The following is a 57,671-nucleotide window of genomic DNA, read 5'->3' as shown; positions in this document are numbered from 1 at the left end:
GCCCAGGATGCGGCGGACAAGAACTAAAAAAACGCGCCCGTACTCTACGGGACTGTACATTGTCACACGGCAGCCCACGTATACGCACCGCACATGCGGCAAAAGGCTGCGTAAAAGGTCCCCGGCAGGGAAAGATGCATGAACTGCCGCGGAGTCGGCCGAAAAAACAGACAGGGGGAAAAGGCGCGCCCCTTTTCCCCCTGCTTCTGCGATGGCCCCCAAGCGCTGCCTTAATGCCAGCCTCCGTGTTGGCACATTGCGGCGGCAATGCCGCCCGCAACCGCATATCTGCTTGCCGCCCACAGGGCAGCTTTAACGTAACACTGTTCTGACTGCTGCGGAGCAGGCATCCACTGAAAGTGTACGCGCAGTTTGTTTGCGCTGTTAAATACCGTAGTGAACGCCTTTAATCCTTCAAAATACATATTCTCAAAGGTAAAACGCCCCGGGGCCACGCCGGACACTCCCACCAAAAATATTCCGGCAGTGCGGCCATTAATGCTGCTACAGCCTGAAGGATTTTTGTACGTTATATTACCGTGAGATACAAGGTACAAAAGGAATTACGCGGGGCGGCATACGCGGGGGCGCTTGCTCTCCGCCGCTTTCGGGCGCATAACGGAAAAACAGCATCCGGCTCGGGATGCGCCATACCAATTTTCTGTCGAAGACCTCACCAGCACGGCAGACATAAAATACAGGCCTTGAGGCTGCAAAGGCAGGAGGCTGCATGAACACGCTTTTTTCTCCCATCAAGCTTGGCGGGCTGGAGCTTGCCAACCGCATTGTCATCCCCCCCATGGACCAGTATTCGGCTGATGAGGGGCGTCCAACCCAATGGCATCACATGCATTACGGCCACCTGGCTGTTTCCGGCGCGGGGCTGCTCATTGTTGAGGCCACCGCCGTGGAACCTGCCGGCAGAATATCTCCGGGCGACCTCGGCCTGTGGAATGACGAACACGAAAACCTGCATAAAGGCATGCTGGAATTCATAGCCGCTTTTTCTTCCATACCCACGGCTGTCCAGCTGGGACACTCCGGGCGCAAAGGATCCACGGCCCGCCCTTGGGAAGGGCGTGGTCCCCTGGGCCTGCATGAGGGCGGTTGGGATGTCTGCGCGCCTTCTGCCCTTCCCTTTGACGCCGCCTCTCCCGTTCCCTCAGCCTTGAGCACCGCAGACATTGACCGCCTGACCGCTTCTTTTGTAACAGCGGCACAACGGGCACAACGCGCGGGCTACAAGGCTGTGGAACTGCATGCGGCCCACGGCTACCTGCTGCACGAATTTCTCTCGCCCCTGTCCAATAAAAGAGAAGACGAATACGGCGGCAGCCTCGAAAACAGAATGCGTTTTCCCTTGCAGGTGTTTGCGGCGGTGCGCAAAGCCCTGCCCTCTGTCATACCGGTGGGAATGCGTGTTTCAGGTACAGACTTCACCCCGGGTGGCTGGGATGTGCAAGAATGCGCAGTGCTGGCGCAACGGCTCGAAAAGGCCGGTGGCGCCTTTATCCACGTTTCCGGCGGTGGGCTGACCCCCGAGCAGAAAATACGCCTTGCCCCCGGCTATCAGGTGCATCTGGCCCAGGCGGTCAAGCAGGCTGTTGACAGCATGCCCGTCATAGCTGTGGGCCTTATCACGGAGCCGGAGCTGGCAGCGGGCATTATCGTTACCGGACAAGCCGATATGGTGGCCGTGGGACGCGGCATGATGTATGACCCGCGCTGGCCCTGGCATGCCGCAGCCGCTCTGGGTGTCTCCATTGCCGGAACTCCCCGGCAATACCTGCGTTGCCAGCCCCACAGGCTGAAAAACCTCTTTATCTGATGCGCTGAATACCTGAATACTTGAAATACGGCTTCCGGCAGGCAACGTCCGCCTGTGCCTGTTTCACGCAGGGTTTGAGAACAACTGCCTGTGGGTACTTCACACCTGAAGTACCTGAAGGAACCGGCATCACGAGAGCCGCTTCGCTTTCCGGCCAGGATACACCTGCGCAGCAAAGAGCGCATTCTTCAGGCCACAAAGCAAAAGCAGAAACATCCGGCACAGCCGGAAGGCGAGCGGCTCCCGTGGCAATACCATACAAGACCGCTTATCCTTAGGCATCCCCGGGCATCCCCCGTACTCTGCAGGGGGCCTGCATCGTACCCTTTTTCCTTCAGCTTCTTCCAGTTGCCCAAGTCGCGGCAATACCCCAACCCTGAGTACCTATTATGAATACTACACCTACTGCCGGATGCCACAGCACGGACGACGGCACGACTCATGAGAACGCTGCCGAAAGCCTTCTGCCGCCCCTGACACGGGGAAGACTGACGGCCCTGTGCGATACGGGAACACTCTCCCCGGAAGCCTGGAAAAAAGCCCTACAAATCTGTGGCTTCAATCCGGATGGCAAAGCCTGGCTGGCCTATTGGCGCCAAATTTTCTTGCTGGGCGGTGCGCTCTTTTTTCTGGCTGGCGTTATCTGCTTTATCGCCTGGAATTGGGGAGCCATTTCGCCTTTTGGACGCATGGCCCTTATAGGTTCCCTGGTGGCAGGAACCGGCGTGGGAGCGGTACTGCTCGGTCCCGACGCTCGGCTTGGGGGTATACTGCTGCTGGCTTGCGGCATCAGCATGGGCCCCATGCTGGCAGTATTCGGCCAAAGTTATCAGACCGGCACGGAACTATGGGAACTTTTCAGAGTATGGACAGTTTTGCTGTGCCTGCTGGCACTGGCAGGCAAGCAAGCCGGCCTATGGTTTGCCACATGGATCTCGGGCAGTATTTTCGCCGCGCTCTGGTTTGGCCGCAGCCTTTCATCGCCCCTTGACGCCTTCGCCGCTTTTTTTGCCCTTCCTGAATGGCTTTTGGTCATTGCCTGCGCCATCATCGCATGGGAGTGGGCCGCGTGGCGGGCTGCACGGCACACCTCCGAATCATGGCTGCGATCGCGCTGGATGCCAAGGCTGCTTTTTTGCGATCTGGCCATCCGCTGCACTGCCTATCTATTGGTGCTCATCTTTGATGGTCCCTCCTGGGGAGACGAAAGCTTTCTCTGGCTGCCGCAGCAGTTCGTTTCGGCCTTTACGCTGGCAGCAGGCGGCGTATCCTGGTGGTGGTATCGAAAAAAAGTGGCGGACCTCTTTATACTGGCCGTGCTGCTTGGCGCGGCGACTATTCTTGTTCTGGCCTTTCTGGCCGAAGCACAGCTCTTCTTCCATACCGGGGCTGTTACAGCCTTTTTGCTCTGGGGCCTGCTAGTCACGGGCGTTACCGCATGCCTGGCGAAATTTTTATTATATTTGCAAAAAAGCATGGCGGCAGGAAAAAATAACGCAGCGATCGTGCCTGCACATGCTTTTTCTTTTCTCGGCCGCAGTGTGCCGGAACATTCGTGGCAAAACCTGTGGACACACCTGCAAAACGAACGGCTGATCCCACAGGAAACGCCGCTGCCGCACATGAACGCTCCTCTCTCGCCTTGGTATGTCAGGCTGCTGCTGGCTCTCGGGGGTTGGCTGGCGGCCATCCTGTTTATCTGTTTTCTCGCTTTCTTCGTTTTTGAAACCATGCAAATCATTGCATACGAAGAGGCGGGCATTTTTATAGCATCCATCCCCGTACTGCTTCTGGGACGAAGCATGCTGGTAAAAAACACCATATTCTCGCGCCATTTCGGCTTTGCTCTTGCCATTACCGGCACGGTGGGCATGTCCATAAGCATGTTTCTCACTGTCAACAGCTTCATGTCTGCCTGCTTTCTGCTGGCCCTGCTGCTGGTCGTCGTCAGCTCCCTTATGCAGACACCGCCCTACACCTTTCTTGCGGCTATGACCGTCGTTGCGGCTGTGTCCTTCGGTACGTCCTCTCTGGTATTCGAAGAACTGGGCCAATGGCAGGTGGAATCTTTGGGGAAAATCATTTTTTATCTACCCCTGATATGGTGGGTCGCCGTCAGCCTGGGCCTTGCCCGTTTTTGCCTGCATGAAAAAACATGGCGCGGCAGAGGTACATCACCCAATGCCGATGCCTGGTTTTTCGGCGCATATGCGGGCATGCTGATCTGCCAGCTTGCCTCCCTTGGCATATGGCAACAGTTTATGCTGCCTTTCCCGGCTTTGCGCGGCGCATACGGCATGGGCATAGGCGCGGCTCTGGGTATAGGCTATCTCGCCATCTCTTTAAGCCGGAAACGGCACGGCTTTGCGCGTGCGGGAGTGCTGCTGGCCGCGGCCGCCTCTTTTGTGCTGGCATGGCACCTGCCGGGAGCGGCGCTGGCCCTTCTTGGGCTTGCCCTGGCACGACAGATGACCAATATGGCCATGCAGGGATTTGTATTAACATACCTGCTGGCCTACATGATCTTTTACTACTATACGCTTGCTGTGCCTTTTGCTGCAAAAGCCCTGTATCTGACGGCGACTGGCATTGTTTTGCTGTTGCTTGCCCTAATCTTGCGCACCTGGTCTGCAAAAATAACGGCAAAGGAGGCAGCCGATGCGTAAGGCATATATTATCGCAGTACTGGTGCTGTTTTTTACAGGCTATATATTCTCTGTGCAGAAGATGGAGCGCATCGTTACGGACGGCAAAACCGTGCTGCTTCCTCTTGCCCCTGTAGACCCGCGTGCACTGCTTATGGGCGACTATATGGACCTCAGCTATGTGGTCAATGGAGATATTTACAGTGCCTTGCAAAAAGCAGAAGCCACCCGCGATGTCCCTGGTTCCCCTTCTGCCCCCCCTGCTGCCGCTCGCCCCCAAAATACAGGAACTTCCGCCATGCCCTCTCACGGCCTGGCTGTGCTACGGGTAACCAATGTTCCGGTTCCGCTGGCTGCGGACTTTGTGCGCCTCTACGATGGCAAGGACTTGCGGGATGAGGAATTTCTGCTGGCCTACAAACTGCGCGGGCACAGAGTCATCAGCGTGACTTCGGCGTTTTATTTTGAGGAAGGCAGCGCAAAACGCTACGAACAAGCCCGCTTCGGACTCTTCAAGGTCGCCAATGATGGAAAAACCCTTCTTGTTAATCTTTGCGACAGCCAGGGTCGGCCCATACAGTATGAAAAAACAGCAGAACAGGAAGTTCAGCCCTAGGTGTAGTGTTCCAATAGGTTGTTCACCCTCCCCCAAGTCGGTAAAGCTGGAGTTAACAGACAACAGCAAACCAAATGAGGGAAAGGGGGAAAACCTATTGGAACACTACATCTAGCCCTTGGAGCCGCGCTTGGACGCCTTGAGCGGGTTCACCTTTTTGGCAGAAGCCGTTTCGCTCTGGATCAGATGCTGGTTGTTTTTCCAGAGTTCTTCAGCATTCAGTCCCAGAGCATCAAGACGGGCGGCAACATCCTGGCGGGCGGCGTTGCTATAGCGGTTACGGTCTGCAAGATGTTTGCCCACGTAATTGTGGGTCGTCATGTACAGACCGGTGCTGTCAATAGCCAGCAGAAAAGTCGTATCATTTTCCTCAATGCTTTGAATGATCATTTCCGGCGTAGTGCCAAATCGTGTGGCCATGGATTCTCCTTGCAATGCGGGAAAAGGCGTTATGGCAGAAACCGTATTATATGAAATTGAAATTCAATGTCAACATATACCCCTATCACAACGGCTGTAACATATCCCTGGCAAGCCCTAAACCACCTGTCGTTTCTGCGATACGATTCAAGAATATCTGTTAGGGCATTTCACACTTGAAATGCTCGACAAGAATTTGGAGACAAATCCTTGTCGTCAAATGATTGCAGGGCAGCTTTGTCGACCGCAAGCAATCATTTGAAGCGTTAATTTCTCTAGGGATACATAATTTTTTGATCCGAGAGCGGTTCGCGCTTGCGCAGCTGTAACTTGCGCCACACGCGCGAAAAATACATGCGCAAAGGAATATACCAGAGTAAAAACCAGAAAATCATGCCCGGCTGATTGCCGAAAAGGGGTAGTTCAAACGGCAGCACGGGACTCAGCAGCCCGAACCGCAGTTTTACCCACGCAAACATGATGGGAATGGGCCACAAAGAGGCCACAAAAAGCGCTCCGCTCAGTGAGAAGTGGTAGCCAAAGGCTTCATGTCCCTGCCGGTTCACGGCCTTGAACGCCTGCTTGTCGCCCCCTGAAAGAGCCTGCTCACCCAGTTTATGGTAGTGCTGCATCTGGTCCTGATACTTCTTCAGCCGCCGGGCATGCAGTCTGTTAGCCATGCTCAGGGTGACAAGCCCAAGAATGACGGCCATAAGAGCCAGACAGCCCATACCGAAAATATAGCCGGTTTCCGGATGTGGTATCACCCGGAAAGGCAGCACAAGAACAGGGTCAATCCAGATCAGAAATGTTTCCATGGCTGTGCTCTTCCGGGCTTGGGTGTATAAAAACTGGCCGAAGTATACCGTAATGGCGCGGCGGAGACAATTCTCCGCCGCGCCATTATTTTTCAGGCAGCCGGAAGCAGAAAAGCCTGTTCACGACCGGCCCTGCCTCACCCCGCAACTACTGTTAAGGGACCGGACGCCATGCCCGTCCCTGTGGATTCCACATGGGGCCTAGCCCTTGAAGCATCCGTGCACAGCGGGCAAAGCCTACCCCGCCTGCTTCGACGCAAGAATTTGCTCCAATCCTTGCGGACAGCTCAGGCTGGAATGCTCTAGCCGAACATCCTGATCTGGAAGAAGCCACGCAACACATAGTCTGTACCCACATAAAGGGCCAGCACTATGAAGAGACGCTTCAGCCAGATTTCAGAGAAAAACCGCGATGTAAAAGGTCCAATGATAGAACCCACCGCCACCCCGACAAGCTCGATGCTCACCAGGTTCCAGTCCACCATCACGCCGTGCAGCATAAGGGTGGTGATGCCCGTGATCATGCTGACCAGAACGGCAAGAGCCGAAGTACCGGCGGCCAGGTACATAGGCAGGGAAGTTACGCTGGTAATGAAGGGAACCAGCAGAAAACCGCCACCCACGCCGAGAAAGGCCGCGATGCTGGCGATGACGACACCGCCGATGAAAGGCAGCAGCGGGTTAAAAGAAAATTCTACACCACAAAACGTGAAGACGCAGCGGGTCACGCTGAAAGAAACAAGTTTGACGCCTGTAGGGGCCGGGGTGCCGTCGCCCTTGCCTTTGGCGGCGGCCTCAAAAGCCTTCGAGGCTTCTTTGGCCTTGGCTTTGGAGCGCTGGCCCGCGGGCGAGGTTTCCCATATGAGATAAAGCCCCAAAAGCAGTACAAAAAGGCCGAAATAGCCCTGGTAAGATGAAAAATTCAGCTTGCCCGCAGTGAGAGAGGTAGACAGGTACGCCCCCACTATCGAACCAAGGCCAAGGGCAAAGCCCAGGGGCAGAACCAGACGCTTCAGGCGATAATAACTGAAGGTACTGATGACGGCTGAAAGCCCGGCAAGCATCTGGTTAGAGGCGCGCACCGAGTCGGTAACAGCCTTGTTGAGCGGCGTTTTGCCAAAGGACTTTGCGTAGTTGCCAAGGCCATGCACGCTCATGTGTCCCACGCCGGCCATAACGCCGCCAAAGGCACCCACGGTGGAGAAAATCCAGCCCACCCACAAGGCCCAGCCAAAAGCCAGAAGCATATTGATCTTGGGGCCGCCGGGAATACCGAGATAGCCAGGCTCGGCGCTGGCGTTATAGGTTTCGGGAGCGGCCTTGATCTGCTCGGCAATGGCGCCCTTGAGACCGGCCGGAGCCGTTTGCAGTTGGGCGGCAATGGCCGGGTCGTCAATGGCCTTGACCGGAGCCTTGGGGGCCTCAGGGGCCGGAGCGGGGGCAGCGGCAGCCGGGTCGGCAGCCGGGGCGGAACCTTCAGCCGCAAAAGCCTGGCCCACGGCGAGCAGCAGCAACAGTACCATGCTGCCACCGAGCATCCATCTGTTTTTCATAAACAATCTCCTCCAGATTTGCTTTGTCAACACCTGAATTATGTGCGCCCCGAAGAGAGCGGCACAGGATCAGCCCTTGTCAAAAATACACATTAATCCAGAAAAGCAATGATTGCGGGAAGATACCCCACAACACCGCTCCAGCAAGACAGACGGCGAGCACGGCTTGCAAGCCCGTTTCGCCCGTTATGGCGCAGGATGTTGCGGGGGCATCATCTTGACTATCCTGCATGTACATGCGTTTTGCAACACCAAGATAATACCAGGCCGATATGGTGCTGCACACAACAGCCACCACTACAGTAATCTGATACCCGGCCGCGAAGGCCGCACGAAACAGCATGAACTTGCCCATAAAACCGGCCGTGGGCGGAATGCCCGTCAGCGAGAAAAGAAAAACCAGCATAACCGCCGCCAGAAGCGGGCTGCGCGCGGCAAGCCCGCGATAGTCGTCCAGATCCTCTCCGGCGTCGGGGCCTTCGCCCATACGGCCTCTGCCGGAGCGGGCGGAAAGGTAGATTATAACGGCAAATGCGCCGATATTCATGCACAGGTAAATGGTCAGGTAGGCGGCCGTAGCTCTCAGCCCTTCAGGAGTACAGGCGGCAAGGCCCAGCAGCGCGTACCCGGCATGCGCAATGGCCGAATAGGCCAGCATGCGTTTAAGGCTTGTCTGGGCCAGGGCGGCAATGTTGCCGAGAAGCATGGTCAGCACCGCGAGTCCGGCCAAGGCATCACTCCATAACGGGCTCAGTTGCGGCAACCCCTGCAAAAGCACACGCCCAAGCACGGCAAAACTGGCCGTTTTGGCCGCTACAGACATAAAAGCCGTAACGGTGGTAGGCGCGCCTTCGTAAACATCCGGCGCCCATACATGAAAGGGAACCGTCGCCACCTTGAAGCCCAACCCGGCCAGCACCAGCCCCAGAGCCACCACTGCCGCAGGCAGGGTGTGCATGTCCGATACGCTCAGACTTACGGCAAGGCGGTGCGCCATTTCGGCAATATCTGTCTGCCCTGTCAGACCATAAAGAATGGACAGGCCAAAAAGCAGCAGGGCCGATGCAAAACTGCCCATAAGAAAATACTTGATGGCAGCCTCACTGCTGCGCGGATCAGCCGTGCGCAGGGCCACAAGGGCGTAAATGGGCAGGGCCATCAACTCAAGCCCAAGATAAAGCACTATGGCATCGCCTGCCGAAACCATGACGCACATGCCGAGAGTGGAAAAGGCCATGAGGCTGTAATACTCCCCCTGGCGCATGGAGGCATGGCGGCAAAAGGCCTCGCTCATAAGGGTGGTAAGACCAAGGGCCGCCAGGCAGACGACCTTGAAGGCCGCGGCCAGACCGTCAGCGCGAAACACGCCTCCAAAGGCGGTGGCTCCGCCGCTGAAGTTCATGCTCAGGGTCAGGGCAAGAGCAACGGCGGCCCCGGCGGCGGTAAGCCACTGCTGGAAAACCCGCTCGCGCGGATAAAAAAGATCGCCAAGCATGAGGCAGACAGCCGTGACCAGCAGAACCAGCTCCGGCGCAAGGGCGGGCAGATCGGCCAGCAAGGGAAGTGCAGAAAGAGGCGCAATAACAGTATCAGTCATGGTGGCTCCTTGTTACTCCGCCCTACCGGGCTGCAAAAGCCGCAAAAACCTGCTGCGTGTCACTGACAAGCCGCTCTACTGAAGCGTGGGTGTATTCCAGCAGCATATTGGGGGAAATGCCTATGGCGAGCACCAACACGGCCATGGTCAGCATGATGCTCAGCTCTCTGCCGTCAAGACCGGGCAAACCACGCACCGTATCTGAAACCTGCTTGAAAAACACTCGCTGGTAGAGCCACAGCATGTACCAGGCCCCCAGAATAAGCCCCGAGGACGCGACCACCGCAGCCCAGGGCGCGCGCTCGAATCCGCCCAGCAGAATAAGGAACTCGCCGATAAAGCCGTTAGTGCCCGGCAGACCGATGGCCGCCAGGGTGAACACCAGAAAAAATCCGGCCATGACGGGCATGGTGGTGGCAAGGCCGCCGTAGTCGCGTATCTGACGTGTATGGGTGCGGTCATAGATCATGCCCACGGCCAGAAAAAGCGCCCCTGTCACGATACCGTGGTTGAGCATCTGGATGATGGAACCTTCAACACCCTTCTGTGTCAGGGCGAAAAGCCCCAGGGTAACAAAACCCATATGGCTCACAGAACTGTATGCGATCAGACGCTTGATATCGGTTTGCGCCAGGCAGACCAGAGCGCCGTAAACGATGGCGATAACAGAAAGAATCAGCATGGGCGTCAACAGGGTCCAGGCGGCGTAAGGCAGAATGGGCAGACTGATGCGTAAAAAGCCGTAAGCCCCCATTTTGATCAGTACCCCCGCCAGAATGACCGAGCCTGCCGTGGGCGCTTCAGTATGGGCATCAGGCAGCCAGGTGTGCACGGGCCACATGGGCACCTTGACGGCAAATGCGGCAAAAAAGGCCCAGAATAAAAGTAGTTGCAGGTCTTTGCTGTAGTTCTGCCCGGCCAGGGCCAGCATGTCGAAGGTATTGCCGCCCTTGAGATAAAGAAGAATGATGCCCACAAGCATGAGCAGGCTGCCCAACAGGGTGTAAAGGAAAAACTTTACCGTGGCATAGATGCGCCGAGGCCCTCCCCACACACCGATGAGCAGAAACATCGGAATGAGCATGGCCTCCCAGAACACATAAAAAAGCATGAGGTCCAGCGCGCAGAACACGCCTATCATGGCCCCCTCGAGCAGCAGCAGGCTGACGAAGAATTCCTTGACCTTCAGGGTGATGCTTTTAAACGACACTACCACGCCCATAAGCGTGATGAGCGCCGTCAGCGGCAAAAAGAGCACACTTATGCCGTCAATGCCCAAGCTGTAGCGTATGTTCAGGCTTTCAATCCAGGGGCGGTTTTCCACCATCTGCATCTGCCACAAGCCCTTGTCAAACTGGCTGAGCGCCCAGAGGCTCAGGGCCAGTTCCACGGCACAGACGGTCAGCGCCCCCAGCCTGATAGTCTCCTCCCGCCCTCTGGGCAGGAGCATAAGCGAGAGACCGCCAAGCACAGGAACAAAGATAAGCAAGGAAAGTACGGGTACGGACATGCTGTCTCCCTGCCGTGTTTACGAGAAAATTCCCAGTTGCAGCACAATCAGAAGCACCACCGAGGCTCCGGCCAGCCAGGCCAGATAATGGGCCACATGCCCGTCCTGAAAACGGCGCAACCTGACAGAAAGCCTGCCGATGGCACGGGGCAGGCCATTGACCACCCCTTCGATTCCCTTGGTGTCCACCACGCGCAGCAGCACATGATCAGCCAGCCACAAGACCGGACGCACCAGACAGGCCGCGTAAATTTCGTCCACACGGTACTTGTGCAGAAAAAGCCTGTACAGGCGCGGAAAACTCTGCACCACCCTTTCCGGCCATTCAGTCTGGCGGTGGTACATGAACCACGCAAGACCGATGCCGCACACCCCCGCCAAGACTGAAGCCCCCATGAGCATAAGCTCCGCCGGGCCATCCAGGTGCAGATGCGGATGCCCCACAACCGGCTCAAGAAAACCGGCCCAGAGGTTGGAGCCACCAAGCACATGCGGAATGCCCAGCCAGCCAGCCCCCACAGCCCCGCAGGCCAGGAGGAGCAAAGGTATGGTGACCACCAGCGGCGACTCGCGCAAATGCTCGCGCTGATGCCGTGTGCCGCGAAATTCACCATAAAAAATGCTGAAAAACAGACGGAAGGAATAAAAAGCCGTCAAAAAGGCTACAAAGGTCCCCACGCCCCAGGCGAAATAGCCGGCCGTGGTATCTGCGTTGAAAGCCATAAGCAGGATCTCATCCTTGCTAAAAAAACCTGCCAGGCCCGGTACGCCGGAAATGGAAAGCGAAGCCAGCAAAAATGTGACGCAGGTGACGGGCATATATTTTCGTAACCCGCCCATACGACGCATATCCTGCTCATGGTGCATGCCCAGTATGACCGAACCGCAACCCAGAAACAGCAGAGCCTTGAAAAATGCATGGGTAAAGAGGTGAAAAATGCCCGCCGCATAGGCCCCTACACCACAGCCTATGAACATGAAAGCCAGCTGGCTGATGGTGGAATAGGCCACCACCCGCTTGATGTCCGTCTGGGTGAGGGCAATGGTGGCCGCAAAAAGCGCCGTAAGTGCACCCACCACGGTAATGACGCCAAGAGCTGTGGGGGAAAGGGAAAACAGCGCATTACAGCGGGCGACCAGAAAGACCCCCGCCGTGACCATAGTGGCCGCGTGAATGAGGGCGCTCACAGGCGTCGGACCTTCCATGGCATCGGGCAGCCACACATGCAGGGGCAACTGGGCAGACTTGCCCGCTGCGCCGCAAAAAAGCAGCAGGCAGACAAGGGTGGCCGCGTCAATGCTTATGCCACCAATGGTATAGCTCAGGCCCTGCAACAGTCCCGCACGGGCAAAAACATCATCATAATGCAGGCTGCCGAAAAGCGTGAATATGCAGAACAGGCCGAGCAAAAAGCCAAAATCGCCGAACCTGTTGACAATGAAAGCTTTTTTCCCCGCATCCGATGCCGAGGTTTTTTCGTAATAAAAGCCGATGAGCAGATAGGATGAAAGCCCTACAGCCTCCCATCCGAAAAAGAGCTGTAAAAAGTTATTGCTCAGCACCAGCATGAGCATGGAGAAAGAAAAGAGCGCCAGATAGGCGAAAAAGCGGTAATAGCCGTCCTCGCCCTTCATGTAGCCCACAGAATAGATGTGGACCAGTGTGCTGACACTGGTAACCACAATAAGCATAACTGCCGTAAGCTGGTCCACAAGAAAACCGAAAGACACGCTCAGATTGCCCGATGTTATCCAGTTATGCACATCAGCGTTGACGATAACGCCGTTCATGACATCGCGCAGGGCCAGAATGGAACAGCACAGGGAAACAACGATGGCTGCGATGGGCAGCCAGTGGGCGCGGCTGCCCCACCAGCGCCCGCACACCAGGGTAACGGCAAAGGCCAGCAGCGGACACAGCGGAATAAGCAAGAGGTATATGGGCATGGTTACCCCCGAAGCTCGACGATGTTGTCGTTGCGCACCGTTCTACGACTGCGGAACAGGCAGATGACTATGCCCAGCCCCACGGCGGCCTCGCACGCTGCCACCGTTATGACAAAAAGGGTGAAAACGTGGCCGCGCAAAGAATCCATAAAATAGCTCATGGCCACAAGGTTCAAGTTCACGCCGTTGAGCATGAGTTCAAGGGAAAGCAGCATGACAATAATATTGCGCCGCGTAAGAAATCCGGCCACACCAATGCAGAACAGCACAGTGGCCAGCGCCATGTACCATGAGAGAGGAATCATCGCGCCAGCCCTCCATCCCGTGTTTTGTGATCCCTGCCGCATGCGGCATCGCCCTTCTGGCCGCCAGACTGCGGGGCCTCGATGCCCTGGGCTTCTCCATACGTTTCACATGGGGAGTCTTCAGCAGTGCCGGGCAGGGGCTGCCTGCGCGCCAGCACAAGGGCCGCCACAAGAGCCACCAGCAACAGCACACCGGCCACTTCAAGAGCAAGAAAGTTGTGGGTGAACAGCTCGCGGCTCAGCGCTCTCGTGTGGGTCGCCTCGCGCAGGGCCTCATAGGGCCACACATCCTTGCCGCCAGCCATAAAAAAGCGCAAACCCCAGAGCAGAGTGCCGCATAGCGCTATGCCAATGGCATACCCCACCCTGGGATGCGGCACGAGGGCGGGCATGCGCATCTCACGCTTGAGGTTCACCAGAAAAACCACAAAAAGATACATGACAAGCACGGCCCCGGCGTAAACCACAATCTGCACCGCTGCCAGAAATTCGGCCTGAAGAGTCAGATAGACGGCGGCCATATGGACGAACAACAGCAGCACAAGAAGCACGCAATGCACCGGATTGCGCAGCCTGATGGACAGGATGCCGCACACAACGATGACAACGGCGCAGTAAAGAAAGAAAATTTCGCCAAACACGTCTTCCACCTCCCGGAATGGACTTGTGCATGCTCTTCCGGCAATCCTGCCCTGTTCAAGCTGCCTGATCACGCAAAACAGCCCGCAAGACCGGGCCGCTTCGCCCTATTCCGCAGTGTCCGCAGGGGCCTTTGCCAGGCCCGGCGCGGCACTTTCCCACATGTTGGCGATGCCGTGCGCCGTCTCATTGCGGAGCTTGCCCGCCTGCCAGTGTTGCCCTACCCACTGCTCCTCACCGCTCCACTCCGCACTCACATGCTCCTTGCGTTTGGGGGCCGGCAAAAAACGCTGCAAAGCATTGCGGGGGCGGCTCAACGGGTTCACATATCCTTCCAGGCTGCCCTTTTCCGCGGCAAATTCATCCCAGTTACGCAAGAGATGGGCCTCATCAAAAACAAATTCCTGTCGTGTACGGCCCGCATAGGCATAAATTTCTGTCAGCACGATGGCGTTCACCGGGCAGACTTCTGCGCAATACCCGCAGTAGATGCACCGCAGGGCGTCAATAACGTAAGCATCCACCTTACGGCTGCCGTCCACACTCCTGTGGCTGCGGATGCGGATGCAGTGCGACGGGCACACCCGGGCGCAACGCATACAGGCCACGCAGCGGCTGCCGCCGCTTTCCGCATCGCGCACCAGGGCGTGGCGACCGCGAAAACCAGCCGCCACCACCGGCTTTTCATCCGGGTACTGCTGCGTTACCGGTTTGCGGAACATGTGCCGCAGGGTGAGCGCCAAGCCTTGGGCAATCTCGGTTTGCAGCAATGTTTGCAACCAGTTACGGCGCGGTTTGTACTGTACTTGCATCAGTGGCCTCCAAAGCAGAAACCTTCATGGATTCCGTTGCGCACAAGGCTGTCCGCCCTAGCCGAACACGGCCCTGCCGATGGCCGTCAGCACGATGTTGAGCAGCGCCAGGGGAATGAGCACCTTCCAGCCAAGAGACATCAACTGGTCGTAGCGGTAACGTGGCAGGGTGGCGCGTAGCCAGAAAAAAACGAACATGATAAAATATACTTTGATAAGCAGCCAGAACGGCGGAAAAAATGGCAGGTCTACCGGCCCGTTCCAGCCGCCGAGAAAGCATATGGTACCCACGGTGGCCATAACGAACATGGATGTATACTCGGCCATGAAAAAAAGCGCGTAGCGCATGCCGCTGTATTCGGTGGAATAGCCTGAAACAAGCTCAGTTTCCGCCTCGGGCAGGTCAAAAGGAACCCTGTTCGTTTCGGCCAGCATGGCCACGCAGAATACAAAAAAGCCGATAATCTGCCGAAAAATGAACATGCCGAAAAAACTGTCGCCCTGCGCCTGAACAATGTCGCCAAGGTTGAGCGAGCCGGAAAGCAGCATGACGCCCACAAGGCTCAGCCCCATGGCTATCTCGTAGCTGATCACCTGCGCCGAAGCGCGCAATCCGCCAAGAAAGCTGTACTTGGAGTTGGAAGCCCAGCCCGCCAGCACCACGCCATAAGCACCGATGGAACTCATGGCAAAGACGAAAAGCAGGCCGATGTTCACATCGGTAACGGCCCAGCCCTCGGCCCAGGGCAGTATGGCAAGAGAAGCGAAAGCCGGAACCAGGCAGATGATGGGAGCCGCCAGAAAAATGGGCCTGTCTGCGGCGACGGGGACGATATCTTCTTTGAAGAAACTTTTTATGCCGTCGGCAATGGGCTGCAAAAGGCCGTGCCAGCCTACGCGCATGGGGCCGAGGCGCATCTGGATGTGCCCGATCACCTTGCGCTCGCAGTACGTGGCGTAGGCCACATGCAGCATCACAAGCACGAAGAGCACGATGAGTTGCAGCAGAATAAGCAGTATGTCCATATGGCTTGTCCTGTTTCAGACCCGTTTTGTCATGTTGCGCCTACAAGCCGCCGGGCGTACGCGGGCATGCCGCGTCGGGCTTCAGCGGTCCGATTCGCCCAGCACCACGTCCAGACTTCCGATATTTGCGATCAGGTCGGCGATAAGCCCGCCCCTGGCGATGCTTGCCAGCGCACCGATGTGTATGAAAGACGGCGCACGTACATGCATGCGGTACGGGCGGCTGCTGCCGTTGGAGATGAAGTAGAAACCCAGTTCTCCCTTGGGGACTTCTGTGGATACAAATACATCGCCCGCCATGTAGATATTTCTGTCACGCATAACGGCGCGCAGCCCACCGCCGTAAAGGGTGGTTTCGGGCGTGCCGTGCCAGCGTGACGGCGGCATGAGCAGATCCGGGGAGTCTTCGGCCAGCGTGGGGCCGGGAGGCATGGCGTCGATGCACTGCTGCAGAATGTGCGTAGACTGGCGCAGTTCCTCCATACGACAGCGATAACGGGCGTAGATATCCCCGTCAGCACCCAGAGGAACTGCAAAGTCCAGCAGGGCATACGCATCATAGGGCGCATGGCGGCGCACGTCATAATCCACGCCGGAACCGCGCAGACAGGCCCCGGTAAGACCCAACGACAGGGCTTCATCCGCGCTGACCTTGCCCACGCCAACGGTGCGCTTGAGCCAGATGCGGTTGGTATCCAGCAGGGTCTCGTATTCCACAATACGGCCGGGGAAAATGTTTACAAAATCCTGAAGGCCGCTCATGAACCTGCCGCTCACGTCCTGCCGCACACCGCCGATGCGCGGATACGTCAGGGTAAGCCGCGCGCCGCACAGGTCTTCAAAAAGATTGAGCAGCATTTCGCGCTCACGGAAGCAGTAAAGAAAAACCGTCATGGCCCCGATATCCAGGGCGTGGGTGGCAAGCCACAGCAAATGTGAACTGATGCGCGACATTTCGCAGGCAATGGTGCGGATGTACCGGGCGCGCAGGGGCGCTTCAATACCCAGCAGCTTTTCCACCGCCAGGCAATAGCCTGTGTTGTTGGACATGGCCGCGATATAGTCCAGTCGGTCCGTAAGCGTCAGGGCCTGGGCATAGGTGAACTTTTCCGCCAGTTTTTCAAATCCCCGGTGCAGATACCCGACCTGCGGGTCGCAATGCACGATGGTTTCGCCCTCAAGCTCAAGGTCCACCCGCAAAACGCCGTGTGTGGCCGGATGCTGCGGTCCCATGCGCAGGCTGGTGCGGTCGTCAAAATCTGCGTCGTCAAAATCGTTGTCGTCAAGGCAGTTGACGCAGGCAATATCGCTCTGCTCAAGACCGCTCAGTTCCTCGGCCGAAAGCCTGCCCGTAGGCTGGCCGTGGGGCACGGCGCACTCCACATGCTGCTTGCGCTGCTTACTCATGCCTTGCACCCCCCTGCCAGCTCAGGGCGTCCAGTTCTGCGGCGCGCTTGCGCAGGGCTGTCAGGCCCTCCCATTCCTCATGCCCCCGGGCCGGGATTTTCACGGGATATTCCTTGCGCAGCGGATGCCCATGCCAGTCATCGGGCAGAAGGATGCGACGCAAATCCGGATGTCCCCTGAAATGTATGCCCACAAGGTCCCAGGTTTCCCGCTCCAGCCAGTTGGCCCCGGTCCAGAGCGGTACGGCCGAATCAATGCCTTCCTCAGGATCGTCCACCATGGCCCGCAGGCGGATGCCATGGCGCTGCCTGATGGAGTAAAGATGGTAGACCACTTCAAAAGGACTCAGGCCCGGTTCGTTTCTGCGGCTGTTATCCACGCCACACAGGGCTTGCAGGTGCCGCATGTCAAGAACGTCGCGCAGGTAGGCCAGCAGTTCCAGAATGCGGCCGGACCGCACCAGAACCGCCAGCTGCCCCCGAAACTCGCGCACGTCCAGCACTTCTTCAGGAAAAAACCCGCGCAGGCGGTCCGCTATCTCCAGGGACTCCATCGCATCTGCTCCTTGTTGATGATCTCCTGAAGCCGGATAAACCCGTCAAACAGCGCCTCCGGGCGCGGAGGACAGCCGGGCACGTAAACATCCACAGGCACAATCTGGTCCACGCCCTGGGTCACGGCGTAAGACTGAAACAGGCCGCCGCTACACGCACAACTGCCCATGGCGAGCACGTAGCGCGGTTCGGGCATCTGGTCGTATACGCGGCGCAGCACCGGAGCCATTTTTTTGCTTAACGTGCCCGCCACCACCATGCAGTCTGCCTGCCGGGGGCTGGCACGAAAAATAATGCCGAAACGGTCAAGATCGTGGTGGGCTGCCCCGGTAGCCATCATTTCAATGGCACAGCAGGCCAGCCCAAAGGTCACGGGCCAGATGGACCCCGCCCTGCCCCAGTTCACAAGAGCGTTGAGCGGCCCGATAACAGCGCCTGCGCCGGGAAAAAAACGCAGGCCGTCCTTACTGACCTCAAGGGGCTGCCCGCCGGTGTGCACAGCCCCCCCGGACTTTGTGACTACTTCACCCATTGGAACGCCCCCTTCTTCCAGGCATACAGGTAGCCGAGAACCAGCAGAGCCATAAAGGTGAACATCTCCACCATGCCAAGGCTGCCAAGGCGCACAAACTCCACGGCCCAGGTATAAAGATAGATGGCCTCCACATCGATAATGACAAACAGTATAGCTACGTAATAAAACTTGATGGAAAAACGCGTTCGCGGTTCAGCCGTAGGTTCGTTGCCCGATTCATAGGCCACAAGCTTTTCCGGATAAGGCCTGCTCATGCGGAAAAAGCGCCCCACAAAAAGCGTGATCAGACCAAAAAGCAGTGTGATGATAATGAGCAGCAGTACGGCAAGATATTCTTGACCGGCTGTTGTATGCACCATGGTAGCCACCTTGCTTTCCTTCACAATTTTTCGCTTTCACCGCACCGGACGTTGCCGGGCTTCGTGAGCCGCGCTTCCGGCACAGAGGCGCGCCTTTGTGCGCCAGATTGCCGCCCCTGCACTGCGCAGCAAATGGCAGGGTAAAGACCCTGCTTTCAGCGCGTCGTGGGCCGGAGTTTCTGTATCTGCTCCGCAAAATGCTGCCGCCGCTCCTGGCTGGCCTCGGAGGGAACCGTGAATCCCAGGCAGCTCATGGCGCAGGTCGTCACACAGGCCGGGCGCAGCCCCTGGTCTATGCGGTCGCGGCACAGGTCGCACTTGTCCACCTTGCCGGTATCGGGATTCCACTGGGGTGCGGCCCACGGGCAGGCGGTAATGCACGCCTTGCAGCCCACGCAGAATTTTTTTTCCACATAGACGATGCCGTCCTCGCGGCGGCGCATGGCCCCCGTGGGACAAGCCTTTACGCACCAGGGGTTTTCGCAATGAAAACAGGATGTATAGACAAAACCCAGCCCTGGGCGCGGCTCGCTCTGCTCCACGGTGAGAATACGGCAAAAAAATGCGCCGGCGCCGCCGTTATGCAGACTGCGACACTGCACTTCACAGGCCTTGCAGCCGATGCATTCCGCAGAGTTGTGGGTGACGACATACTTGCTCATAAACATCCTCCGCTATTCCGGGGTTCACGCCCCCATAGCTTGCAAACCGGATATGGTTAGACTGCCCGGCTGTATCCGCCGCAGCTAGCCCACTTTCTCAAGCGAAACGAAGTGTTCTTGCAGCGACAGGCCGCCACCGCCCTGATCCTGCAGATCCAGCCCGCCCTTGAGGCACTTGTTGTCGGCAATGCCCTTGTCCACAGCCAGGCTCTCGCACGGCAGGTCATGGCCGAAGCCATGCACGACAAACACCGCCTCGGGGTGGATAAAGGCCGTGATCTTGATGCCTGCCTCGCCCATATTGCCGCCCCTGGCATCGAGCACCCGCACCCGGTCGCCGGGTTTTAATCCTGCCCTTTTGGCGCTGTCAGTATTGATCCACACCGTATTTTCCGGAACCTGCTCGTACAGCAGGGGATTATTGACTGTATGCCCCTGCGTGTGCACGGCCACACGCCCGAAGGTGATACGAAAGGTTCCTTCCGGCGGCGACTGGGGCGAAATGTACGGAGGCAGCATGCTGATGCCCGCATTTTCGGCAAACCCTTTGCCGTAACTTTCGCTGCTCAGTTCAACCTTGCCGGAGCCGGTGGGAAAGGCATATGTGGACTGATCAACGTACAGGGCATCGTCCGTGAGGGATATAAAGCCCTTGGCGTCAAAATCTTCTATGGTCAGCCCCGTGCCTTCAAGCTGGAAGTTCCAGACCGCCTCGGCGCTGTCAAAAACCAGACTGTCCAGGCCGAGCCGACGGGACAGACCACTGATGATCTCCCAGTCGGCACGGGTGTCATAGCGGGGCTGCACGGCCCGGCGGCGCACAAAAAACTGCGGTTTGAGACCGTTTTTGCCTGCGATGATGCTTTCTCTTTCAAGATAGGTGGACATGGGTAAAACCACATCGGCATACCAGGCCGTGTCGGACCAGGAAAACGTGGTGCTGACCAGAAGATCCAGGCCGTCCAGCTTTTTCTTGAGGGCATCGGGGTCGGGAAAACCCTGCACGGGGTCATGGCGCCAGGCCATGTAAACCTTGACCGGCGGCACACCTTCCGGGGGGCTGCTGATAGCATCAAAAGCCTTGTGCAGCAGCCCTTTGCCCGGATCAAAAGCCTTGTTCTCAAAACCAAGCCCGTCGGCTCTGGACAATTTGACAGCAGGATACAGGTCCACAAACTTCTTGAGTCCGGACTTGCCGCAGTCCTTGGGAGTCCGCCCGGGCACAATGCCGCCCTTGGCGCCCGTGCCGCCCAAAAGCGCCGTAATGACCAGCGCCGTGCGCCCCACCTGAAACGAATCGGCGTAGCGCGACGTCATCCACCCCGGATGCCAGATAACCTGGGGGGCCGCGGCAGCCAGCACGTGCGCGAGATCGGTGATGGCCCGCGGCTCGATACCGCACTCCTGCGCCGCCCACTGCGCCGTATATGGGGCCACAAAGGCGGCCAGCGCATCAAAACCCGTGGTATGAGCGCGGACATATTCCTTGTTGTACAGATTTTCGCTGATCAGGGTATTGATGACAGCCAGATTGAAGGCGTAGTCCGTACCGGGGCGGATGATATGGAACTTGTCTGCCTTGGAAGAAGTCACGTTTTGTCTGATGTCAATGACGGTAAGCTTGCATCCCTTGCGCAGAGCCTGCATGACTGTGCGCGCCTCGCCAAGATTGATGGCTTCAAAGATATTGCGCGTCTGCAGAACAATATGCTTGGCATTGGCAAAATCATACACGGTCATGCCGCGCCCCAGACCCAGCACGGCCTTGCAAGCATGATGCGCGTTAAGATCACAGGAAGGACTGTGCGAACAGACGTTGGGCGAACCAAGACCGCGCATGAATCCCCGGCTGAGGTCGCTAAAAGGCCCCTCTCGGTCAGACCAGAGAACGGTCTGCCTGCCGTACCTGTTTTGAGCTTCGGTGATTTTTTGCGCAACGTGGTCCAAAGCTTCGTCCCAGGACACGGCACGCCATTTTCCTTCGCCGCGCGCCCCCTGGCGAATAAGTGGCGACTGTGGACGCTCATTGTCTTCAAGAAGAGCTTTTCCGGCCACACCACGAGCGCATAATGCACCCTTCAGAGGGCTTTGCAGGTTGCCGTAAAGCATTTTTACAGTGTCATTACAGGTCTCAACCGTAATGGGGCAACGCGCTGAACACATGCCGCAGACACTGTGGGTAAGTTGATTACCATTCATAGAGCATCTCTCACCTGACAAAGAATGTACCATAAAGATGCTTTATAAGTCATCTTTTGCCCCTGACAACCGAACCGGCAGAATAGAAGCAGTGAGTATTTTCAACAATCAAAAAAAATGCCCTGCCGAAGGATATATTTTGCGTGAACAATACAAACTCACAATATCGCATGGTATTTTTTGATAGAGCTTACCATTAACAATTTTTTGCTCTAAATACCAGCCCCCTTGGTGAGTTTATAGAGCATTTTTATACATCAACAGCGGTATATATCTGGTAGCAATTAACTCTGAAATGAAATATATTAACAATAAATACAGCATATTGGAGATCTCGGCTTTCTAAAAACTGTGCTTAAAAAAATATGATTTACACGCTATTTTTCATTTTCGTGAACAGGCGTTCCTCGGACAAATTTTAATACCTCAATTTTTTCTGTAGATTGCATTTTTTTTGAAATGATGTTTCGCACAAGCAAACAGGCACATAGTGTTCATAATAACGGTTGCACTATTTTTAACAGTTTAAAATACAATCTAAAATTTTATTGCACAATAAATTATTTAATTTTACTATTTTTTTAAAAAATACAGTAAAAATACTATGGCTGAACAGTATAACCATTCAATATAAAATATTTTCATTGTAAAACATCAGCGCTATAACAATATTAAAAATAATTTCACAATATATAGTTATATAATATTTTTCGCATTGTTTTTTAGCACGCCAACTACAAGAAAAAAATCTGCACCAAAAAGCTGGGTAAGAATTCATTTTCTCGGCTCCAGAAGCGGGAAAATGTATTTCTTCTACAATATCAGACGATTGATGTTTTGACACCACGCGCCACGTTCGTTCAATTCTTCACCTGCCATTTCCGGATTTCTTCTGAAGCGTTATTCTCTCGAGAATATAACTCCAAAAGATTACTCCGCGCGCACAACACCGTGTACCAGCGACCAACATGATGCCCTGCCTTCGCTACAGATCCGGGTTCCCTGGCAGCGGGCGTCTGCTCGTGCGCAGTAATCAGGGAAGGTTAAAAGCGGCTCTGCTTCTTGCGGAGCCTCGGCATACGCTCCTGCCCCATCCCGATGGCATGCACAAAGCAAAAAGCCGCCTTCCGGCGGCTTTTTGCTGATCATAACAAAACGTTGTTATGTGTTCGCGCGGCCAACGCCACGCCTACTCTTTCTCTGCCTTCTTTTCTATTCCGCTTTCTTCCTTGCCCTTGGCTGCCGCGGATTTTTTAACACGCGGCGTACCCGTGCGCAGAACACGGAATTTGGTTACCGAAGGTTTGCGGTGCGTGGGAACCTGCACCAGACACTTTGTTGGGCATTTTTCTACACAGGCCGAGCAGTACACACACAAGAAGGGGTCGTAATGCCAATGCCCGGCCTTGGCGTCCACAGTAATGGCATCTGTGGGGCAAACCCTTGCGCAGCTATTGCAGAATATGCACTTCTCCACTTCATTGGTGATTACGCCCCTGTAGGCCGGAAAAGGTTCACGCTCTTCCAGCGGATACAGCCTTGTGGCAGGCTTGCCTGACAGGTTGCGCAGCACGTTCTTGAGCATATACATGGGCTACCTCTCTGTGCAGGAAATGCACGGGTCGATACTGAGCACAATAACCGGCACGTCGGGCAACTTGCAGCCCGGCAACATGTGCAGCAGGGGCGGAACGTTGGCAAAGGTGGGCGTACGCACACGCATGCGCTCCAGATACTTGGTCCCGTTGGCCCGTATGTAATAGAACAGTTCGCCCCTAGGCTGTTCCACCCGGAAAACAGCTTCGCCATCGGGGTTGCCGGGAACTTTCACCGTAAGTTCGCTTTCCGGCAGACGGTTCAGCGCTTCGCGGATAAGGTCCATGGCGTGCAGCACTTCGTAGAAACGTACCTTGGCGCGGGCATAGCAGTCGCCATCGTGTTCGACCACAGGAATGAAGTTAAGATCGTTGTAGGCGGCATAGCCGTGCATACGCTCGTCGATTTCCCAGCCGCTGCCGCGCAGGGTCGGTCCGGCGGCGCCCAGCAGCCGGGCATCGTCTTTACTGAGATAACCTATGCCGCGCGTACGCTCCTGCACGGTGTAATCGTCAAGCATGGTGGTTGTGAGCTCACGCATGCCCTTTTGCAGTTCATCAAGCCGACCGAGCATCCAGCGTATCTGGTCGGGCGCCAGGTCGCGGCGCACGCCGCCCACCACGTTGACCGACAGAATAACGCGGTTGCCTGCCGTGGCTTCGCAGATATCCATAACATGTTCGCGGATACGCCAGAACTGCTGGAACACGCTTTCGAAGCCAAAGGCATCGGCAAAAAGACCGAGCCAGAGAAGATGCGAATGGATGCGGTGCAGTTCTGACCAGATAACCCGCAGAAACTGGGCACGCGGCGGAGCCGTGATGCCCATCATATTTTCAAGGGCGTTGCAATAGCAGTTGGCGTGGATGCAGGAGCAGATGCCGCAGATGCGCTCCACCACAAAGACCATCTGGTTGTAGTCCTTTGTGCGCACGAGGCTTTCAAGCCCACGGTGCACAAAACCAAGCTGCGGGATAGCCCCGACAACGGTTTCGTCCTCCACCACAAACTTGATGTGCAGCGGCTCGGGCAGCACGGGGTGCTGCGGCCCGAAAGGAATGACTGTGGTGCGGTTGCTCATGCCTGATCTCCTTTGGCGGGCTCTGCCTTGGCAGACGCGGCGGGACGCCGGACGGTCGTCATGGTGAAGTACGGGGCGTGGGTCACTTCGCCTTCCAGATACATGCCGCCCTGATAGTCCAGCGGCAGACCGGCAAAACGCACACCAAATTGGTCCTGGGTCTCGTTTTCAATCAGTACCGCGCAAAAGTATATGGAGCTGATGCTCGGGATGGGCATGTTCCTGTCTACATCCATACGCAGATGCACCATGCCTTTGGCGTCCGTTGGCGACCACACGCACATTTCGGGATTATGCCGCAGGTCGGACATGGTGAGGTTTTCATCAAAATGGTAGAACAGTCGCAGGGTATTTTCATCAACCACTGTCTGCGACATGGTGACAAACCGGCATTTGGCGTTAGCCAGGCGCTGCACTTCAGCAAGCAGCGTATCGGGCGTCACGTCTTTGGCTTCAAAAAACATGGCTTTATCCTTTCCGGGCTAACCCGCGTTTTGCAATGACTTGTCGTCTTCAGAAGCGGGTGCTTCCTCGTCCCTGGCGCCAGCAGGCGTTCCATCTTCGTCGCCGGGCATGAAGGTGGCCTGGGGCACAGGTCCCATGCCCATTTTGGCCTTGAGCACTCCAAGAGCTTCCACAACGCCATCAATGATGGCTTCGGGTTTGGGCGGGCAGCCCGGCACGAACACGTCAACAGGGATGACGTTATGTGCGCCGTTAAGCACATTGTAAGTATCTTTGAAAACGCCGCCGGAAAGGTTGCAGGCACCGAGCGAAATGACGGCCTTGGGAGAAGGCATCTGCTCGTAGATCTGCTTGAGCACGTGGCGGTTGCGGTGATTTACCGTGCCGGTCACCAGCAATACGTCCGCATGCTTGGGGTTGCCCGCATTGACCACGCCGAACCGCTCAACATCATACATGGGCGTCAGGCAGGCCAAAACCTCGATATCGCAACCGTTGCAGGAGCCGCAGTCAAAATGGACAATCCATGGCGACTTGAGCCGGCTCCGCTTTATCATTTTGTCTACAAAACCCATATGCCTGCCTCCTTACGCCACGTACAGCCATAAAAGATTAACCAGGGCCAGCCCCATGCCGAGCAACAGGGATTTCTTCTGCACCATCCACTGCCAGGTAAGCCGGGCGGTGATGTTGTCGATGAGGATTTCTGTAAACAGCGAAGCCGCCACCAGCGTGGCCATGCCAATGACGCTGGTGTGCCAGAACATGGCGCACAAACCGAGAATAAGCACAAGGTCAAGCCAGTGGGCCAGCTCAATGATGCCCAGGTAAGGACCGGAATATTCCGTCTGCACACCCTTTACCAGTTCCTGATGGCCATGATGGCTGGCAGAAATATCAAAGGGCGACTTGCGCAGCTTGATGGTCAGGGCGTAGCCCAGCGCCAGAAACAGCAGGGGCATCTTGAGCAGCAGGGGCTGGTCCTGGGCAAACACGGCCTCAATGGAAAAAGATCCCGTGCACATGGCAAAGCCGACAAAAACCAAAATCAGTATGGGTTCATAGGCCAGCATGAGCAGAAGCTCGCGCTGCGCGCCCACGTTGCTGTAGGGCGAAGGAACACACAGGGCGCCCACCACCTGAAAAACAGCACCCACCGTAAGCACAAAGAAAAGCAGCAGCAGGTCGCCACCCATAAAGAATATGAGCAGTGCCAAAGCCGAGGAGATAAGCGTCATATAGGCGCTGAATACAAGCCAGGCATTGGTTACGCTGGCTTCTTTACCGAAAAGCTTGAAGACATCGTAAAAAGGCTGAAGCAGGGGCGGCCCCAGGCGCGATTGCAGCCGCGCCGTGAGACGGCGGTCAACCCCGGTAAGCAGGCCCCCCACCAGGGGCGACAATATCAATCCGCCGACAGCACTGAGGATGGACAGCATTAGAGCAGACCTCCTACCAGGACGATGAGAAAGGCCGTGGATATAATATCAATGGCCCGTGTTATAGTGCCTTCGCCAAAGTACTGGGTCAGGTAAAAGTTGGACAGACGCACGGGTTCAAAGGCATTCATGGGGCCCTTGAAACCGATCTGCCCCGCCTGTTCCTGCGTCAGTCCCGAGAAATAGGGCTGGGCATGCGCCGAGTTTGAAACCTTTCTGGCGGCCTTCCAGGCAATCCAGGCCCCCAGGCCAAGCAGGATGAAGAGCAGGTAAATCCAGAAATAGCCCGCCCCACCTGTAAGCGATGCGCCAGGTATGAAGCCTTCGGTCTTGAGACCAAGGCGGGCGTATACGCCAGCCACAGAAGGCTCGACAAATGTTTCCAGTACCAGAGGCGAAATGAAGGAGAACACCACGGCAAGCCCGCAGAGCGAACGCAGGGCAAACATGACCGTGGCCTTGGGGTTGCCGTGAGGGGGCCGGTCATGCAGGTTGGCCGAAGATACGAGTATGCCTGCCCACCGCGCCCAGAACAGCACAGTAAAGGCCGAGCCGAGGGCAATGAAGAAAATGATGGGCGTCATGGCCTGGGTGGCACGGGCAATGGCCTCAATTGCCATCCACTTGCCTATGAGCATGCCGAAAGGCGGCAGCATCATGGTGAAGATGCCTATGGCCGTAATAATGGCCGTGCGGGGCATCTTGCTGTACAGGCCGCGCATGTCTTCAATATCTCTGGAGCCGATGCGCTGTTCAATGGCGCCCACGCACATGAAGAGCAGGCCCTTGGAGACCGAGTGGTAGATGATGATGGTGGTGGCCGCCATCATGGATGCCGCCGTATTTATGCCAACGCAGGCGATGATAAGCCCCAGGTTGGCAATGGTTGAGTATGCCAGGATCTTTTTGGCATTACTTTGGCTGACCGCCAGAATGCATGTCCCCACAAAGGTGAACGCGCCGAAGAGCGCCACAATGGTGGACATGGTGGTGTCAGCGAAGGCCGGGGCCATGCGCAGCAGCAGGTATGTGCCCGCCTTGACCATGGTGGCCGAGTGCAGCAGGGCCGAAACCGGGGTGGGAGCAACCATGGCACCGCACAGCCAGCTTTCAAAGGGAACCTGCGCCGACTTGGTAAAGGCCGCCAGGCAAAAAAAGGCAAACGGCAGCAGCATGGCCGTGGTTTTCACGTCCATGGCCGTCATCTTGTGCAATACAACTTCAGTGGACAGTGTGCCAAGGCTCTTCTGAATGAAAAGCATGGCAGAAACAAAGGCAAGACCGCCAAGAACGTTCATCCACAATGCACGGTAGGCGTTGGCATTGGCTTCCTGTGTCTGATCATGGCTGATCAGCAGGTAGGAACACAGGGTCGTGACTTCCCAGAAAAAGAACATCCACGAAAGATTGTTTGAAAGCACAAGCCCGTTCATCGCCCCGAGAAAGCAGAAAATAATGGCGAAAAACCGCGGTTTGCGAGAAACCCGCAGGTGCAGGTGCTCTTCATGAATATCCATATAGCCCAGGCCGTAAATGGTGATCAGGCCACCCACCACGGTGATTATGATAACCATGATGAGCGACAGGCCATCGGGCGCAAAGGCAGTAATGGGGGCGGAACCGTCCGCCAGAACAAACTTGAGGTAAAGCAACCCAATCAATTGCAGCACAGTCATGCCCATGACCGTGCGGCTGCCCAGCTTCCAGCCCAAGCCCAAAATATAGAGCAGCAGCAAAAGATCCAGCAAGCTGAACAGGCTGTCCAGCGGAAGGCCCATGAAAGTTTCGGCCTCAAGTCGGAACGTTCCGTGAGCACCCATAATCACGGCAGCCAGAGCCATCACCGCAACCGCTGCAGGCACGAGAAGCTTGCGGGTGCGGTCAAGCTGTGTGAAATACAGAACAAGCGCCACAGCAAATGGCAGCGCCACACAGCAAAAAACAAGTGTATTCATAATTTTTGCCCCACTATATTGTGAGCTGTGAAAAACTTCACCCTGTGGTAATCCCCTCACAACATAAAATTAATATGTTTCCTCCTTGCCTTTCCAATGCAATAAACACCTACTAGAGTTAAACGAACTCAATTTTTGCGTCAATAAGAAAGAAAAATACACCATTCATTGAGTAAACAGTCTATAACAACACGCCATATATACATTGTCATTTTTTCTATATATTTTATTTATAATTAATAATGTAAAATATAATTATTTTTCATATTGCCAAATAAATTCAAAATTTAGCGATAATGATACGTGTATTAGAGAAAAATATACTCTGCATAAATATATTTCTGTGTTCATTTTTTATACTATTTTTTTATATATAATTTATATTTTCCTCTGATCACAAAAATATCATTACCTATGGATAGACATGCAACACTTTGCTCCTGCAATGCGCCATGCGGCACATACCGAGGAGCCGGCGGCATGTGCCGCATAGGCGCTAGACAGCAGTTGGCAAGAAGAAAAAGAGCAATTCTAAAAAATTGCGCAAATAGACTTGAAAAATATGATAAATTTCAGAAAATGGCAGGAGGGCCAGGGAGTGCCATTTTTGCCACTTGCCAAATAATAGATTAGGGTATTAGATACAAAGCATCATTCTATCAAAAGGCATGGTATGTACAGAAGCCAACAGCAAACAAAAAAAATCTACGCCATTGCCTTCCTTGTGAGCGGCATTTTTCTTGTTTGCAGCTTGATTCTATTACGCAATGCCACATGGCAAATAGAACAGACAAGCATACTTCATCTCTATGAAACAACCAGCCAGCTACGTGTACTCTTGCAACGAAAGTTGACACAGAACTTTCAGGCGCTCCGCGGACTGTCTACTGCCGTAGTGTACATGCCACAACAAGAAACATCTGCATTGTTCAAAGAGTTGAACAGCAACAGAAGCTTCATACGGATAGGCATGGCTGATACCTCCGGCATGGCAGCCATGATGGACAGAAGCGGCCCCTCGCCCCAGCATACGGATTTCTCGGATGAAGATTTTTTTCGCAACGCCCTTGCCGGACGGGCGTTTTTTTCGTCTCCTCGCAAGGACCCTCACGGGCCGGGGCAGGTGATCTACTGCGCTGTTCCCGTGGAACAGGAAGGCGGTGTCATCGGCGTGCTGGTCGGTGTCATCAGGGCAGAAAACCTGCTGGACATCCTGGACGAACCGCTCTTCAATGCCAACGGATTTGCGGGCATAATCGATGCCAACGGGCATTTTGTGCTGTGCTCTGGCACGAATTCCACCGGCACGGCGGCCAGTATCTTTACCCTCGGGCAAATAGACAGGGAAGATCTTGATGCGGTACGCGCCGACCTTGGCGGCAACCGCAGAAACTATTTTCTTTATAAAACAGGTGACAAGCAGCACCTGGCAGCCTTTGACCCCATTACCCATAACGGCTGGTTTCTTTTCTGCTCGGCCCCGCTCAATGACCTGGCGCTGGTTCCCCGCCCCCTTTTATATGGAGGAGGCGTGACAATCATTCTGGCCCTGCTCGTTTTTCTGCTCCTTGCCTGGCGTGTACATTGCCAGAATGCAGACAAAGACCGCCAACTGCAAACCATGGCGCTTACCACCCTTCTGACCGACGCTCTCGTCAATCACAGCTTCCGCCTGGAAGGCACTGCCCTGCTGCACAACAACCCGGACATTACATTCGCCATCTGGTTGGCGGACATCAAAAACTTCAATTTTTACAGCAAAATGCTCGGCAAAGAAGCCGGAAACAGCGAACTGCGACGCATCGCCCGCATGCTGAAAGGCTGGCCGCAAGGCCCGCTTACCAGACGTTACCACATTGTTGGCAACACATTCGCGGGCATTCTTCCTTTCGCAAACTGTCAGGATCTGGCAGAAAGGTTTTCTGATGCCGCGCAAGAGGTAGAGCACGGCGCATACCGCTTTTCACAGGTTTTTCCTCTCCGCCTGTACGCTGGTGTGTACACTACGGATATGGTTGAAGAAAAAGATCTCACTTTTATGGACATGCTCAACAGGGCGGGCATCGCCATGCAGGTGGCAAAAACCTTTGAAGCAAGCACCCTGCGTTTTTACTCCGAAGAAATCTGCGAAGAAGCACTGCATCTCGATCGCTGAGTACTGCCTGAAAAGCACTGCCCGTCTCTTTTTGCCATGGCAGGCTACGGCCCCGCAATCGCCTGCCATGGACAAAAATCCCTTGCCCCTGTAGGGCTTTCGTGCTATGGAACGACTTTGTTTCAAAATTTTGCCGGTAACGGCTGCGGTATTCAGGCAGTGCCTGCCGCCGGGCATATTCGCAATCCGGCGGCTTCCTTTCATTCTTCCCCTGCAACAGAGGCAAAAGCAATGCCCATCGCCATTCCGCGCTCTGGCGCTGATGACAGACCCATTGTTCCTGATGTTCACATCAGCGACCTTTCAAAGCTGGTCATCCGACCCGCCACGGTAGCGGACGTACACGGCATGTCGGCGCTTATCAACCAGTATGCTTCCGCCAACGTCATGCTGGCACGGGGACCGCAATACCTGTACCAGCACATTCAGGACTATATGGTCGCGACCGCTCCGGCCGTAAACGACGGGCACGACGTCATAGTGGCCTGCGGAGCCGTGCACGTCCTGTGGGCAGACCTCGGCGAAATACGCTCCGTGGCCGTTCATCCATCCTGCCAGGGGCAGGGCTTCGGCAAGCGCCTCGTATCCATGCTGGTAAACCGTTGCCGCAGCCTGGCGCTGCCGCGAGTGTTTGTCTTCACTCTTGTGCCTGATTTTTTCGCCAGATGCGGATTTACCGAATTTAACAAGGACGACATGCCCCCCAGCGTCTGGGTGGAATGCAGCAAATGCCCCAAGTTTTATTGCTGTGACGAAATCGCGATGATGTTGCACCTTTGACCGTCTGCGCCGCCACAAGCGGCGCAATGGCGGCCAGCCCAACGTGCTCAAGCACAACCCGCCCGCGCCCCGGCGCGGATGGCAGGACCCACTACCTCAAAGGCGAAACAGCGCATGAACAGACTACAACACAGAGACTTTCTGAAAGAAATCGATTTCACGCCGGAAGACCTCACCTACCTGCTGGACCTGGCTGCCAATCTCAAACAGGCCAAAAAATCCCGCCGGGAACCCGAGTTTCTGAAGGGCAGGAACATTGTTATTCTTTTTGAAAAAGACTCCACCCGTACCCGCTGTTCTTTTGAGGTGGCCGCCTATGATCAGGGCGCGCGCGTGACCTACCTTGGACCTTCCGGTTCACAAATGGGCAAAAAAGAATCCCTGGCCGATACTGCCCGTGTGCTTTCCCGCTTTTATGACGGCATTGAATATCGCGGCTTCGGACAGGAAAGGGTCGAGGCGCTGGCCGAGCATGCCTCGGTACCGGTATGGAACGGCCTGACCAATGAATGGCATCCCACCCAATTCCTGGCAGACATGCTCACCATGCGCGAATGCTGCTCCAAGCCCCTGAACAGGCAAACCCTGGCCTATATGGGTGATGCCCGCTATAACATGGGCAATTCTCTTATGATCGGCTCCGCCCTTCTGGGGCTGGATTTTCGTTCTGTGGCACCAAGGGCGCTGTGGACAGCGGACGAAGTTTACGAGATGGCCTGCCACATCGCCTCCGGCACTGGCGCGCGCATCAGCCGCACCGAAAACGTGGTGGAAGGCGTACAGGGCTGCGACTTCATTTCTACAGACGTCTGGGTATCCATGGGCGAACCCGATGACGTGTGGAAAGAACGCATTGAACTGCTCACGCCCTATCGTGTAACGGGCGACACCATGCGGCAGACCGGCAATGACGACTGCAAGTTCTTGCATTGCCTGCCAAGTTTTCATAACCGTGACACAAGCATGGGCGAAGAGATTTTCCAGCGCTTCGGCATAGAATGCATGGAAGTCAACGACGAGGTTTTCGAGTCACCACGCAATGTGGCCTTTGAAGAAGCCGAAAATCGCCTTCACACCATCAAGGCGGTCATGGTCGCCACATTGGCCGAAAGCCCGCTTGTTTTCAACGTATAGTCTGAAAAAGCTGGAAGAAACAGGGCGGCACAAATAGACCGAACCACACATCCCACAGGGGGCATACCTCGTCCGCCTTGCTACGCAAGGTGCCTGCAGGATGTAATGCCATAGCATGCCCCGCGCCTCTGGCGTTAACGGGGATTAACATGTTGACGTTAAAAGGCGTTCTCCCTATAGTGATGCGCCATAACGCCGACGGCCGCGTCAGGCATGCGCCCGTAGCTCAGATGGACAGAGCAGGAGCCTTCTAAGCTCTTGGCCGGGGGTTCGAATCCTCCCGGGCGCGCCAGAAAAATCAAGCCCTTGCGACAGCACCGTTGTAAGGGCTTTTACTTCGCCCCGCACCCATTCCCCACACGCAAAAAATTGTTCCTGCTGTCTGTTTTCCTGGCCCCAGAAGGTGCGGTCTTCACGAGATGCAGCGCCGCGCCATCAGGTCGCGCATGATGGTCTGTCCGTAAAGGATCACGCCCGTAGCCAGGCAAGGCTTCCATCGTCGTCCTTTTTCATGCCGAATCAGCCGTATCTGCCATCATCCGCAACCATCCGTCATCATCCGCAACCATCCGTCATCAAAGCACCTTGAAAGGGCCGCTGCATGCCGTAAGACCATGCGCTCCCGCCCAACGCCGGCTCACCGCCCCCACAGCGTGCGAGCGCGTACCGCCAAGGAGGTCCTTTCTTCATATATCCGCATTACGGATTTAAGACGAATTTAATACGCTCCTCGTCATTTTTACACCCATTTTATACGCCTTGTCCTAGAGTTTTCCTGTGGGCTTTCATGCCTGCAGGAGGATTTTATGGAAAACATCATCTGGCAGTGCCTTCTTTATCTTTCTTTATTGACGGCTCTGGCCTGGCCTTTGGGAAAATATATAGGCAAGGTAATGGACGGTGAACCTTTCTGGCTGCAACGCGCTCTCGCCCCCTGCGAGCGCGCCCTGTACCGCCTTATGGGCGTGGACCCCGCAGAACAGATGGGCTGGAAATGCTACCTGGCCTGCGTGATCGCTTTCAGCGCCGTATCGCTGGTTGCGCTGACCGCCCTGCTTATGGCGCAGCACTTGCTTCCCCTGAACCCCCGGAACGTTTCCGGAGCCAGTTGGCATCTGGCCCTGAATACGGCCATCAGCTTTGTGACCAACACCAACTGGCAATCCTATGCCGGAGAAAGCACCATGAGCTATCTCTCGCAGATGGCCGGGCTGACGGTGCAGAACTTCGTTTCCGCAGCAGTGGGCATTGCCGTGCTTTTTGCTCTTATCCGGGGGGTGAGAGCCTCTGGGGGCATCGGGCTGGGCAATTTTTGGGCCGATGCCACACGGGCGGTCCTGTATATCCTCCTGCCGCTGTCGCTGGTCATGTCGCTGCTGCTCATCGAGCAGGGTGTTCCGCAAAATTTTACAGACTACAGGGCAGCAGCCCTTCTGGAGCCACTGGCAGCGGAAGACGGCGCACCCATCACACACCAGCTTGTTCCCATGGGTCCCCAGGCCTCGCAGGTCTCCCCAAAACAACTGGGAACCAACGGTGGCGGCTTTAACGGTGTCAATTCCGCCCATCCACATGAAAACCCCACGCCGGCAAGCAACATGCTTGAAATGCTGGCCCTTTTGCTTATCCCTGCCGCCTTGTGCTTTACCTTTGGCGCCAAGATAGGCGACATGCGTCAGGGCGTGGCGATATTTGCGGCCATGTTCATACTGCTCACAAGCGCAGTGAGTTTTACCGTGCAGGCTGAGCTGAACGCCACGCCGCAGATCGCCCAGGGCGGCCAGGTGCTTGTTGCCCCACAAAGCGGTCTGCAGGGGCAGGCTGGCGGCAATATGGAAGGAAAAGAAACACGCTTCGGCATCACGGGCAGCGCGCTGTGGGCTTCTGCCACAACGGCGGTGTCAAACGGTTCTGTCAACGCCATGCATGACAGCTTCACGCCGTTGGGCGGCATGATTCCCATGGTGCTCATGCAGTTGGGCGAAGTGATTTTTGGGGGCGTCGGCAGCGGCCTGTACGGCATGCTGGCGTTTGTACTTCTCACGGTGTTTCTGGCCGGACTCATGGTTGGCCGTACGCCGGAGTATCTGGGCAAAAAAATAGAACCTTTTGAAATGAAAATGGCTGTAGTGGTCTGCTTGACCACTCCTGTTGTCATCCTTGCCGGAGGCGGGCTTATGTGCCTTGCCCCCCAGATTGTGGACAGCCTTAACAATCCCCTGCCCCACGGTTTCAGCGAAATTCTTTACGCCGCCACTTCGGCAGGGGCCAACAACGGCTCCGCTTTTGCCGGGCTGAACGCCGACACCCCCTTTCTCAACGTGCTTCTGGGCGTGCTCATGCTGGCGGGCCGCTTTGCGCCCATTGCCGCCATTCTGGCCATGGCAGACGGCCTGGCGGGCAAAAAAATCTGCCCGCCAGGCGCAGGCACGCTGTCCACCTGCAACGGTCTTTTTATCTTTCTGCTCATCTTTGTGATCCTGCTGGTGGGTGCCCTGAGCTTTTTTCCCGCTCTGGCGCTCGGGCCTCTGGCAGAACATCTGCAAATGACGCGCTGAACTGACCGGAGTGTACCGCAAACCGGCTACCCATATTTTATAAGGATACAATCATGTCAGTAAAAACAAGCAATCCCGCCAACACGAACTGCATTCTCTGGCAGGCGCTGGCTGCATCGCTGGTCAAGCTGTCGCCCCGTGACCAGGTACGAAATTTCGTCATGTTCACCGTCTACCTTTCCGCCATTCTGGCAACGGGGCTGACAGTGTTGGGGGCCGCAAACATACTTTCTCCCGCCACGGCGCAGACGGGATTTGCAGGCGCCATTGCGATCATCCTGTGGTTTACTGTATTTTTTGCCAATTTTGCCGAGTCCATCGCCGAGGGCCGCGGCAAAGCCCAGGCCGAAAGCCTGCGCAAGGCACGCAGAAACGTTACCGCACGCAAACTTGCCGACCCGGCCATGCACGATGAGCACGAAATCGTACCCTCCACAACCCTCAAGCCCGGCGACAGCATCCTGGTGTATGCCGGTGAACAGATCCCCGCCGACGGCGATGTAACGGAAGGCGCGGCATCGGTGGATGAAAGCGCCATCACGGGCGAATCCGCCCCGGTTATCCGTGAAAGCGGCGGTGACCGCTGCGCGGTTACCGGCGGCACTACAGTTCTTTCCGACTGGCTGGTCATACGGGTCACCAGCGAGGTGGGCCGCAGCTTTCTGGACAGGATGATCGCCATGGTTGAAGGAGCCGCCCGCCAGAAAACTCCCAGCGAAGTCGCGCTGAATGTTCTACTGGTGGCACTTACCGTCATTTTTCTTCTGGTCACGGTATCGCTGTGGTGCTTTGCCCGCTTTACGGCCGGCCAGGAGCACGTTGCAAATCCGGTGGGTTTTGCCGCGCTGGTGGCGCTTTTTGTCTGCCTTGCGCCAACCACCATAGGTGCGCTGCTTTCCGCCATTGGTATTGCAGGCATGAGCCGCCTCAACCGAGCCAATGTGCTGGCCATGAGCGGGCGGGCCATTGAGGCCGCCGGAGATGTGGATGTTCTGCTGCTGGATAAAACAGGAACCATCACGCTGGGCAATCGTCAGGCCGTGGAATTCATTCCCGTAGACGGCCATAGCGGCGAGGAGCTTGCTGATGCGGCCCAGTTGGCCTCACTGGCCGATGAAACCCCCGAAGGACGCAGCATTGTACAGCTTGCCCGTGATCAATTCACCCGCTGCGACATGAGTTTGCATGGCAAAGACGCTGTTTTTATTCCTTTTTCTGCGCAAACTCGCATGAGCGGCGTGGATGTGGCAGGAAAGCACATCCGCAAGGGCGCTGCCGATGCCGTGCGGGCTTTTGTTGAAAAGAATGGCGGCAGTGAAAGCCTGCGCTGTGAGGAGGCGGTCAACGCCATAGCACGCCAGGGCGGTACTCCCCTGGTGGTGGCGCGCGAAAGCAGCATCCTCGGGGTCATACATCTCAAGGACATTATCAAAGACGGTGTCAAGGAGCGCTTTGCAGAACTGCGCCGCATGGGCATCAGGACTGTCATGGTCACCGGCGACAATCCGCTCACTGCGGCGGCCATCGCGGCAGAAGCCGGAGTTGACGATTTTCTTGCCGAGGCCACCCCCGAAACAAAGCTGTCTCTCATACGCGAATTCCAGGCACGGGGTCATCTGGTTGCCATGACAGGCGATGGGACCAACGACGCTCCCGCCCTGGCGCAGGCCGATGTGGCCGTGGCCATGAATACAGGGACACAGGCCGCCAAAGAGGCAGGCAATATGGTGGATCTGGACTCATCGCCCACCAAACTGCTGGATATCGTGCGCATCGGCAAGCAGCTGCTCATGACGCGCGGCAGCCTGACCACGTTTTCTCTGGCGAACGATGCGGCCAAATACTTCGCCATCATTCCGGCACTGTTCGTGAGTCTGTATCCGGGACTGGCCGCTCTCAACATCATGAACCTGCACAGCCCGCAAAGTGCCGTTCTTTCAGCCACCATATACAATGCACTTATCATAGTGGCGCTTATTCCCCTGGCCCTGCGCGGCGTGAAATACCGCGAAGAAAGTTCGGGGCAACTCCTGCGGCGCAACCTGCTTGTTTATGGTCTGGGGGGACTGGCCGCGCCTTTTGCGGCCATCAAGCTTATCGACATGTGTCTGACCGGCCTAGACCTGGTCTGAGGAGAAAAAATGCTCATCATAACACTGTTGCGACGTTCCGCACTGTTTCTGGCCCTCATGACGGCAGTTGTCATTGCCTACACACTGGTAGTCACGGCGGCGGGCAAGGCGCTGTTCCCCTTTCAGGCGGGCGGCAGCATAATCAAGGCCGGTGGCAAGGAATACAGCCTTCTTCTGGGCCAGCCGTTCAGCGAACCCCATCATCTGTGGGGCCGCCCTATGCAACCGGATACCACCACCTACAGCAAAAACGGCAAGCCCCTGCTTTACGGCGGTCCCTCCAACTCCAGCCCTGCCACCACAAACTACGGCACAAGGCTGGCTGAACGCGTGGACCTTATGCGCCGCGCCCATCCGGAGAAGGCGAAAGCGCCCGTGCCTGTGGAACTGGTTACAGAGTCCGGCAGCGGCCTGGATCCGCACATTTCACCGGCGGCGGCAGACTTTCAGGTTGAGCGGCTGGCCCGGGCCACGGGCTTTACGCCTGATGAAGTACGCCGTACCATTGCCATGTATACCGATGGGCGCTCCCTGGGTCTGCTTGGCGAACCGCGCGTACATGTGCTCAAGGTAAATCTGGCCCTTGACGGTCTTTTGCCCAACGGCCACACAACCAGCAAGACCGCAACGGTTCCACCCGGTTCCACTGCGCCGCATACCCGCTGAACCTTTACCCGCTACCCGCAACCACGGACACCCCATGACCGACAAGCACACGCGCCCCGACCCCGATGCCCTGCTGGCGCAACTGCGCCAGACCGGCACGCCACAGGGCATTCAGGCAGATGAGCTTTCCGGCGGCCATCTTCCGGTCCGGGGAACGCTCAAAATATTTTTTGGCTATGCGGCCGGGGTGGGCAAAACCTACGCCATGCTGCGTGCCGCGCATACTGCTGCGGAGCAGGGACAGGACATCGTGGTGGGCTATGTAGAACCGCACCCGCGGCCGGAAACAGCGGCCCTGCTTCAAGGGCTTGAAAGCCTCGCGCCGCTGCGACTGGAGTATCGGGGCATACCGCTTCACGAACTGGATGTAGACGCCGTCCTGGACCGCAAGCCGGAGATAGCCCTGGTGGACGAGCTGGCCCACTCCAATGCCATCGGCTGCCGCAACCGCAAACGCTATCAGGATGTGGAAGAGCTGCTTCAAGGCGGCATATCCGTATGGACCACGGTCAATGTACAGCATCTGGAAAGCCTGAATGACGTGGTGGCCGCCATGACGGGCGTAGCGGTGCGTGAACGTGTGCCGGACAGTGTGTTTGACGGCGCGGACCATGTGGAACTGGTGGATCTGGAACCGGACGAGCTGATGGCCCGCCTGCGTGAAGGCAAGATTTACGCCCAGGCCCAGGCACAGCACGCCCTGGGGCATTTCTTTCTGCCCGCCAACCTCATTGCACTGCGTGAAACGGCCTTACGGCGCATGGCTGACCGCATAAACCGCCGTGCCATCCCGGCGGAACCGGGCAGCCGTGAAGCCGCACGGCAAGTCAAGGAACACATTCTTATCTGCCTTTCGGGCGCGCCCAGCAACGCACGTGTCATCCGCACGGCGGCACGCATGGCCGAAGCCTTTCATGCCGATTTTACCGCCCTGTTCGTGCGCAACAACACTTCGGGGCACAACGATACCCAAAGTCTCGGAACACTCCGGAAAAACACGCGGCTGGCCGAAGACCTGGGAGCGGCCATTGTGACTGCGCAGGGAGAGGATATTCCCGTACAGATAGCGGAATACGCACGCATGTCGGGGGTAAGCAAGATCGTGGTTGGGCGTTCCCCCGCCAGCGGCTGGCTCCGCCGGGGCAAAACCCTTGTGGAGCGGCTTGCCGAGCTGGCTCCGGAAATGGAGACCTACATCATCCCCGATGCTGAGCCCATTTCCAGAAACGCCTCCCGGCCCGGCACATTGTACCGTATGGTGCGCGCCTTTAGGGGTACGGCCCCGCGCTCATGGCGGCAATGGGGCGCAACAGCCGCCCTGCTTGCCATATGCACCATGACGGGACTGATCATGTCATCGCTGGGCATGCCCAACGCCGTCATCACCGGCCTGTACATGCTTGGGGTGCTGGGTGTTTCCATCCTTACGACAGGACCCTGGTACGGCGTAACCGCTTCCATTCTGGGCGTGGCCCTGTTTGATTTTCTTTTTGTCGCACCGCGCTTCAGCCTTACGGTCTACGACGACGGCTATCTGAGCCTGTTCGCGGCAATGCTGATTGTTTCAGCAGCAGCCAGCGCCATCACGGGACGCGCAAGAAGCCAGGCGCGCCAAAGCGCGGCCAGGGCGCTGCACACAGAACTCCTGCTCGGCAACAGCCGCCGTCTTCAGAAAGCGGAAAATGAAAATGCCATCCTCGCCGAAGCCGCGCGCCAGTTCGGCACCCTGCTCGGCTGCGATGCCGTTCTCTACCCCGTATATAACGGGCACCTGGAAACAAGGCGGATTTTTCCATATTACACGGCTGCGCAAGCTTCCCGGGAACCCGGCCGACCACATACGCTGCCCCGGCAGTCGGCCAAAGGCCAGACAGAGTGCACCCACAGAACAGAAAAAGATGAACTGGCCGTGGCGCAATGGGTGGCAAAAAACGGCCGGCCCGCCGGTGCGGGCACTGATTCTCTGCCGGGAGCGCGCCTCTGCTATATCCCCATCAGCAGCCGCACCACAGTACTGGCCGTAGCCGGGCTGGACGTTTCTCCTGGCAGCGCTTCCCCCCTGAACGCGGCAGACAGCAAAAACATTGTGCTGGCGTTGGCGGGTGAATGCGCCATGGCCGTGGAAAAAGAGCGTCTGGCTCGCGCCAATGCGGACATTGCCGTGCGTGCGCAACAGGAAAAACTGCGGGCCGATGTGCTGCGCTCTGTCTCGCACGACCTGCGCACGCCTCTGACTGCCATCTGCGGCAACGCGGCCATGCTCGCCGCAGGGGGCGATATTGAAATGCAGCGCCGTAAATCTCTGGCCCGGGCCATAGAGGAAGACGCCCGCTATCTGGTAGAAATGGTAGAAAACCTGCTGGCTCTTACCCGTCTGGAGCAATACGGCTTTACCCTGCGCCTTGCACCGGAACTGATGGAGGATATTATCCGCGAGGCCCTGGCCGTCACACGCCGCCGCGCCGCTGCGCACAACATCCGCGTGGACATGGCGGACGCACTGCTCATGGCCCGCATGGATGCCCGGCTCATGGTGCAGGTGCTGGTAAACCTTTTGGACAATGCCGTAAAATACACCCCTGCGGGAACCACAATACGCATCAGCGCACAGGCCGACGGCGCACGGGCAAGACTGGAGGTTGCCGACAACGGGCCGGGCATTTCCGCTGAAGAGAAAACCCGGATTTTTGACATGTTCCATTCCGCCGTTATAAAAAAGGGCGACAGCCGCCGGGGCATGGGTGTGGGGTTGGCCCTGTGCCGCAGCATTGTGCAGGCGCATGGCGGCGACCTGCGCGTCCATGACAACACACCTCGGGGAGCGGTATTTTCCCTGGATCTGCAACGCGAAATTGAAGAAGGACCGGTGCCGGAGTCTCTTCGTGAAACTCCGCCCACCGGGACCGGCGCACGGGAGTAACCATGACGCCATATCCCGAACAGCAGGGCGTCAGCGCCCCGGAACGCATCCTCGTGATCGAGGATGACAAGGCCATACGCGCCCTTGTGACAGCGGCCCTTGAAAGCCGCGCCATGGCCTGCATAACCGCAGGCACAGGACGTGAGGCCATTGCGGAAGCGTCCCGCGCCGGGCCTGACGTCATACTGCTGGACCTGGGCCTGCCCGATATGGACGGCACAGATATTATCCGCACGGTGCGTCAGTGGTCTATGGTTCCGATCATTGTGCTCAGCGCCCGCAGCGAGGATGATGACAAGGTTGCGGCGCTGGACGCCGGGGCGGACGACTATCTGACCAAACCTTTCAGCATTGACGAACTGCTGGCCCGGCTGCGTGCAGCCCTGCGGCGCGGACGCTATGAGCGCGGCAACCCGGACCGTGATGCCAGCTTCTTTGAAAACGGCCCCCTGCGCATAGACTTTGCCGCAGGCAGCGCAAGCGTGAACGGCCAGGAAATCCATCTTGCGCCAATGGAGTACAAGCTGCTTTGCCTGCTGGCGCGCAATGCGGGCAAGGTGCTTACACACAAAACTATCCTGCAGGCCGTATGGGGCAGTTCGCTGCCGCAAAACCTGCCCTCGCTGCGCGTATTCATGGCAACACTGCGCAAAAAACTGGAAAACGCCGCCCCCAGATGCGACTACATACACACTCATGTGGGTGTGGGCTATCGCATGGCCCGCCTTGGCGAAACAGAGAGCTGAGCGTCGCGCAAACCGGCAGGCCCAAACATTTACCGCACGTTAACTATAGTCGCTTTATCTGTCAGTCTTTTCGGTAAAGTCCGTATTTGCGCATTTTGCGGTACAGTGTGGTTCTGGCTATGCCCAGCGCCTCCGCAGCCTTGCTTACATTGCCCCCTGAAGTTTCAAGGGTTTTACGCACCAGGCTCTCACACAGGTCATCCATCGAGGCCGCTCTTGCCTCCGGCGCCTCGGTGGCAACACTGCCTGACAGGCCAGCCGGAACGGCAGCAGCATGGCAACCGAGCACATGCCGGGGCAGGCTTTCAGAACGTATGGATGTTCCATCCGAAAGCACCCAGGCCCGCTCGCACACGTTCTGCAGTTCGCGCACATTGCCCGGCCAGGAATACGCCTTGAGCGCGTTCATGACAGCTGGTTCTATGATCATGCGCGGCATGCCCGCCCCCGCGCAAAGCCTGCGCCAGAAAAGATTTGCCAGCATCTCCACATCACCGGGACGTTTGCGCAGAGGGGGCAGGTCTATTTCCACCACATTGAGCCGATAATACAGGTCAGACCGAAAACTTCCCTCGCGCACGGCATCGGCAAGGCTGGTGTTACCCGCCGCAATCACGCGCATATCCAGCTGCACAGGCCGATTGCTGCCAAGGGGAGTAAACGACATCTCCTGCAATACCCGTAAAAATTTGGCCTGTACCGCCAAAGGCAGGCTGTTCACTTCATCCAGAAGCAGCGTGCCGCCGTTGGCCGCCTCCAGCTTGCCTTTTCTGCCGCCCTTTTTCGCGCCGGTAAAGGCTCCTTCCTCATAGCCGAACAGTTCCGCCTCAATAAGATCATTGGGGATGGCCGCGCATGAAATGCCCACAAACGGTCCCGCCGCCGCAGGACCGGCATTGTGTATAGCCTGGGCAAAAAGCTCCTTGCCCGTACCGCTCTCGCCGCAGATGACGATCCGCGAAGCCATGCGGGCAGCGCGGCTGGCGAAATCCACAGCTCTCCGCAACGCGGGGCTTGAGCCGAGAATATCCGTAAACCGGTGCCTGGCGGCGTACGTGGATGCAGCCTCACGGGCCGCATGGCTGCCATGTCACGGGGCTGCGGCTGCTCCCCCCTCTCTTCGGCCTTGCTCACGAAAGGACATGCCATCCCCTGTCGCCCCGGATGGTACGGGTTTCAGGGCCAGGGCCATGCCCACCGGCTCCCCTTCGCTCATCTCCACAGGGGTAAACGTACAGGCAATGCGCTGCGGCCCCTGGTCTGTAAGAAAGGTCAGGGTATCACGCCCTTCACGCTGCGTAAAAATTGCCCGCCGCAAACGCCCGGCATCAGCGGTGCTTACCAGTGAGGCCGCATCTCTGCCCGGCAGATCCGGCCCGTTGCGGGTAAACAGCCTGGCAGCGTGTGTATTGGCATGGGTAATCCCCCCGCTGCCGTTCAGTACCAGCAAAGGATAGCTCAGTGATTCGTGCGCATTGCGCAACAGGGCTTCAAGCCTCTGGCCGCTCACTTCAATATTCTGCTGGCGCACCCGCATGCCGATATAGTTGGCGAATGTGGTCACCAGCGCCAGCGCCTGTATTTCAGGGCTGGCAATATTGCCGGAAATGGTCAAGACCGCCTGCACGCCTGAAGCATCGGCAAGAATGGGGGCCGAGGCGCAGCGCCATGAGTGCAGCGCCGCACTGTAATGCTCATATCCGTAAATCTGCACCGGGCTGCAACGGCGCAACGCCATGCCGATGGCCGAAGCCCCTACCTTGTCGATGTTCCTGTCTGCTCCGGGCATATTGTACTGGGCGCGGGCCACATCCAGCAGGTCCTTGTCGCCCACGGTGGCAAGAATGTGCCCGGAAGAAGCAGTCAATATGGCCATATGCCCTGTCCCGCTGATGCATGCGTCAAGCATATCCAGAACCGGAGCCGCCGCTGTAAGCAATGCAGCGGACCGGTCGCACAGTTCCCTGAACGGCTGGCGTTCAAGCACCGGCACTTCGAGAACGCGCAAGGGATCAATGCGGGCCTTTCTGCTGAGCAGCCATCCGTCCAGAATATGCTCCGGTATGCGCCCGCGGATTTCACCACCATCAATAAAATCCTTCCAGGCATCATGAATGGTCTGCTGATACACAGGATTTTGTGGTGAAACGCCGGACGAAAGACACTTCATGCCATACTCCTTCTCTGTCTGTAGCAAAAAGGCACACCACTGTAGCGTTGCGCTACAGTTGCTACATATTTTACCAATCGTGGTTTTTTTGTGCAACACAAGCTTTTATGCGGTTATTTGCCTCAATTGCACCACCTAGATGCACTGGCAGAATTTTTGCAACCCTCCATCCCGGAATCTTTTAAAAGAATGCTGCGTAACGCATGAAGGCAACCGTTTTCAAATTTGTGAGCACTTCAGTATCACAACCGGACATGTTCCGAGTCTGCCGTTTCTTCTGCGGGGTAGCAGCACAACAGCACGGAGGTCTGGTACGGCATTTCTTGAGGGTACGTGCGCTGCCTGCAACCTCAAACATCGGAGAAACTGATGCACGAGTATGACGCTTTTCTGGATGTGGCCATGCGTGCCGCAGACATTTCACGCCGGATACTGACAGAACACAGGCAAAAGTATTTGTGCGGGGCCTATGGATTCAAAACAAAAAGCGACGCCAGCCCCGTGACGGAAACCGATGAACGGGTGGAGCGCGAGATACGCTCGCTTGTTTCCGGAGCCTTTCCCGATCACGGCATGCTTGGCGAAGAATATGGAGCCGATGCGGCCACAGCAGAATTTGTATGGGTTATCGACCCCATAGACGGAACCAGGCAATTCATCGCGGGCTATCCGTTTTACGGTACACTTATAGCCCTCTGCCGCAACGGCGTGCCGGTGCTCGGCGTCGTGGAAATGCCGGTCATGGCTGAGCGATGGGTGGGAGTGCAGGGGCGTCAGTCCACAGTCAACGGCCTGCCCATCCGCACCCGCCCACAGACCGACCTGCCTGCTGCTCTGGCAGCCTCAAGCAATACAGAGTTTGTTTTTGATACTGACAGGGCAGCCTACCAGCGCCTGGTGGCAGCGACCAAGTGGCGCGTCTACGGCGGGGCCTGTTACGGTTACATGAGCCTTGCCGCAGGCAAAATAGACCTGTGCTTTGACAGCGGCATCATGCGGGAAGTGGATTACTGTGCCCTTGTACCCATTGTGGAAGGAGCCGGCGGCGTCATGTCTGACTGGGACGGCAGGCCGCTGACCATGCACTCGGGAATGCAGGTGCTCGCCAGCGGCGATAAAAGGCTGCACCAACAGGTTCTGCGTGAAATAGAGAAAAACCGCTAGCCGATGGCTCACCTGTCACACTACGAGCACACGCCATGTTAGATTTTTTTAAAGCATCACCTCCGCGTCCGGTTACAAAGAACACTGAAGAGATCAACAGAGACTACAATTATTGGCGACTGCACCTCATGGCGTCAATCTGGCTTGGATACGCCGTATTTTATTTTACGCGCAACAGCTACAAGTCCATCATGCCGGCCATGCTCAAAGACCTTGACTGGCAACTTTCCGATGTGGGCATCCTGAGCACCATCTTCTATATCGTCTACGGTTCGTCCCGCTTTCTGGGTGGCATTATCAGCGACAAATCCAATCCGCGCTACTTCATGGGCGTCGGACTTATCATCACGGGCTTCATCAATATCGCCTTTGGCATGAGCTCTTCGCTGCCTGCCCTGGCTTTGCTGTGGGGCCTCAATGCCTTTTTTCAGGGCTGGGGCTGGCCCCCCTGTACCAAGATTCTCACCACATGGTACTCGCGCAACGAGCGGGGCTTCTGGTGGGCCATATGTAACACCTCGCACAACGTGGGTGGCGCCATTATTCCCCTGCTGGCAGGCTGGCTGGCTATCCACTATGGCTGGCGCTACGGCATGATCGTGCCGGGGATCGTCGGCATCTTTGTAGGCATTATTCTTTGCATCATACTGCGAGACCGGCCGGAATCAATGGGCCTGCCCAGAGTGGGAGAATGGCGTAAGGATCAACTGGAACTGGAGCAGGTGAAAAAAAGCGAAAACTCGCTCACAACCTGGCAGGTACTGCGACGCTACGTGTTCACCAACAAGTTCATCTGGCTGCTGGCAGTCTCATATGTGCTTGTTTATGTGGTGCGCATTGGCGTCAATGACTGGGCCAACATGTACCTGGTGAAGGAACACGGGGTTGACCTGCTTGTAGCCAACAGCGCCATCACCATGCTTGAAATAGGCGGTTTTATCGGAACCATTGCCGCGGGCTGGGGTTCGGACAAGCTTTTCAAGGGCAACCGCATACCTATGAACATTATTTTCATGCTGGGCATCATGTTGTCGGTGGGCGCTCTCTGGCTGCTGCCCCTGACTTCAAAGCTGGCGCTGGGTACGGTTTTCTTTCTCATAGGATTTTTCATTTTCGGTCCCCAGATGCTCACGGGCATGGCTGCCGCTGAAGTCTGCCACAAGGAATACGCGGGCACAGCCACTGGCTTTGTGGGGCTTTTCGGCTACATGGGCGCGGCGCTCACGGGCTTGCCACTGGCAATGATCATAGAATCAGCCAGCTGGAACGGGTTTTTCATTGTGATGACTGCAGCCTCACTACTCTCAGCGGTGCTCATCATCCCCATTATCGGCGGCAAGAAATAGCAAAGGGCTGGCCCGCGCACTCTGGCTCGGCCGCGTCGCAGTGCCGACAGCATAAAAAGCTGCCCTGTATCTTGTTGCAACATGACGATGCGGCAACAGAAATCACGATTTCTAACCAGAGACAAAAATAAATTGTCGGCAACCCATTTGCCGGAAACAATGCAAAGCATTTTGACGGAGGTTTCATGAACAGTATTCACGGTATTTTCGCTGTTACGGTAACCCATTTCAACAACGACGGCAGCATTGATTACAGCGCCATATCCAAGCACGTCCAATGGCTGCTCCAATCCGGCGTGCACGGCATCATGCCCGTGGGGGCCACCGGAGAATGGCCGGCGCTTTCCACACAGGAGCGCAAACAGGTTGCCGAATTTGTCATGAAAGAGGTAGACGGCAAGGTGCCGGTGATCGTGGGGGCCATTTCCCCCAATGTAGACGTTTCTGTCGACCTGTCGGAACATGCCGGCTCCATCGGCGCGGCGGGCGTCATGATCCTCCCTCCGCCCGGCGTCCATCCGAGCCAGCACGAAGTATACGAATTCTATAAATACATTTCCGGTAAAAGCCCCCTTCCGGTCATGGTCTACAACAATCCCGGCAGTTGCGGCGTGGCCGTGTCGCCCGAAACGCTGGGCAAGTGCGCCCAGCTGCCCAATATGGGCTTTCTCAAGGAATCCAGTGGCGACATCATGCGCCTGACCCGGTCTGTGGACGAAGTGGGCGACCGCCTGGTGGTTTTCTGCGGCTGCGAAAGCCTGGCGTATGAAAGTTTTGTCATGGGGGCCAGAGCATGGGTTTGCGTTCTGGCCAATATCGCCCCGGCCATGTGCGTCAGGCTTTATGACCTCATCGTCAACAAAGGCAAACTTGACGAAGCCCGGCAGGTGTACCGCCAGATGCTGCCCCTGCTGCGTCTGCTGGAAGATACCGGGGAACTTTGGCAGGTAGTCAAGCACGCCCTGGCGCTCAAGGGTTTCGGCAGCGGCAGGCTGCGTATGCCCCGCCAGCCCATTTCAGAAGGTGTGCGCCTTGAGCTTGAACAGGTGCTCAAACAGGCGGATTTTAGCTGACCCATATACCGGGAGGCGGCCACAGGCCGCCTCCCGTACATGTTTTCATGCAACGAGGAACAGGAGAAACTGCCATGAGCAGCAAACATGCGGCCGGTGCCGTTGTCATTGGCGGGGGTGCCGTCGGTACGGCTGTGGCCTGCTATCTTGCCATGGACGGGGTGGATGTCGCCCTTGTTGAACGCGGCGAATTCGCCTGGGGTTCCAGCCGCCGTTGCGATGGTCATGTGGTCACCTATGACACGCCGCCAGGCGCATACAGCCGGTTCTGCAAGTGCGGGCAGGACATGTTTCATGATGCCGCAAATTTTCTACCCGTAGATTTTGAATTTTGCCCCGAAGGGCTTGGCCTGCTGGTTGATGATGAGCGCGACCTTGAAGCCGTGCGCGCCAACTACGAAGGCAAGAAAAAAGAAGGCATAGACGTGACCCTGTGGGACAGAAACGAGCTTCGCCACCACGAGCCAAATATCGGCGACAGCATCCTGGCCTGCCTGAATTTCAATGGCGACTGCAAGCTTAACCCCATGCGTCTTTGCCAGGGCCTTGCCATGCATGCCAGGGGCAACGGAGCGGTACTCATGACCGGAACCCGGGTCACCGGGCTGCAGATGGAAAAAGGCCGCATTACCGCCGTGGAAACGGACAAAGGGCGTATATACGCGGCCAATGTCGTCCTTGCGGCGGGCGTCTGGACGCCCGGCCTTGCCCATATGGCTGGTCTCGCCGTTCCCGTCCGCCCCCGGCAGGGTCATGTGCTGGTCACCGAACGGGTTCGTAATCTGGTGGGCAAAAACTACGCTGAATACGGCTATCTGCTGGCAAAAAGCGGAAAAACCAGGGACACCATCACCCCTGAAATGGAGCAGTTCGGCGTGGCTTTTGTACTTGAGCCTTCCCATGCCGGAACTGTCCTGCTGGGCAGCAGCCGCCGCTATGTGGGGATGGACATCCGCCCCAACCCCGCAGTCATGCGCGCCATTGCCCAGCGCGCCCGTCATTTTTATCCCTCTCTGGCCCAAACGCGCCTCATCCGCTGCTATGCGGGCCTTCGGCCCTGCACTCCGGATGCCAAACCCATTATATCGCCCACCCATATCAAAGGCCTTTTCGTGGCGACAGGCCATGAGGGCAACGGCATAGGGCTTTCCCTTATCACCGGCAGGCTCATTGCGGAAATGGTGCGCGGACAGTCCCCGTTTATGGACATAAGCAACATGAGTCTTGACAGGTTCGGGCTTAACCCTGCGGCCCATACTCCAGAAACGGCTTCCGCCTGAGGAGAACGAGCATGTTTGTCAAAGTGACCCCTCCTGCGGACAGGCAGGTGACCATCTATTTTGAAGGGCAGGCCCTTGAGGTCGAAAAGGGCATCAGTGTGGCCGCGGCGGTACTTGGCCCGTCGCACGGCTGGACGCGCACAGACCACGAAGGGAACAGGCGCGGCTCCTATTGCCATATGGGCGTGTGCTTTGAATGCCTCATGACCATCAACGGTGTGCCGGATCAACAGGCCTGTCTCATCACCGTGGCCGAAGGCATGCGGGTGAGCCGCCAGGACGGTTCGCCGGATTTCGCCAAGGAGGCGGACCATGCGTAGCGTGTGGGATGTCATCATCGTCGGGGCCGGACCGGCAGGCATGGCCGCCGCCATAGAAACCGCCAGCAGGGGCCTGCTCACTCTCGTGCTTGACCGTCAGTCCGAAGCCGGAGGGCAGATATACAAGAGTATCGGTTCCTCGGCGCTGTCTGGAAAGCTTGGCGCGGATTACAGCGCCGGGCTGCCGCTGCTTCAGGGATTTCAGAACTGCGGTGCGGTGTTCACCCCTTGCGCCAACGTATGGGACGTGGCTGCCGACCGCGTGTATGTCAGCGTGGATGGGCGTAGTCACTGCCTGCTGGCCCGCCAGGTCGTGCTTGCTGCAGGAGCCATGGAACGGCCTGTTCCCCTGCCCGGCTGGACATTGCCCGGAGTTATAGGCTCCGGAGCATCGGATATCCTGCTTAAATCCAACTCGCTTGTGCCGCAGGGACCTGTGGTTCTGTGCGGCAACGGCCCGCTTGTTCTTCAGGCGGCCGTTCATATGCATCACTTCAAGGTCCCTGTGGCGGGAGTGCTTTTTACCGGCAGGCTCGGCAACATGGCCCGAGCCATGCGTCATGCAGCGGGGGCGCTGGCCCGGCCCGGCTACTTCCTGCACGGCATGAGCATGGCCGCCCAGACATTTTTCAAACAAAAATGTCTGTTGGGCGTACGCGACATTTCCATCATTGAAACAGGGCCGGAAGAGCTTGCGGTAAACTTTACGTCCCTGGGCGGCAAAAAAAAGCGGCTCGCTGCCGCCACGGTGCTGCTGCATGAAGGCGTCATTTCAGAAAGCCGCATCACCCGGCTGGCGCGATGCCGCCATACCTGGGACCAGCGCCAGCGCTACTGGCACACCGATGCCGACGTATGGGGACAGACCAGTGTGCCGGGCCTGCGTACCGCCGGAGACGTGGCCGGAGTGCGCGGGGCCGTGGCCGCGCGGGCCGAAGGGCACCTGGCGGGACTGGACATATGCCGCGAGCTTGGACGGCTGGATATGCTCCGGCGTGACCGCCATGCCGCGCCCCACCTGCGGGTGCTCAAACGTTGCCGGGCATTACAGCCTTTTCTTGATGAGTACTTCGCTCCCACTCCCGCCATGCTGCAACCTGCGGACGAGGCCGTGGTATGCCGGTGCGAAAATCTTACCGGCCAGACATTGCGGCAGGCGATCAGCCAGGGCTGTTATTCTCCGGACGGTCTCAAAGCTCAGGCGCGGCCCGGCATGGGACCATGCCAGGGGCGCATGTGCGGTCAGGCTGTGGCTGAAATGATTGCCCATACCCAGGGGTTGCCCCTTGATGCCTTGCCGCAATATACGGCGCAGCCTCCGCTTTTTCCTCTGAGCCTGGCACAACTGGCTGACATGACCATCCCCCCGGATCCCAGTTGAATATGTTGACAGGAAAAGGCTGCTGCATCAGGCCGGAGCGGAACCTCATCCGGCAAGCTGCTTGAAGGAACCAGCATTTTCAGCAGCACAATCTGGTGAATAACAATGAATAAAACGGCACCCGCATTCCCGCTGCGGTACAGGCCCCGGTATCAGACACTTCTTCAACAGGAGGAACCCACGTGTCGAAATTCCTAACTTGCCAGGAATACGAAAATCTGGCCTCTCAACTGCACTATCCGACTCTCGCCTTTATCAACGGCAAATTTGTGCCTGCGGCTTCGGGCAAAACCTTTGTTACCGGCAATCCGGCCACAGGCAAGGAACTGGCACACATCGCAAGCTGCGGCAAAGAGGATGTGGACAGGGCCGTGGCCGTAGCCAGAAAGACCTTTGAGTCCGGCGTATGGTCAAAAATGCACCCCACCGAGCGCAAAAAAATATTCCTCAGACTTTGCAGCCTGATGGAAAAACACATGGTTGAACTGGCTGTACTGGAAAGCCTGGACAGCGGTAAGCCCATTCGCGAAAACCTGTGCACCGATCTGCCTGAAACCATCGAATGCCTCGAATGGCATGCGGAATACACAGACAAGCAATATGGCAGCATTTCGCCTTCCGGCGACTTCAAACGCGGGCTTGTCGTGCGCGAGCCTGCAGGTGTGGTGGCCTGCGTGCTGCCCTGGAACTTTCCGTTGCAAATGGTTGGCTGGAAACTCGGACCTGCTCTTTCAGAAGGCAATAGCGTCATCATCAAACCCGCCAGCGTAACCACCCTCTCTACCTTGCGGCTGGCAGAGCTGGCCGCCGAAGCGGGCATTCCCGAAGGTGTACTTCAGGTTCTGCCTGGCCCTGGCGGTCTTGTGGGTGAAGCGTTGGGGCGCCATATGGATGTGGACGTGCTCTCCTTTACCGGTTCTACCGAAGTGGGTCGCCGCTTTCTGCAGTATTCCGCCGAAAGCAACCTCAAGCGCGTGGTGCTGGAACTGGGCGGCAAAAGCCCCTTTGTGCTGCTTGAAGACGTTACCGACCTCACGCATGCCGCGGAACATGCCTGCTCGGCCGCATTCTGGAACATGGGCGAAAACTGCACTGCCAACTCGCGCATTATTGTACCCGAAAATAAGAAAGACCCCTTTCTTGAGGCTTTTCTGGCCGCACTGAGCCAGTGGAAAATGGGCAACCCGCTTGATCCTGCCAATGCGCTCGGCTCCATTGTCAGCGAGCAGCAGTTCAAGAGCGTTATGGGCTACATCGATAAAGGCAAGGCCGAAGGCGGGCGCATCGTCACAGGCGGCAAGGCGGCCGACATCGGCAGCGGGCTTTTCATAGAGCCTACCATTTTCGACAACGTGAGCCGTGATGCCACCATAGTGCGTGAGGAAATATTCGGTCCGGTCACGGCCATTCTTACGGCTTCGTCTGACGAGGACGCTCTGGCCCTGGCCAACGACACCTGCTACGGCCTGCACGCTTCCATTTTTACCGAATCACTGACCAAGGCGCACACCTTTGCAAGCGCCCTCAAGGCCGGCACCGTTTCCGTCAACTGCTTCAGCGAGGGCGATAACAGCACGCCTTTCGGCGGGTACAGGCTTTCCGGTTTCGGCGGCAAGGACAAGGGACGCGAGTCGCACGACCAGTATACCGAACAGAAGACCATTTTCATCAACCTGGACAGATAGTCGCATACCTGCCTGCGGGCCGTTCCGTCCAAAAACGGGGCGGCCCGGCTTTCAGCAACGAGGAAGACGCCATGAACCTATCCCAAATGATCCAGACTATCGATACGCACACGGCCGGCAACCCCACGCGCAACGTGGTTGCCGGGTGCCCCGCCATAGCGGGAAACAGCATGCAGGAAAAAATGGCTTACGCCAGTAAGCACCTCGACCGGCTTATCGGCTCTCTTATGCTTGAGCCGCGGGGACACAGCAATATGTCGGGCACGATATGGGTGCCCCCCTGCAATCCGGAAGCCCACATGGGCATACTGTTTATTGATGCCGGAGGACTCATGCCCATGTGCGGGCACAGCACCATCGGCTGCGTCACCGCCATGCTCGAAACCGGCGCGATCCCCCCTGAAGGTGATGTGTGCAACGTCAATATAGACACACCAGCAGGCCTTGTACGCACCAGGGCTGAAATCAGGGACGGCAAGGTGCTTCGTGTAACCTTTCGCAATGTGCCGTCCTTTCTCTTCTGTTCAGGCACCGTGGAAGTTCCCGGCACAGGTGAAGTTCCCTATGACGTAGCCTACGGCGGCAATACCTATGCCATTGCCGATGCGAAGTATTTTTCCGGTCTGGATCTGCGCTCCGGACACCGCGCGGCCATTGAAAAAGCCGCTCAGGCTTTTGGTGGTGCAGTACGCAAGGCCGTGGACTTCAAGCATCCCGAAAAACCATTCATCAATATCATTACGCACGTGATGTTCTACACCCGGCCGGATGATCCCAAAGCCACCTATCGTAATACCGTGGTATTTTTGCCTGATTCCCTTGATCGTTCCCCCTGCGGAACGGGAACCTCTGCCCGTGTTGCCTCGCTTTTTGCCAAGGGTGACCTGGAGCTGAACCAGGAATTTATACACGAAAGCGTCATCGGCACACAGTTTACAGCCAGAATTGTGGAGCCAGCCACTGTCGGCCCGTGCAAGGGCGGCATACCCGAAGTCAGTGGCACGGCCTACCTCACAGGCTTTCACCAGTTTGTCATTGACCCGGGTGACGCTCTCAAGCACGGATTCCGGCTGGACTAGGCTTTGCCGCCAGTAAGATACCGTGCGTTTCCATGCCATTTCATTGAAGACCGCTGCTTTTTCTGGAGTCACGCCGTTTCACAGCATGTTGCACAAGTGTGTAGCCCGGAAACATGAAGCCTTTTCCAAGGCGGACATGCTCCGGCTTCAGGCCCTCTACGCTTTCAGGAGGAGAATCTCATGACAGAGCAAGGTAAATTCAAAAAGGAACTGAATACCACAGACCTGACCTTTGTGGCCCTGGGAGCCATCTTCGGGTCCGGCTGGCTGTTCGGTGCAAGCTATGTGGCGCAATACGCGGGACCCGCGGGTATTATTTCGTGGGTCATTGGCGGTATCACAGTATTCTTTCTGGGCCTGGTCTATTGCGAGCTGGGGGCGGCTCTGCCAAAGGCCGGAGGCATTATACGCTTTCCTGTTTTTTCCCATGGCGAACTTGTCGGTTATCTGCTTGCGTCACTGACCGTTATCGCCTTCTCAAGCCTTATTGCCATTGAAGTGGTGGCCGCGCGCCAGTACGCCGCAGCGTGGCTGCCCTGGCTCACAGCCGATGCAACCGGCACCCCCACAATGGCCGGCTGGATCGCGCAGCTTCTACTGACGGTACTCTTTTTTGTAATCAACTACAAAGGGGTAAAATCATTCGCCATTGCCAATAACATCATCAGTCTTTTCAAGTTTATTGTCCCTGCCCTGGTCATGATTGTGCTGATGTATTATTTTCAACCGGAAAACCTGACCGCCCACGGCTTTGCCCCCTTCGGGAGCCACGGAGTGCAAATGGCGGTCACTGCGGGCGGTGTCATATTTGCCTATCTGGGGCTTACCCCGGTTGTTTCTGTAGCCAGCGAAGTCAAAAACCCGCAACGCACCATTCCCATTGCCCTCTTGCTGTCCATTGTGCTTTCCACAGTCATCTATATTGTTCTGCAACTGGTCTTTCTCGGCAGCATTCCTCCGGACATGCTCGCAGATGGATGGGGAAGCATAGCCGCCAAGTTTTCTCTGCCATATCATGATATTGCCCTTCTCCTGGGCCTCGGCTGGCTTGGCATACTCGTTGTGGCCGATGCGGTCATTTCACCCGCAGGAACAGGGAATATCTATATGGTTGCCACGCCGCGTGTCATATATGCGTGGTCGCGCAGCGGTACATTTTTCAACCGTTTTTCAGCAGTGGATAAAAAATCCGGCATTCCGCGCCCGGCGCTGTGGCTGACCCTTGGCCTCTCAATTTTCTGGACCATGCCCTTTCCTTCGTGGAAAGAGCTGATCAACGTGGTTTCGGGCGCCCTCTGCCTGAGCTACGCCCTTGCCCCCATTGCGTGCGGCGCCCTGCGCATCAATGCTCCTGACCTGCCGCGCCCCTTCAGGGTGCGCGGTCTGAAAATCATATCGCCCCTGACCTTCATCATCGCTTCACTCATTGTATACTGGTCTGGATGGAGCGTTATCTGCTGGCTGTATCCTATCGAAATAGTGCTTTTTTTCTGCTACATCCTTGCCGGAAAAAAAGTACCCTCCGAGCACGTGAGCCTGCAGCAGCAAATCCGTTCAGCGCTTTGGCTTGTGGGCTACTATGTCCTCACTCTTATCATCTCATATCTTGGTTCATTCGGCGGCAAGGGCGTTCTCACCTCACCATGGGATGTCATCGCCATGGCAGTTGTATCTCTGGTCTGCTACTACTGGGCCATGAAAACCTGCTTGCCTACGGCCAACATCACAGAAGCCCCTGACGCCGACTAGGCTGCGTCCCCATACACTCCCCCTAAACCGTATGTGTCGGTGTTGCAGAGCACCGGCACGTACCTATGAATCCCAATTCTATTGGCAGGCGCTGACTCCACCAGGCAGAGCCGGAACTTCTCCCCTTAACTCTCCCTTATTTCCCAACCATGCAAAATGATTGCAGAATGTCCATGCATCCTGCACGCCGGGTCATCTTTCCGCAAAAACAGATTCTACAGCCATAAACCGCAAAAGCCCTTGGCGCCTGAGCAGCGAAGGGCTTTTTAAAGATCTTGGGGCGCGGCCCGTGGCAGGCCTTGGCCCTGAAAGCGCGGTGCTGCGGGCAGCGGGGATCCCGCATGAAGCTGCCCTGGCCGCGCAAAAGGATTGCAGAATGGCCATGCAGTCCCGCAGGCCGGGGCAGCAGGCCATGCAGCATACGGGCAGGGGCAGGGGCAGCGGATGATACCAGGGACAAAACAGCAAAGCTCCCCGCGCGAGATGCAGCGGGGAGCTTTAAAAGATGTTGGCAGCGGCCTACTTTCCCACATGACGTTATGCAGTATCATCGGCGATGGAGAGCTTAACTTCCAAGTTCGGAATGGGATTGGGTGTACCCTCTCCTCCATGGCTACCAACAAAGTTGTCAAATATATAATTGACAGGGAAGGAAGGAGTTTTTTTCAAAACAAGCCGCACGGGCTATTAGTACTGGTCAGCTCCGCGTCTCGCAACGCTTCCACCTCCAGCCTATCAACGAGGTAGTCTACCTCGGCCCTTCAGGGATTGCTCCTGGGAGAACTTATCTTAAGGCAGGCTTCCCGCTTAGATGCTTTCAGCGGTTATCCCTTCCGCACATAGCTACCCTGCTGTGCCGTTGGCACGACAACAGGTCCACCAGGGGTGCGTCCATCCCGGTCCTCTCGTACTAGGGACAGGCCCTTTCAATTCTCCAGCGCCCACAGAAGATAGGGACCAAACTGTCTCACGACGTTTTAAACCCAGCTCGCGTACCACTTTAAACGGCGAACAGCCGTACCCTTGGGACCTGCTTCAGCCCCAGGATGTGATGAGCCGACATCGAGGTGCCAAACCGCATCGTCGATGTGAACTCTTGGATGCGATCAGCCTGTTATCCCCGGCGTACCTTTTATCCAATGAGCGATGGCCCTTCCATTCGGGACCACCGGATCACTAACACCTACTTTCGTACCTGCTCGAGATGTCTCTCTTGCAGTCAAGCTCCCTTATGCGTTTGCACTCGACGGCTGGTTTCCAATCAGCCTGAGGGAACCTTTGCATGCCTCCGTTACAATTTAGGAGGCGACCGCCCCAGTCAAACTACCCACCAGACACTGTTCCCTCGCCGGATGACGGCTGAGGGTTAGGGACCTGAAAAAACAAGGGTGGTATTTCAACAATGACTCCCCCCATACTAGCGTACAGGGTTCACAGTCTCCCACCTATCCTACACATGCAGTTCCAAATCCCAATGTCAAGCTATAGTAAAGGTGCACAGGGTCTTTCCGTCTTTCTGCGGGTACACGGCATTTTCACCGCGACTTCAATTTCACCGAGTCTCTGGCCGAGACAGTGTGGAGATCGTTACGCCATTCGTGCAGGTCGGAACTTACCCGACAAGGAATTTCGCTACCTTAGGACCGTTATAGTTACGGCCGCCGTTTACCGGGGCTTCAATTCGGAGCTTCGCTTGCGCTGACCCCTCCTTTTAACCTTCCGGCACCGGGCAGGCGTCAGTCCGTATACGTCGTCTTTAGGACTTCGCACAGACCTATGTTTTTAGTAAACAGTCGCCACCACCATTTCACTGCGGCTCCCTCAGGCTCATTAAGTGAATCAATTTCACCCGAAGGAGCACCCCTTCTTCCGAAGGTACGGGGTTATTTTGCCGAGTTCCTTGGCCAGAGTTCTCTCGAGCGCCTTGGATTATTCATCCCACCCACCTGAGTTGGTTTTCGGTACGGTTTGCATGCACTATACTTAGGAGCTTTTCTAGGCAGTAGAGGCTCAACGGCTTCAGACCTTACGGTCACGGACTCGCGTCTCAGCGTAAAGAAGTGCGGATTTGCCTACACCTCACGCCTACCTGCTTGCACCGGGTAATCCAACACCCGGACCGTCTACCTTCCTGCGTCCCTCCATCGCGCGAACATACAAGTACGTGAATATTAACACGTTTCCCATCGACTACGCCTTTCAGCCTCGCCTTAGGGACCGACTAACCCTGGGAAGATTACCTTTACCCAGGAAACCTTGGGTTTACGGCGAACGGGTTTTTCACCCGTTTTATCGTTACTCATGTCAGCATAATCACTTCTCCACAGTCCAGGTAGCCTTACGACACCCCTTCTGCCCGTGAAGAACGCTCCCCTACCAGACCGCATACGCGGAATTCAAAGCTTCGGTACTATGCTTAGCCCCGTTACATTTTCGGCGCAACGTCATTAGACCAGTGAGCTATTACGCTTTCTTTAAACGATGGCTGCTTCTAAGCCAACGTCCTGGGTGTCTCTACAACGTCACCACCTTAACCACTGAGCATAGATTTGGAGACCTTAGCTGTTGATCTGGGCTCTTACCCTCTCGACAATGGACCTTAGCACCCACTGTCTGACTCCCATGGTACATCTAGCCGGCATTCTGAGTTTGAAAGAGTTTGGTAATCTGGTAGGACCCCTAGCTCTGTCAGTGCTTTACCTCCGGTAGACAATCCATGAGGCTATACCTCAATATATTTCGGGGAGAACCAGCTATCACCGGGTTTGATTGGCCTTTCACCCCTATCCACAAGTCATCCCAAACGTTTTCAGCCGTTAAGGGTTCGGTCCTCCACAAGGCTTTACCCTTGCTTCAACCTGCTCATGGATAGATCACCCGGTTTCGGGTCTAATCCGCACTACTAAACGCCCTTATCAGACTCGCTTTCGCTACGGCTCCACTTACGCTTAACCTTGCAGTACAGATTAACTCGCTGACTCATTATGCAAAAGGCACGTGGTCACCCCTCAAGGAGGCTCCCACAGCTTGTAAGCATCAGGTTTCAGATTCTATTTCACTCCCCTGACAGGGGTTCTTTTCACCTTTCCCTCACGGTACTGGTGCACTATCGGTCGACGGTTAGTACTTAGCCTTGGAAGATGGTCCTCCCAGATTCCCACGAGGTTTCACGTGCCTCGCGGTACTCAGGTACCGGCTGTGTCACTTTCGGGTTCGGGTACGGGGCTGTCACCCGCTCTGGCGAAGCTTTCCAGCTTCCTTCCCCTGCCTAGTCATGAATCACGTATGCCGGCCCTACAACCCCGACAGGACGAATCCTGACGGTTTGGGCTATTCCCCCTTCGCTCGCCGCTACTGAGGGAGTC

The 57,671-nt window shown here is 56.6% G+C and carries 45 protein-coding genes, 1 tRNA gene and 2 rRNA genes (2 of these 48 only partly in view); 22 read left to right on the top strand and 26 right to left on the bottom strand.

All coding sequences use genetic code 11. The features are described 5' to 3' along the window. The 4 genes from ACZ495_RS02195 to ACZ495_RS02180 form a co-directional block, all read left to right on the top strand. A protein-coding gene (locus ACZ495_RS02195; protein WP_012625271.1) for a DUF1269 domain-containing protein crosses the window boundary here: on the top strand, window positions 1-27 show its final stretch. It extends 480 nt beyond the left edge of the window; 27 of the gene's 507 nt are visible here — the last part of the coding sequence; its start codon lies off the left edge, out of view; it ends in the stop codon at window positions 25-27. A gap of 703 nt (window positions 28-730) precedes the next feature. Further along, complete coding sequence (locus ACZ495_RS02190) at window positions 731-1,828, top strand: NADH:flavin oxidoreductase/NADH oxidase (protein WP_012625272.1); 1,098 nt, start codon at window positions 731-733, stop codon at window positions 1,826-1,828. A gap of 389 nt (window positions 1,829-2,217) precedes the next feature. Then, a complete protein-coding gene (locus ACZ495_RS02185; protein ID WP_394027293.1) occupies window positions 2,218-4,494 on the top strand; it encodes a DUF4401 domain-containing protein in 2,277 nt (758 codons plus the stop codon). Continuing rightward, the gene (locus ACZ495_RS02180) at window positions 4,487-5,089 is read left to right on the top strand and encodes a GDYXXLXY domain-containing protein (protein ID WP_072312272.1); all 603 of its coding nucleotides are present in this window, start codon (window positions 4,487-4,489) and stop codon (window positions 5,087-5,089) included. Before ACZ495_RS02185 ends, ACZ495_RS02180 begins: the two co-directional genes overlap by 8 nt. A gap of 111 nt (window positions 5,090-5,200) precedes the next feature. On the opposite strand, the gene ACZ495_RS02175 is transcribed toward ACZ495_RS02180, so the two are convergent. The 22 genes from ACZ495_RS02175 to ACZ495_RS02070 form a co-directional block, all read right to left on the bottom strand. Then, entirely contained in the window at window positions 5,201-5,509 is a 309-nt protein-coding gene (locus ACZ495_RS02175; RefSeq protein WP_012625275.1) for a hypothetical protein, read from the bottom strand. A 275-nt stretch (window positions 5,510-5,784) separates the two neighbouring features. Beyond that, window positions 5,785-6,327, bottom strand: coding sequence for a hypothetical protein (locus ACZ495_RS02170; RefSeq protein WP_012625276.1), 543 nt, complete (start codon window positions 6,325-6,327; stop codon window positions 5,785-5,787). Between the two features lie 302 nt (window positions 6,328-6,629). Continuing rightward, the gene (locus ACZ495_RS02165; RefSeq protein ID WP_072312271.1) at window positions 6,630-7,880 is read right to left on the bottom strand and encodes a sulfite exporter TauE/SafE family protein; all 1,251 of its coding nucleotides are present in this window, start codon (window positions 7,878-7,880) and stop codon (window positions 6,630-6,632) included. Window positions 7,881-7,959: 79 nt separating this feature from the next. Next, the gene (locus ACZ495_RS02160; protein ID WP_464262543.1) at window positions 7,960-9,477 is read right to left on the bottom strand and encodes an NADH-quinone oxidoreductase subunit N; all 1,518 of its coding nucleotides are present in this window, start codon (window positions 9,475-9,477) and stop codon (window positions 7,960-7,962) included. Between the two features lie 22 nt (window positions 9,478-9,499). Further along, window positions 9,500-10,987 (bottom strand): NADH-quinone oxidoreductase subunit M, encoded by a 1,488-nt coding sequence (locus ACZ495_RS02155; protein WP_464262542.1) that lies wholly within the window; start codon window positions 10,985-10,987, stop codon window positions 9,500-9,502. An 18-nt stretch (window positions 10,988-11,005) separates the two neighbouring features. Further along, the gene (gene nuoL, locus ACZ495_RS02150) at window positions 11,006-12,934 is read right to left on the bottom strand and encodes an NADH-quinone oxidoreductase subunit L (protein WP_464262541.1); all 1,929 of its coding nucleotides are present in this window, start codon (window positions 12,932-12,934) and stop codon (window positions 11,006-11,008) included. A 2-nt stretch (window positions 12,935-12,936) separates the two neighbouring features. After that, complete coding sequence (gene nuoK / locus ACZ495_RS02145; protein ID WP_012625281.1) at window positions 12,937-13,239, bottom strand: NADH-quinone oxidoreductase subunit NuoK; 303 nt, start codon at window positions 13,237-13,239, stop codon at window positions 12,937-12,939. Next, window positions 13,236-13,880 (bottom strand): NADH-quinone oxidoreductase subunit J family protein, encoded by a 645-nt coding sequence (locus ACZ495_RS02140; protein WP_464262540.1) that lies wholly within the window; start codon window positions 13,878-13,880, stop codon window positions 13,236-13,238. The genes nuoK and ACZ495_RS02140 overlap by 4 nt, the downstream gene beginning before the upstream one ends. 105 nt (window positions 13,881-13,985) lie before the next feature. Continuing rightward, the gene (nuoI, locus tag ACZ495_RS02135; RefSeq protein WP_012625283.1) at window positions 13,986-14,690 is read right to left on the bottom strand and encodes an NADH-quinone oxidoreductase subunit NuoI; all 705 of its coding nucleotides are present in this window, start codon (window positions 14,688-14,690) and stop codon (window positions 13,986-13,988) included. Window positions 14,691-14,747: 57 nt separating this feature from the next. After that, complete coding sequence (gene nuoH / locus ACZ495_RS02130; RefSeq protein WP_012625284.1) at window positions 14,748-15,716, bottom strand: NADH-quinone oxidoreductase subunit NuoH; 969 nt, start codon at window positions 15,714-15,716, stop codon at window positions 14,748-14,750. 81 nt (window positions 15,717-15,797) lie between these two features. Then, window positions 15,798-17,123 (bottom strand): NADH dehydrogenase (quinone) subunit D, encoded by a 1,326-nt coding sequence (nuoD, locus tag ACZ495_RS02125; RefSeq protein WP_081428297.1) that lies wholly within the window; start codon window positions 17,121-17,123, stop codon window positions 15,798-15,800. Then, the gene (locus ACZ495_RS02120; protein ID WP_464262539.1) at window positions 17,116-17,676 is read right to left on the bottom strand and encodes an NADH-quinone oxidoreductase subunit C; all 561 of its coding nucleotides are present in this window, start codon (window positions 17,674-17,676) and stop codon (window positions 17,116-17,118) included. Before ACZ495_RS02120 ends, nuoD begins: the two co-directional genes overlap by 8 nt. Further along, window positions 17,658-18,209 carry an NADH-quinone oxidoreductase subunit B gene (locus tag ACZ495_RS02115; protein ID WP_096152807.1) on the bottom strand — a complete coding sequence of 184 codons (552 nt, stop codon included), beginning with the start codon at window positions 18,207-18,209 and terminating at the stop codon, window positions 17,658-17,660. Before ACZ495_RS02115 ends, ACZ495_RS02120 begins: the two co-directional genes overlap by 19 nt. After that, entirely contained in the window at window positions 18,197-18,571 is a 375-nt protein-coding gene (locus ACZ495_RS02110) for an NADH-quinone oxidoreductase subunit A (RefSeq protein ID WP_012625288.1), read from the bottom strand. Before ACZ495_RS02110 ends, ACZ495_RS02115 begins: the two co-directional genes overlap by 13 nt. Before the next feature lie 155 nt (window positions 18,572-18,726). Continuing rightward, the gene (locus ACZ495_RS02105; protein ID WP_012625289.1) at window positions 18,727-19,233 is read right to left on the bottom strand and encodes a 4Fe-4S dicluster domain-containing protein; all 507 of its coding nucleotides are present in this window, start codon (window positions 19,231-19,233) and stop codon (window positions 18,727-18,729) included. Between the two features lie 84 nt (window positions 19,234-19,317). Further along, window positions 19,318-21,432, bottom strand: a complete 2,115-nt coding sequence (locus ACZ495_RS02100) for a molybdopterin-dependent oxidoreductase (protein WP_464262538.1) — start codon at window positions 21,430-21,432, stop codon at window positions 19,318-19,320. A 1,189-nt stretch (window positions 21,433-22,621) separates the two neighbouring features. After that, window positions 22,622-23,023 carry a 4Fe-4S binding protein gene (locus tag ACZ495_RS02095; protein WP_012625291.1) on the bottom strand — a complete coding sequence of 134 codons (402 nt, stop codon included), beginning with the start codon at window positions 23,021-23,023 and terminating at the stop codon, window positions 22,622-22,624. Window positions 23,024-23,026: 3 nt separating this feature from the next. Further along, window positions 23,027-24,109 (bottom strand): hydrogenase large subunit, encoded by a 1,083-nt coding sequence (locus ACZ495_RS02090; RefSeq protein ID WP_012625292.1) that lies wholly within the window; start codon window positions 24,107-24,109, stop codon window positions 23,027-23,029. Next, window positions 24,106-24,573 carry an NADH-quinone oxidoreductase subunit C gene (locus ACZ495_RS02085; protein WP_012625293.1) on the bottom strand — a complete coding sequence of 156 codons (468 nt, stop codon included), beginning with the start codon at window positions 24,571-24,573 and terminating at the stop codon, window positions 24,106-24,108. Before ACZ495_RS02085 ends, ACZ495_RS02090 begins: the two co-directional genes overlap by 4 nt. Before the next feature lie 18 nt (window positions 24,574-24,591). After that, window positions 24,592-25,149 (bottom strand): NADH-quinone oxidoreductase subunit B family protein, encoded by a 558-nt coding sequence (locus ACZ495_RS02080; protein WP_291440951.1) that lies wholly within the window; start codon window positions 25,147-25,149, stop codon window positions 24,592-24,594. Window positions 25,150-25,161: 12 nt separating this feature from the next. Then, a complete protein-coding gene (locus ACZ495_RS02075; RefSeq protein WP_012625295.1) occupies window positions 25,162-26,013 on the bottom strand; it encodes a respiratory chain complex I subunit 1 family protein in 852 nt (283 codons plus the stop codon). Then, on the bottom strand, window positions 26,013-27,968 hold the full coding sequence (locus tag ACZ495_RS02070; protein ID WP_012625296.1) for an NADH-quinone oxidoreductase subunit 5 family protein: 1,956 nt from the start codon (window positions 27,966-27,968) through the stop codon (window positions 26,013-26,015). The genes ACZ495_RS02075 and ACZ495_RS02070 overlap by 1 nt, the downstream gene beginning before the upstream one ends. Window positions 27,969-28,641: 673 nt before the next feature. On the opposite strand from ACZ495_RS02070, the gene ACZ495_RS02065 reads away from it, so the two are divergent. The 9 genes from ACZ495_RS02065 (at window position 28,642) to ACZ495_RS02025 (ending at window position 41,059) form a co-directional block, all read left to right on the top strand. Beyond that, window positions 28,642-30,123, top strand: a complete 1,482-nt coding sequence (locus tag ACZ495_RS02065; RefSeq protein WP_012625297.1) for a sensor domain-containing diguanylate cyclase — start codon at window positions 28,642-28,644, stop codon at window positions 30,121-30,123. A 231-nt stretch (window positions 30,124-30,354) separates the two neighbouring features. Further along, on the top strand, window positions 30,355-30,903 hold the full coding sequence (locus ACZ495_RS02060) for an N-acetyltransferase (RefSeq protein ID WP_012625298.1): 549 nt from the start codon (window positions 30,355-30,357) through the stop codon (window positions 30,901-30,903). Between the two features lie 114 nt (window positions 30,904-31,017). Then, window positions 31,018-32,037 (top strand): ornithine carbamoyltransferase, encoded by a 1,020-nt coding sequence (gene argF, locus ACZ495_RS02055; protein ID WP_296986434.1) that lies wholly within the window; start codon window positions 31,018-31,020, stop codon window positions 32,035-32,037. 215 nt (window positions 32,038-32,252) lie between these two features. Further along, window positions 32,253-32,329: transfer RNA gene (locus ACZ495_RS02050), tRNA-Arg, on the top strand. Between the two features lie 514 nt (window positions 32,330-32,843). Then, on the top strand, window positions 32,844-34,595 hold the full coding sequence (gene kdpA / locus ACZ495_RS02045; RefSeq protein ID WP_464262537.1) for a potassium-transporting ATPase subunit KdpA: 1,752 nt from the start codon (window positions 32,844-32,846) through the stop codon (window positions 34,593-34,595). 53 nt (window positions 34,596-34,648) lie between these two features. Continuing rightward, a complete protein-coding gene (kdpB, locus tag ACZ495_RS02040; protein ID WP_296986436.1) occupies window positions 34,649-36,727 on the top strand; it encodes a potassium-transporting ATPase subunit KdpB in 2,079 nt (692 codons plus the stop codon). Between the two features lie 9 nt (window positions 36,728-36,736). Further along, window positions 36,737-37,393, top strand: coding sequence for a potassium-transporting ATPase subunit C (locus tag ACZ495_RS02035; RefSeq protein WP_012625302.1), 657 nt, complete (start codon window positions 36,737-36,739; stop codon window positions 37,391-37,393). Between the two features lie 34 nt (window positions 37,394-37,427). Then, entirely contained in the window at window positions 37,428-40,313 is a 2,886-nt protein-coding gene (locus ACZ495_RS02030; RefSeq protein ID WP_296986437.1) for a sensor histidine kinase, read from the top strand. A gap of 2 nt (window positions 40,314-40,315) precedes the next feature. Further along, window positions 40,316-41,059, top strand: a complete 744-nt coding sequence (locus ACZ495_RS02025) for a response regulator (RefSeq protein ID WP_296986438.1) — start codon at window positions 40,316-40,318, stop codon at window positions 41,057-41,059. Between the two features lie 61 nt (window positions 41,060-41,120). Here the strand turns inward: ACZ495_RS02025 and ACZ495_RS02020 are convergent, their stop codons facing one another. Further along, entirely contained in the window at window positions 41,121-42,086 is a 966-nt protein-coding gene (locus tag ACZ495_RS02020; RefSeq protein WP_464262882.1) for a sigma-54 interaction domain-containing protein, read from the bottom strand. 63 nt (window positions 42,087-42,149) lie between these two features. Continuing rightward, window positions 42,150-43,229, bottom strand: a complete 1,080-nt coding sequence (locus ACZ495_RS02015; RefSeq protein WP_464262536.1) for a PAS domain-containing protein — start codon at window positions 43,227-43,229, stop codon at window positions 42,150-42,152. A 369-nt stretch (window positions 43,230-43,598) separates the two neighbouring features. Here ACZ495_RS02015 and ACZ495_RS02010 point away from each other — a divergent pair, with 369 nt between their 5' ends. From ACZ495_RS02010 to ACZ495_RS01970, 9 genes are all read left to right on the top strand, one after another. Then, window positions 43,599-44,393, top strand: a complete 795-nt coding sequence (locus ACZ495_RS02010) for an inositol monophosphatase family protein (protein WP_394027272.1) — start codon at window positions 43,599-43,601, stop codon at window positions 44,391-44,393. 35 nt (window positions 44,394-44,428) lie between these two features. After that, entirely contained in the window at window positions 44,429-45,739 is a 1,311-nt protein-coding gene (gene uhpC, locus ACZ495_RS02005; RefSeq protein WP_464262535.1) for an MFS transporter family glucose-6-phosphate receptor UhpC, read from the top strand. A gap of 185 nt (window positions 45,740-45,924) precedes the next feature. Next, window positions 45,925-46,812: a dihydrodipicolinate synthase family protein gene (locus ACZ495_RS02000; RefSeq protein WP_464262534.1), complete on the top strand. Its 888-nt coding sequence runs from the start codon at window positions 45,925-45,927 to the stop codon at window positions 46,810-46,812. Between the two features lie 74 nt (window positions 46,813-46,886). Further along, window positions 46,887-48,092, top strand: coding sequence for an NAD(P)/FAD-dependent oxidoreductase (locus ACZ495_RS01995; protein ID WP_464262533.1), 1,206 nt, complete (start codon window positions 46,887-46,889; stop codon window positions 48,090-48,092). 11 nt (window positions 48,093-48,103) lie between these two features. After that, entirely contained in the window at window positions 48,104-48,412 is a 309-nt protein-coding gene (locus ACZ495_RS01990) for a (2Fe-2S)-binding protein (RefSeq protein ID WP_296986615.1), read from the top strand. After that, window positions 48,405-49,793, top strand: a complete 1,389-nt coding sequence (locus tag ACZ495_RS01985; RefSeq protein ID WP_464262532.1) for an FAD-dependent oxidoreductase — start codon at window positions 48,405-48,407, stop codon at window positions 49,791-49,793. The genes ACZ495_RS01990 and ACZ495_RS01985 overlap by 8 nt, the downstream gene beginning before the upstream one ends. A 182-nt stretch (window positions 49,794-49,975) precedes the next feature. Beyond that, window positions 49,976-51,478, top strand: a complete 1,503-nt coding sequence (locus tag ACZ495_RS01980) for an aldehyde dehydrogenase (RefSeq protein ID WP_464262531.1) — start codon at window positions 49,976-49,978, stop codon at window positions 51,476-51,478. A gap of 71 nt (window positions 51,479-51,549) precedes the next feature. Continuing rightward, window positions 51,550-52,557, top strand: a complete 1,008-nt coding sequence (locus ACZ495_RS01975; protein WP_012625312.1) for a proline racemase family protein — start codon at window positions 51,550-51,552, stop codon at window positions 52,555-52,557. A gap of 180 nt (window positions 52,558-52,737) precedes the next feature. Beyond that, window positions 52,738-54,306: an APC family permease gene (locus ACZ495_RS01970; RefSeq protein ID WP_012625313.1), complete on the top strand. Its 1,569-nt coding sequence runs from the start codon at window positions 52,738-52,740 to the stop codon at window positions 54,304-54,306. Window positions 54,307-54,812: 506 nt separating this feature from the next. Here ACZ495_RS01970 and rrf read toward each other — a convergent pair. Both rrf and ACZ495_RS01960 read right to left on the bottom strand, forming a co-directional pair. Continuing rightward, window positions 54,813-54,927, bottom strand: a 5S ribosomal RNA gene (gene rrf, locus ACZ495_RS01965). Between the two features lie 45 nt (window positions 54,928-54,972). Continuing rightward, a 23S ribosomal RNA gene (locus ACZ495_RS01960) occupies window positions 54,973-57,671 on the bottom strand (it continues 234 nt past the right edge of the window).

Source organism: Desulfovibrio sp. GTC20076 (assembly GCF_055385905.1).
The sequence above is the reverse complement of the archived record's forward strand: the minus strand, read 5'-3'. Positions and strand labels throughout refer to the sequence as shown.

Coding starts and splice junctions, on each gene's coding strand:
- ACZ495_RS02190 (WP_012625272.1), top strand. CDS start 731: ATGAACACGCTTTTTTCTCCCATCAAGCTTGGCGGGCTGGAGCTTGCC.
- ACZ495_RS02185 (WP_394027293.1), top strand. CDS start 2,218: ATGAATACTACACCTACTGCCGGATGCCACAGCACGGACGACGGCACG.
- ACZ495_RS02180 (WP_072312272.1), top strand. CDS start 4,487: ATGCGTAAGGCATATATTATCGCAGTACTGGTGCTGTTTTTTACAGGC.
- ACZ495_RS02175 (WP_012625275.1), bottom strand. CDS start 5,509: ATGGCCACACGATTTGGCACTACGCCGGAAATGATCATTCAAAGCATT.
- ACZ495_RS02170 (WP_012625276.1), bottom strand. CDS start 6,327: ATGGAAACATTTCTGATCTGGATTGACCCTGTTCTTGTGCTGCCTTTC.
- ACZ495_RS02165 (WP_072312271.1), bottom strand. CDS start 7,880: ATGAAAAACAGATGGATGCTCGGTGGCAGCATGGTACTGTTGCTGCTG.
- ACZ495_RS02160 (WP_464262543.1), bottom strand. CDS start 9,477: ATGACTGATACTGTTATTGCGCCTCTTTCTGCACTTCCCTTGCTGGCC.
- ACZ495_RS02155 (WP_464262542.1), bottom strand. CDS start 10,987: ATGTCCGTACCCGTACTTTCCTTGCTTATCTTTGTTCCTGTGCTTGGC.
- nuoL (WP_464262541.1), bottom strand. CDS start 12,934: ATGCCCATATACCTCTTGCTTATTCCGCTGTGTCCGCTGCTGGCCTTT.
- nuoK (WP_012625281.1), bottom strand. CDS start 13,239: ATGATTCCTCTCTCATGGTACATGGCGCTGGCCACTGTGCTGTTCTGC.
- nuoI (WP_012625283.1), bottom strand. CDS start 14,690: ATGCAAGTACAGTACAAACCGCGCCGTAACTGGTTGCAAACATTGCTG.
- nuoH (WP_012625284.1), bottom strand. CDS start 15,716: ATGGACATACTGCTTATTCTGCTGCAACTCATCGTGCTCTTCGTGCTT.
- nuoD (WP_081428297.1), bottom strand. CDS start 17,123: ATGAGTAAGCAGCGCAAGCAGCATGTGGAGTGCGCCGTGCCCCACGGC.
- ACZ495_RS02120 (WP_464262539.1), bottom strand. CDS start 17,676: ATGGAGTCCCTGGAGATAGCGGACCGCCTGCGCGGGTTTTTTCCTGAA.
- ACZ495_RS02115 (WP_096152807.1), bottom strand. CDS start 18,209: ATGGGTGAAGTAGTCACAAAGTCCGGGGGGGCTGTGCACACCGGCGGG.
- ACZ495_RS02110 (WP_012625288.1), bottom strand. CDS start 18,571: ATGGTGCATACAACAGCCGGTCAAGAATATCTTGCCGTACTGCTGCTC.
- ACZ495_RS02105 (WP_012625289.1), bottom strand. CDS start 19,233: ATGAGCAAGTATGTCGTCACCCACAACTCTGCGGAATGCATCGGCTGC.
- ACZ495_RS02100 (WP_464262538.1), bottom strand. CDS start 21,432: ATGAATGGTAATCAACTTACCCACAGTGTCTGCGGCATGTGTTCAGCG.
- ACZ495_RS02095 (WP_012625291.1), bottom strand. CDS start 23,023: ATGTATATGCTCAAGAACGTGCTGCGCAACCTGTCAGGCAAGCCTGCC.
- ACZ495_RS02090 (WP_012625292.1), bottom strand. CDS start 24,109: ATGAGCAACCGCACCACAGTCATTCCTTTCGGGCCGCAGCACCCCGTG.
- ACZ495_RS02085 (WP_012625293.1), bottom strand. CDS start 24,573: ATGTTTTTTGAAGCCAAAGACGTGACGCCCGATACGCTGCTTGCTGAA.
- ACZ495_RS02080 (WP_291440951.1), bottom strand. CDS start 25,149: ATGGGTTTTGTAGACAAAATGATAAAGCGGAGCCGGCTCAAGTCGCCA.
- ACZ495_RS02075 (WP_012625295.1), bottom strand. CDS start 26,013: ATGCTGTCCATCCTCAGTGCTGTCGGCGGATTGATATTGTCGCCCCTG.
- ACZ495_RS02070 (WP_012625296.1), bottom strand. CDS start 27,968: ATGAATACACTTGTTTTTTGCTGTGTGGCGCTGCCATTTGCTGTGGCG.
- ACZ495_RS02065 (WP_012625297.1), top strand. CDS start 28,642: ATGTACAGAAGCCAACAGCAAACAAAAAAAATCTACGCCATTGCCTTC.
- ACZ495_RS02060 (WP_012625298.1), top strand. CDS start 30,355: ATGCCCATCGCCATTCCGCGCTCTGGCGCTGATGACAGACCCATTGTT.
- argF (WP_296986434.1), top strand. CDS start 31,018: ATGAACAGACTACAACACAGAGACTTTCTGAAAGAAATCGATTTCACG.
- kdpA (WP_464262537.1), top strand. CDS start 32,844: ATGGAAAACATCATCTGGCAGTGCCTTCTTTATCTTTCTTTATTGACG.
- kdpB (WP_296986436.1), top strand. CDS start 34,649: ATGTCAGTAAAAACAAGCAATCCCGCCAACACGAACTGCATTCTCTGG.
- ACZ495_RS02035 (WP_012625302.1), top strand. CDS start 36,737: ATGCTCATCATAACACTGTTGCGACGTTCCGCACTGTTTCTGGCCCTC.
- ACZ495_RS02030 (WP_296986437.1), top strand. CDS start 37,428: ATGACCGACAAGCACACGCGCCCCGACCCCGATGCCCTGCTGGCGCAA.
- ACZ495_RS02025 (WP_296986438.1), top strand. CDS start 40,316: ATGACGCCATATCCCGAACAGCAGGGCGTCAGCGCCCCGGAACGCATC.
- ACZ495_RS02015 (WP_464262536.1), bottom strand. CDS start 43,229: ATGAAGTGTCTTTCGTCCGGCGTTTCACCACAAAATCCTGTGTATCAG.
- ACZ495_RS02010 (WP_394027272.1), top strand. CDS start 43,599: ATGCACGAGTATGACGCTTTTCTGGATGTGGCCATGCGTGCCGCAGAC.
- uhpC (WP_464262535.1), top strand. CDS start 44,429: ATGTTAGATTTTTTTAAAGCATCACCTCCGCGTCCGGTTACAAAGAAC.
- ACZ495_RS02000 (WP_464262534.1), top strand. CDS start 45,925: ATGAACAGTATTCACGGTATTTTCGCTGTTACGGTAACCCATTTCAAC.
- ACZ495_RS01995 (WP_464262533.1), top strand. CDS start 46,887: ATGAGCAGCAAACATGCGGCCGGTGCCGTTGTCATTGGCGGGGGTGCC.
- ACZ495_RS01990 (WP_296986615.1), top strand. CDS start 48,104: ATGTTTGTCAAAGTGACCCCTCCTGCGGACAGGCAGGTGACCATCTAT.
- ACZ495_RS01985 (WP_464262532.1), top strand. CDS start 48,405: ATGCGTAGCGTGTGGGATGTCATCATCGTCGGGGCCGGACCGGCAGGC.
- ACZ495_RS01975 (WP_012625312.1), top strand. CDS start 51,550: ATGAACCTATCCCAAATGATCCAGACTATCGATACGCACACGGCCGGC.
- ACZ495_RS01970 (WP_012625313.1), top strand. CDS start 52,738: ATGACAGAGCAAGGTAAATTCAAAAAGGAACTGAATACCACAGACCTG.